The 44405-nt window shown below is 63.8% G+C and carries 39 protein-coding genes and 2 tRNA genes; 20 read left to right on the top strand and 21 right to left on the bottom strand.

The window, feature by feature from the left end:
• Together AWB77_RS32790 and AWB77_RS32785 are read left to right on the top strand one after the other, a co-directional pair.
• Positions 1-87: transfer RNA gene (locus AWB77_RS32790), tRNA-Leu, on the top strand.
• Between the two features lie 351 nt (positions 88-438).
• Positions 439-1659 (top strand): MFS transporter, encoded by a 1221-nt coding sequence (locus AWB77_RS32785; protein WP_061138611.1) that lies wholly within the window; start codon positions 439-441, stop codon positions 1657-1659.
• A gap of 41 nt (positions 1660-1700) precedes the next feature.
• On the opposite strand, the gene AWB77_RS32780 is transcribed toward AWB77_RS32785, so the two are convergent.
• Positions 1701-1970 (bottom strand): helix-turn-helix domain-containing protein, encoded by a 270-nt coding sequence (locus AWB77_RS32780; RefSeq protein ID WP_061138610.1) that lies wholly within the window; start codon positions 1968-1970, stop codon positions 1701-1703.
• A 130-nt stretch (positions 1971-2100) separates the two neighbouring features.
• Positions 2101-2583 carry a hypothetical protein gene (locus AWB77_RS32775; protein ID WP_063936598.1) on the bottom strand — a complete coding sequence of 161 codons (483 nt, stop codon included), beginning with the start codon at positions 2581-2583 and terminating at the stop codon, positions 2101-2103.
• 356 nt (positions 2584-2939) lie between these two features.
• Here AWB77_RS32775 and AWB77_RS36545 point away from each other — a divergent pair, with 356 nt between their 5' ends.
• The 9 genes from AWB77_RS36545 to AWB77_RS32730 all read left to right on the top strand — a co-directional run bounded on the left by AWB77_RS36545 (position 2940) and on the right by AWB77_RS32730 (position 11468).
• Positions 2940-3164: a hypothetical protein gene (locus AWB77_RS36545; protein WP_167354196.1), complete on the top strand. Its 225-nt coding sequence runs from the start codon at positions 2940-2942 to the stop codon at positions 3162-3164.
• 56 nt (positions 3165-3220) lie between these two features.
• Positions 3221-4648 (top strand): 3-oxoacyl-ACP reductase, encoded by a 1428-nt coding sequence (locus AWB77_RS32765; RefSeq protein WP_061138608.1) that lies wholly within the window; start codon positions 3221-3223, stop codon positions 4646-4648.
• A 14-nt stretch (positions 4649-4662) separates the two neighbouring features.
• Positions 4663-5571 carry a MaoC family dehydratase gene (locus AWB77_RS32760; protein WP_061138607.1) on the top strand — a complete coding sequence of 303 codons (909 nt, stop codon included), beginning with the start codon at positions 4663-4665 and terminating at the stop codon, positions 5569-5571.
• The gene (locus AWB77_RS32755) at positions 5568-6875 is read left to right on the top strand and encodes an acetyl-CoA C-acetyltransferase (protein WP_061138606.1); all 1308 of its coding nucleotides are present in this window, start codon (positions 5568-5570) and stop codon (positions 6873-6875) included. Before AWB77_RS32760 ends, AWB77_RS32755 begins: the two co-directional genes overlap by 4 nt.
• A 44-nt stretch (positions 6876-6919) precedes the next feature.
• The gene (locus AWB77_RS32750; RefSeq protein ID WP_061138605.1) at positions 6920-8653 is read left to right on the top strand and encodes an AMP-binding protein; all 1734 of its coding nucleotides are present in this window, start codon (positions 6920-6922) and stop codon (positions 8651-8653) included.
• A gap of 15 nt (positions 8654-8668) precedes the next feature.
• Complete coding sequence (locus tag AWB77_RS32745) at positions 8669-9538, top strand: DUF1571 domain-containing protein (protein ID WP_061138604.1); 870 nt, start codon at positions 8669-8671, stop codon at positions 9536-9538.
• Between the two features lie 181 nt (positions 9539-9719).
• Positions 9720-9962 (top strand): hypothetical protein, encoded by a 243-nt coding sequence (locus AWB77_RS32740; protein WP_061138603.1) that lies wholly within the window; start codon positions 9720-9722, stop codon positions 9960-9962.
• A 133-nt stretch (positions 9963-10095) separates the two neighbouring features.
• The gene (gene surE / locus AWB77_RS32735; protein ID WP_061138602.1) at positions 10096-10881 is read left to right on the top strand and encodes a 5'/3'-nucleotidase SurE; all 786 of its coding nucleotides are present in this window, start codon (positions 10096-10098) and stop codon (positions 10879-10881) included.
• A gap of 122 nt (positions 10882-11003) precedes the next feature.
• Positions 11004-11468: a DUF2147 domain-containing protein gene (locus AWB77_RS32730; RefSeq protein ID WP_061138601.1), complete on the top strand. Its 465-nt coding sequence runs from the start codon at positions 11004-11006 to the stop codon at positions 11466-11468.
• 94 nt (positions 11469-11562) lie between these two features.
• Here the strand turns inward: AWB77_RS32730 and AWB77_RS32725 are convergent, their stop codons facing one another.
• The 6 genes from AWB77_RS32725 to typA all read right to left on the bottom strand — a co-directional run bounded on the left by AWB77_RS32725 (position 11563) and on the right by typA (position 21208).
• On the bottom strand, positions 11563-11967 hold the full coding sequence (locus tag AWB77_RS32725) for a transposase (RefSeq protein WP_061138600.1): 405 nt from the start codon (positions 11965-11967) through the stop codon (positions 11563-11565).
• Positions 11968-12110: 143 nt separating this feature from the next.
• Complete coding sequence (zapE, locus tag AWB77_RS32720) at positions 12111-13208, bottom strand: cell division protein ZapE (RefSeq protein WP_061138599.1); 1098 nt, start codon at positions 13206-13208, stop codon at positions 12111-12113.
• Between the two features lie 82 nt (positions 13209-13290).
• Complete coding sequence (lpdA, locus tag AWB77_RS32715) at positions 13291-14721, bottom strand: dihydrolipoyl dehydrogenase (RefSeq protein WP_061138598.1); 1431 nt, start codon at positions 14719-14721, stop codon at positions 13291-13293.
• Between the two features lie 93 nt (positions 14722-14814).
• Positions 14815-16116, bottom strand: a complete 1302-nt coding sequence (odhB, locus tag AWB77_RS32710; RefSeq protein WP_061138597.1) for a 2-oxoglutarate dehydrogenase complex dihydrolipoyllysine-residue succinyltransferase — start codon at positions 16114-16116, stop codon at positions 14815-14817.
• An 84-nt stretch (positions 16117-16200) separates the two neighbouring features.
• The gene (locus tag AWB77_RS32705; protein WP_061138596.1) at positions 16201-19059 is read right to left on the bottom strand and encodes a 2-oxoglutarate dehydrogenase E1 component; all 2859 of its coding nucleotides are present in this window, start codon (positions 19057-19059) and stop codon (positions 16201-16203) included.
• A gap of 322 nt (positions 19060-19381) precedes the next feature.
• Positions 19382-21208: a translational GTPase TypA gene (typA, locus tag AWB77_RS32700; protein WP_061138595.1), complete on the bottom strand. Its 1827-nt coding sequence runs from the start codon at positions 21206-21208 to the stop codon at positions 19382-19384.
• A 343-nt stretch (positions 21209-21551) separates the two neighbouring features.
• Between typA and AWB77_RS32695 the strand changes: the two genes are divergently transcribed.
• The 4 genes from AWB77_RS32695 (at position 21552) to AWB77_RS32680 (ending at position 26531) form a co-directional block, all read left to right on the top strand.
• Entirely contained in the window at positions 21552-22067 is a 516-nt protein-coding gene (locus tag AWB77_RS32695) for a MarR family winged helix-turn-helix transcriptional regulator (protein WP_061138594.1), read from the top strand.
• Between the two features lie 75 nt (positions 22068-22142).
• Positions 22143-23645: an efflux transporter outer membrane subunit gene (locus AWB77_RS32690; protein ID WP_208601595.1), complete on the top strand. Its 1503-nt coding sequence runs from the start codon at positions 22143-22145 to the stop codon at positions 23643-23645.
• A gap of 51 nt (positions 23646-23696) precedes the next feature.
• Entirely contained in the window at positions 23697-24959 is a 1263-nt protein-coding gene (locus AWB77_RS32685; RefSeq protein WP_061138592.1) for an EmrA/EmrK family multidrug efflux transporter periplasmic adaptor subunit, read from the top strand.
• A 12-nt stretch (positions 24960-24971) separates the two neighbouring features.
• Complete coding sequence (locus AWB77_RS32680) at positions 24972-26531, top strand: DHA2 family efflux MFS transporter permease subunit (RefSeq protein WP_061138591.1); 1560 nt, start codon at positions 24972-24974, stop codon at positions 26529-26531.
• Positions 26532-26586: 55 nt separating this feature from the next.
• Here AWB77_RS32680 and truB read toward each other — a convergent pair whose 3' ends face one another.
• From truB to AWB77_RS32635, 9 genes are all read right to left on the bottom strand, one after another.
• The gene (gene truB / locus AWB77_RS32675; RefSeq protein WP_061138590.1) at positions 26587-27510 is read right to left on the bottom strand and encodes a tRNA pseudouridine(55) synthase TruB; all 924 of its coding nucleotides are present in this window, start codon (positions 27508-27510) and stop codon (positions 26587-26589) included.
• Entirely contained in the window at positions 27511-27897 is a 387-nt protein-coding gene (rbfA, locus tag AWB77_RS32670) for a 30S ribosome-binding factor RbfA (protein WP_061138589.1), read from the bottom strand.
• A gap of 95 nt (positions 27898-27992) precedes the next feature.
• Positions 27993-30983 (bottom strand): translation initiation factor IF-2, encoded by a 2991-nt coding sequence (gene infB, locus AWB77_RS32665; RefSeq protein WP_061138588.1) that lies wholly within the window; start codon positions 30981-30983, stop codon positions 27993-27995.
• A 93-nt stretch (positions 30984-31076) separates the two neighbouring features.
• Positions 31077-32552, bottom strand: coding sequence for a transcription termination factor NusA (gene nusA, locus AWB77_RS32660; protein WP_061138587.1), 1476 nt, complete (start codon positions 32550-32552; stop codon positions 31077-31079).
• The gene (gene rimP / locus AWB77_RS32655) at positions 32549-33007 is read right to left on the bottom strand and encodes a ribosome maturation factor RimP (protein ID WP_061138586.1); all 459 of its coding nucleotides are present in this window, start codon (positions 33005-33007) and stop codon (positions 32549-32551) included. Before rimP ends, nusA begins: the two co-directional genes overlap by 4 nt.
• Positions 33008-33378: 371 nt before the next feature.
• Complete coding sequence (gene rluB / locus AWB77_RS32650) at positions 33379-35289, bottom strand: 23S rRNA pseudouridine(2605) synthase RluB (RefSeq protein ID WP_061138585.1); 1911 nt, start codon at positions 35287-35289, stop codon at positions 33379-33381.
• 131 nt (positions 35290-35420) lie between these two features.
• Entirely contained in the window at positions 35421-36347 is a 927-nt protein-coding gene (gene scpB / locus AWB77_RS32645) for an SMC-Scp complex subunit ScpB (protein ID WP_061138584.1), read from the bottom strand.
• 309 nt (positions 36348-36656) lie between these two features.
• Positions 36657-37880 (bottom strand): pyridoxal phosphate-dependent aminotransferase, encoded by a 1224-nt coding sequence (locus AWB77_RS32640; protein ID WP_061138583.1) that lies wholly within the window; start codon positions 37878-37880, stop codon positions 36657-36659.
• Between the two features lie 73 nt (positions 37881-37953).
• Entirely contained in the window at positions 37954-38856 is a 903-nt protein-coding gene (locus AWB77_RS32635; RefSeq protein ID WP_061138613.1) for a LysR family transcriptional regulator, read from the bottom strand.
• 425 nt (positions 38857-39281) lie between these two features.
• On the opposite strand from AWB77_RS32635, the gene AWB77_RS32630 reads away from it, so the two are divergent.
• The gene (locus AWB77_RS32630) at positions 39282-39683 is read left to right on the top strand and encodes a transposase (RefSeq protein ID WP_061138582.1); all 402 of its coding nucleotides are present in this window, start codon (positions 39282-39284) and stop codon (positions 39681-39683) included.
• 243 nt (positions 39684-39926) lie between these two features.
• Complete coding sequence (locus AWB77_RS32625; RefSeq protein WP_061138581.1) at positions 39927-40181, top strand: hypothetical protein; 255 nt, start codon at positions 39927-39929, stop codon at positions 40179-40181.
• 215 nt (positions 40182-40396) lie between these two features.
• Here the strand turns inward: AWB77_RS32625 and AWB77_RS32620 are convergent, their stop codons facing one another.
• The gene (locus tag AWB77_RS32620) at positions 40397-40708 is read right to left on the bottom strand and encodes a hypothetical protein (RefSeq protein ID WP_061138580.1); all 312 of its coding nucleotides are present in this window, start codon (positions 40706-40708) and stop codon (positions 40397-40399) included.
• A 273-nt stretch (positions 40709-40981) separates the two neighbouring features.
• On the opposite strand from AWB77_RS32620, the gene AWB77_RS32615 reads away from it, so the two are divergent.
• Together AWB77_RS32615 and AWB77_RS32610 are read left to right on the top strand one after the other, a co-directional pair.
• Complete coding sequence (locus tag AWB77_RS32615) at positions 40982-41698, top strand: YdcF family protein (protein ID WP_063936597.1); 717 nt, start codon at positions 40982-40984, stop codon at positions 41696-41698.
• 256 nt (positions 41699-41954) lie between these two features.
• Positions 41955-42197 carry a hypothetical protein gene (locus AWB77_RS32610; protein WP_061138578.1) on the top strand — a complete coding sequence of 81 codons (243 nt, stop codon included), beginning with the start codon at positions 41955-41957 and terminating at the stop codon, positions 42195-42197.
• A gap of 80 nt (positions 42198-42277) precedes the next feature.
• Here the strand turns inward: AWB77_RS32610 and AWB77_RS32605 are convergent, their stop codons facing one another.
• Positions 42278-42694, bottom strand: coding sequence for a gamma-glutamylcyclotransferase family protein (locus AWB77_RS32605; protein WP_061138577.1), 417 nt, complete (start codon positions 42692-42694; stop codon positions 42278-42280).
• A 150-nt stretch (positions 42695-42844) separates the two neighbouring features.
• Here AWB77_RS32605 and AWB77_RS32600 point away from each other — a divergent pair, with 150 nt between their 5' ends.
• Positions 42845-43678, top strand: coding sequence for an AraC family transcriptional regulator (locus AWB77_RS32600; protein ID WP_061138612.1), 834 nt, complete (start codon positions 42845-42847; stop codon positions 43676-43678).
• 9 nt (positions 43679-43687) lie between these two features.
• Here AWB77_RS32600 and AWB77_RS32595 read toward each other — a convergent pair whose 3' ends face one another.
• Together AWB77_RS32595 and AWB77_RS32590 are read right to left on the bottom strand one after the other, a co-directional pair.
• Positions 43688-44152 carry a GNAT family N-acetyltransferase gene (locus tag AWB77_RS32595; protein WP_061138576.1) on the bottom strand — a complete coding sequence of 155 codons (465 nt, stop codon included), beginning with the start codon at positions 44150-44152 and terminating at the stop codon, positions 43688-43690.
• 176 nt (positions 44153-44328) lie between these two features.
• Positions 44329-44405: transfer RNA gene (locus AWB77_RS32590), tRNA-Asp, on the bottom strand.

Genomic DNA, 44405 nt, shown 5'->3' with positions numbered 1-44405 from the left:
GCCCAGGTGGCGGAATTGGTAGACGCACTAGGTTCAGGTCCTAGCGGTGGCAACACCGTGGAGGTTCGAGTCCTCTCCTGGGCACCAAGGTCCTTCTTTCGCGAGACGCTCATTCGAGCGCATCGCAATCAGAAACCCCGCGCATCGTCGCGGGGTTTTTTGTTTTCCGCCTTCGTTTTCCAATCGACTTCCTTTCGACTTGAATTCGATTATTGCCATGTCGAATTGGAAATGAATTGAATCCGTATTATTCAATTCATCAAGCCGTCGCATTCGACCGCTTCCAACCTTTCCGTTTAAGCACGCGTTTAAAGCGCGGCGTACACTGATCGTGCGCAGCGCCGGCAATGCCCGTCCGGCGCGGCTGCGGCCGGTTTGATAATTGCTGTGCCGCATTGCACCACTTGCCCATCGATAATCAAATCGGAGACTTCGGCAATGAGTTGGACGCGCGAACAGAGAAACGTGACAGTGGCCGCCTATCTGGGCTGGACCCTCGACGCCTTCGATTTCTTTCTGATGGTCTTCGTCCTGAAGGATATCGCCGCCGAATTCAATACGAAAATACCGGACGTCGCGTTTGCCATCACGCTCACGCTCGCGATGCGTCCTCTGGGCGCGCTGATTTTCGGCCGCCTCGCCGACAAGTTCGGCCGCCGTCCGACGCTGATGATCAACATCGCGTGCTACTCGCTGCTCGAACTGCTTTCCGGCCTTTCGCCAAATCTCACGACGCTCCTAATTCTGCGCGCCCTGTTCGGCATCGCGATGGGCGGCGAATGGGGCGTCGGCTCGGCGCTGACGATGGAAACCGTGCCGCCATCATCGCGCGGCTTCGTGTCCGGACTCTTGCAGGCGGGCTATCCGACCGGCTATCTGCTCGCGTCGATCGCATTCGGCGTGCTGTATCAGTTCGTCGGCTGGCGCGGGATGTTCTTCATCGGCGTCGCGCCCGCGCTGCTCGTGATGTACGTGCGCGCCCACGTGCCCGAATCGCCCGCATGGCGCGCGATGGAAAAGCGCCCGCGCCCCGGCCTCATCGCGACGCTCAAGCGGAACTGGACGCTCTCGCTTTACGCGATCGTGCTGATGACCGCGTTCAACTTCTTCTCGCACGGCACGCAGGACCTCTACCCCACGTTCCTGCGCGAGCAGCATCACTTCGATCCGCACACCGTATCGCTCATCACGATTACGCTGAACATCGGCGCGATTGTCGGCGGGCTGATTTTCGGTGCGTTGTCCGAGAAGATCGGGCGGCGCGTGGCGATATTCATCGCCGCATTGATCGCGCTGCCGGTGCTGTACGTGTGGGCGTTCTCCACCACGCCGGTCATGCTCGCGGTCGGCGCGTTTCTCATGCAGATTTCGGTGCAAGGCGCGTGGGGCGTGATTCCCGTGCATCTGAACGAGATATCGCCCGATGAAATTCGCGCGACTTTTCCGGGACTCGTGTATCAGCTCGGCAACCTGCTCGCCGCGGTGAACGCGACGATGCAGGCCTCGCTTGCCACGTCACACGGCAACAACTACGGCATGGCAATGGCGATCGTCGCGGGCGTCGTTGCCGTCGTGATCGCGGCGCTGATCTTCTTCAGCCGCGAACGCCGGGGTATCGATATGACACGCTCCGCGCGCGAGGTAGGCGCGACGGGATAGCTGCGCCTCCTTGCGACACGCTCTGCGCATCGACATTTACCTCACCGGAAGGCAAGCATCCGAAGCAGCGAATTCGTGTTCTGAGGGCGCAACGCGACGAGGCCTTGCAACTCCCGGCGATATCGATACGCCGTCGTCACCGACAAATTGACGCCGCGCGATACTTCCATGACCGGCGCGCCATCGTTCAGCAATGCCAGCGCCTGGAATTTTCGCCTGTAGTCGATGCGTCCGCGTGGTTTGCCAGGCGGCGCCTCGACGACGCGCAGATCGTTGCACAACTTCCTGGGCGCCGCGCAGTCGAGCGACACAGACTCGTAGCCATATCCGTCTTTCCCGTTGCTGAACAGATAGAGCTTGCTGTCGAAAACGTAGCTCTGGTCGATCGGCGCAGTTTCTCTGAAGAGCGAGTTTAGTTTTAGCTCGACCTGGTAAACACATTTATTTAGGAACACTTACTCTCCCATTGCCGCTTGCCGACGGCAGATGATTACTGACAACAGGCGCATTTCCCTCGAACGTACTCAGCTTGAGCAGTTGGGGTGAGCGTTCATGATCGGTGACATCGTCAGCAAAATGCCGGACATCGAGCAACCGGTTCATCGTCGCTTCCGTCAAACCGAGTTCCTGCCGAATGGCATCGATCGGCACGTTCTGCCGCAAGAACACCGACGCCAGATATAAGGCAAGCGGCGTCGGCTCACCTCGGCAGTTCCGATACACGCCGCCCGCATTGCCCCTGGTCGACTTGCGCACGCTCTCGATCATTTCCAGATCCAGTGGAACATGCAGGTAGCGCACCTCCCCGCTGCCACGCCAAAGCAGATAGAGCAGGTCTCCCGTAAGCAGCATCGAGTCCGGAATACCCATTTCCTCTTGAATGGCGCCAATCGTTAGCCTGACTAATTGATCCCTCGTCTCCATTTCCGAATATGCTCCAATGGCCACCGTACGCGTGGCAGGTGGTCACACCGGAAGCGTTCCGGCATGACTTTGCTGTGGCGCATCCCGCGAAGATCGATCCACAGCGCCTTTGATGCCCCGCTCATGCGGGGCATCAAGAAAATTCTCCCCGTTATTTCGTTTAGCTAAAAAAACTAATCATTCGATTTTCTCACTGCTAACACGAATGAAAAGCATAGCTCCCGAATATTGGATTTTTGAAGTGGACACATCCTAAAGCCAACGTCGTCCGAATGACTCTTCTAATCGGACGGCGACTCGTTTTCGTCTTATGTGGCATGGTGTGTGCTTCCCGCAAGCGAGTACCGGAGGCCGTGATGCCCGCCCTTTACGTGATCGCCTGGTTCTTGCTGGGAGGCGCTCTCGCGATCATGCAAGCGCGGTCTCAGCGACGAAAACGAGCGGCGGCTGCCCCCGAATGGGCCGCGCACGCGCGCGGAGCGGTGAAAGTCGATGATTTTTCCGCAGACTTCGGTATCCTCGAAGCATTGCAAAAGCGCAGCGCGGCGCTCGCGCGGCAACTGCCCGAAATGATTGCCTGAGAACGTGTCCAGGCCAACGGCAGCGCGGCGCGCGCCCGACGACCGATCGCCAATCGATGAAAGACCGCTATCTCGACTTCGTCAATTCGCCCTTCGGCACGAGCATCGCTCGCTCGCTGGGCCTCCCGCGTCCGGAAGTGCTGCGCCGCCATCGCGCGGACCGGGCCGAATTCAGCGGCATGGCCGCGATCGGCGCGGGGCCGTCGCCCGCGCTGTTCGATGACCTGATGGCCGTGCTGTCCGCCATCGGCATGACCGGCATCGCGCACGAGAGCGCGTCCGGCTGGCTACCCGTCGCCGCTCGGCACGGCGCGATGAGCGGCCGCTTCGAGCCGCGCGCGCGCGACGCATCAGCGAACGACCGCGTACAGGCGCTGATCTTCGATGCCACCGGCATCGTCGAAAGCGGACAACTCCGTTCGCTCTACGCCTTCTTTCACGACGCGCTGCGCTCGCTCGCGAAGAACGGGCGCATCGTCGTGCTCGGGCGTGTACCCGCCACGCGCGCGAGCGTGCCGGCGGCGACCGCGCAGCACGCGCTCGAAGGCATGGTCCGCTCGCTCGGCAAGGAAGCGCGCAACGGCATCACGTCGAATCTGCTGCGCGTGGCCGACGGCGCGCACATCGAGTCGGCGCTGCGCTTTTTTCTCTCGCCGCGCTCGGCGTATGTGTCGGGCCAGGCCGTTTCGATCGATGCGCCCGCCACGCCGCCCGAAAGCTGGGCTAGACCGCTCGCGGGCAAGCGCGCGCTCGTGACGGGCGCGGCGCGCGGCATCGGCGCATCGATCGCGGCGGTGCTGGCCGAACACGGCGCGATCGTCACCGGGCTCGATATCGACGCCGCCCGCGACGCGCTCGATCAGACCATGCTCGCCATCGAAGACGCGTCGCCGTCGGGCGGCGCGCACGCTGCGCTCGTCGTGGATATCGCCGCATCCGAAGCGCCCGTCGAAATCGCGGCGGCGCTGGCGGCCGCGGGCGGCATCGATATCGTCGTGCACAACGCGGGCATCACCCGCGACAAGACCATCGCGCGCATGAGCGCCGACATGTGGGATAGCGTCATCGACATCAATCTGCTCGCGCAGGAACGCATCGACGACGTGCTGCTCGCGCAAAACGTGCTGCGCGAGAACGGGCGCATCGTCGCGGTGTCGTCGATCAGCGGCATCGCGGGCAATCGCGGACAGACCAATTACGCGACATCGAAAGCCGGCGTGATCGGCCGCGTGCACGCGATGGCGCCGTTACTGCGCGCGCGCGGCATCACGATCAATGCCGTCGCGCCGGGCTTCATCGAAACGCATATGACCGCGCGCATGCCGTTCGGCGTGCGCGAGGCCGGCAGACGGCTCAATTCGATGGGACAAGGCGGCTTGCCCGTCGATGTCGGGGAGACCGTCGCGTGGCTCGCGAGTCCCGGCAGCGCGGGCATCACGGGCAACGTGGTGCGCGTGTGCGGTCAGAGCCTGATCGGCGCGTGAGGAGACAGAACGCGATGCACGCACCGACCATGCCGCGCGCCCGCACCGTCGTCATCGATACGCTGCCGCCGCCCGCGAAGCTCTATGGCCGCGCGCTGCCCGCGCTGTTCCGGCGTGCGCGCGCGCCCGAATTGCCCGCGCTGCGGCTCGTGCGCCCGAGCGTGAGGCTCGACGCGGAACAGGTCGGGCGTTATGCGCGCGTGTGCGGGTTCATCCCCGAACACGGCGTGCCGCTCACGTTTCCGCACGTGCTCGCGTTTCCGCTGCATCTGATGATGCTCACCGATCCGTCGTTTCCGTGGTCCGCGCTCGGCGTCGTGCATCTGTCGAACAGCGTGCGGCTGCGCCGTCCGCTCGCGGCAGGGCAGGATTTGCGCATCGAAGTCGAATGCGGACCGCTGATGCCGCATCAGAAAGGACAGGCGTTCGCGCTGCATACGCGCATCTACCGGCGCGGCGAGGCGGTGTGGGACGGCGACAGCGTGTATTTGAAGCGCGGCGTGCGCAGCGCCGCACCTGCAATCGAGACCGCCGATGCGCCCGATGCCGCCGATGCCCGCGCGCTGCTTCTCGCGCGTGAAGCGCGCTGGCAGCTTCCGCCGCAACTCGGCCGCGACTACGCGAAGGCATCGGGCGATTTCAATCCGATCCATCTGCACATGCTGAGCGCGAAAGCGTTCGGCTTTCCGCGCGCGATCGCGCACGGCATGTGGACGCTCGCGCGCACGCTCGCGGCGCTGCATCCGGTGAAGTCGCTCGCGTCGGCCCAAGCGCACGGCGATTTCAAGACGCCGCTCTACATTCCCGGCGACGCGACGCTGTGGACCGCCGCGCCCTCGCCCGTCACGCGCGCTTTCGAAGTGCGCGATCTCGCGGGCGCACGGCCGCATCTGCGTGGCCATTTCGAATGGGAGCTGCCATGAGCGAAGCGCGGCGCGAAGTTCGGCGGGTAGCGATCATCGGCAGCAACCGCATTCCGTTCGCGCGCTCGAATACGGCCTACGCGAGCGCGTCGAATCAGGACATGCTGAGCTTCACGCTGCAAGGGCTCGTCGATCGCTTCGATCTGCACGGCGCGCGGCTCGGCGAGGTGGCGGCAGGCGCGGTCGTCAAACATTCGCGCGATTTCAACCTGACGCGCGAGGCCGCGCTCTCGACGACGCTCGCGAAGGAAACGCCCGCCTATGACGTGCAGCAGGCCTGCGGCACCGGCCTCGAAACCGCGATTCTGGTCGCCAACAAGATCGCGCTCGGACAGATCGACGCGGGCATCGCGGGCGGCGTCGATACGGCGTCGGACGCGCCCATCGCGGTGAACGAGCGCATGCGTCAGATTCTGCTGGAAGCGAATCGCGGACGTTCGCCGGGACAGCGCCTGGGCGCCTTCGCGAAGCTGCGGCCCGGCATGTTCTTCAGGCCGCTCCTGCCGCGCAACGCGGAGCCGCGCACCGGTCTGTCGATGGGCGAGCACTGCGAACTGATGGCCAAGCGCTGGAAGATCGCGCGCGAGGCGCAGGACGCGCTCGCGCAGGAGAGTCATCGCAAGCTCGCGGCGGCGTACGGACGCGGCTTCTTCAACGATCTGATGACGCCGTACAAGGGCCTCGCGCGCGACAACACGCTGCGCCCCGATATCTCGCTCGACCGGCTATCGGCGCTGACGCCCGTCTTCGATCGCGACGCGGGCACGCTCACCGCGGGCAACTCGACGCCGCTCACCGACGGCGCATCGGCGGTGCTGCTCGCCTCCGAGCAATGGGCGTCCGAGCGCGGGCTGCCCGTGCAGGCGTTCCTGACGTTCTCCGCGACTGCCGCCGTCGATTACTTCGACAAGCGCGAAGGCCTTCTGATGGCGCCCGTTCACGCGATCCCGCCGATGCTCGAGCGCGCGCACCTCACCTTGCAGGACTTCGATTTCTACGAGATCCACGAAGCGTTCGCCGCGCAGGTGCTCTGCACGCTCGCGGCGTGGGAAGACTACGAATACTGCCGCACCGTGCTCGGTCTCGACGCGCCGCCCGGATCGATCGACCGCGCGCGGCTCAATGTATACGGCAGCTCGCTCGCGGCGGGACATCCATTCGCGGCAACGGGCGGACGCATCGTCGGCACGCTCGCGAAGCTGCTCGCGAACGCGCCGGCACGCAGCGACGGCAAGCCGTTGCGCGGATTGATATCGATTTGCGCGGCGGGCGGCCAGGGCGTCGTCGCGATACTGGAGCGGTAGGCGGGAAGCATCGGCATAAAAATAACAGCCGGCGGAGACACCACATGATTTCGGGACACGCAGCGCCGCACGCGACGGACGGCATCTGGTACGCGTCGTATCCGCCCGATGTCGTGCGCGAGATCGATCCTGGGCGGTATCGCTCGCTCGCGCATTTCTTCGACGATTGCGTCGCGCGCTTCACCGATCGCGTCGCGTTCGTGAGCCTCGGCTCGGAGATGAAGTTCGCGACGCTCGGCGGCAAGGCGCATGCGTTCGCATCGTATCTGCAGAGCGTCGGCGTGAAGCCCGGCGATCGCGTCGCGCTGATGATGCCTAATACGCTCGCCTATCCGGTCACGCTTTTCGGCACGCTGCTCGCGGGCGCGATCGTCGTCAACGTGAATCCGCTCTACACCGTGCGCGAACTCGGTCATCAACTGAAGGACAGCGGCGCGCAGACCGTCGTCGTGTTCGAGAACTTCGCGAAGACCGTGCAGGACGCGCAGCCGGGAACGCGCGTGCGCAATATCGTCGTGACCGCGCTCGGCGACCTGCTCGGCAACGCGCTCAACCTGAAAGGACGCGCGATCGATCTTATCCTGCGCCACGTCAAGAAGCAGGTGCCCGCCTATGCGCTGCCCGATGCCGTGCGCCTGCCGCAGGCGCTCGCGCGCGGCGCGCGGCGCAAGTTCGAGCCGGTGAGGATCGGGCATGGCGACATCGCGTTCATCCAGTACACGGGCGGCACGACGGGCGTCGCGAAAGGCGCGATGCTCACGCATCGCAATGTGATCGCCAATCTGCTGCAGGCGCTCGCGTGGGCGGGCGGACGGCTCGTCGAGGGCGAGGAGATCATCGTCACGCCGCTGCCGCTCTATCACATCTATTCGCTCACGGTGAACGCGCTCGCGTTTTTCGCGATCGGGGCGCGCAACGTGCTGATCGTCAATCCACGCGATATCGACGGACTCATGCGCGCGCTGCGCCACGAGAACTTCACGGCGATCACCGCGCTCAACACGCTCTACAGCGCGCTCATGGACAACGAGGCATTCCGCGCGCGCGACTTCTCCTCGCTCAAGCTCGCGATGGCGGGCGGCATGGCGACGCAGCGCGTGATCGCCGAGCGTTTCAGGGCGATGACCGGCAGAACGCTCGTCGAAGGCTACGGTCTCACTGAATGTTCGCCGCTCGTCGCCGCGACGCCGCTCGACACGCACGGTCGAAGCGATTTCGATGGGACCATCGGCGTGCCGGTGCCGTCGACACGCGTGCGCCTGCGCCGCGAGGACGGCGCGTGGGCGCACGCCGGCGAAGCGGGCGAACTCTGCGTGCAAGGCCCGCAGGTGATGAAAGGCTACTGGAACCGCCCAGAGGACACGGCGCAAGCCATCGACGCAAACGGCTGGCTCGCGACTGGCGACATCGGCGTGATGGATGCGCGCGGCATCATCCGGCTCATCGACCGCAAGAAGGACATGATGATCGTGTCGGGCTTCAACGTGTACCCGAACGAAATAGAAGACGTGCTCGCGGCGCATCCGAAAGTGCGCGCGGTCGCGGCCGTGGGCGTGCCCGATCCGGTGACGGGCGAACGCGTGAAGGCATTCGTCGTGCGCCGCGACGACACGCTCACGGTGGAAGAACTGCTGAAGTTTGCCCGTTTACACCTGACCGGCTACAAGGTGCCCGCTTTCGTCGAGTTTCGCGACACGCTGCCGCTCACGTCGATCGGCAAGGTGCTCAGGCGTGAATTGCGGGAATCGCGCGATACCGGATCGAAACCGCAAGACTGAATCACGGAGAAACACATGCCGCGCGCGGCTTCTGGCTTGCGGTTCGCTTGCGCGAGCCTTCTGTGTCTCGTGCTCGCGTCTTTGCGCGCACACGCCGATACCGCCGATGAGGCCGCGCGCATCGGCAGTCTTGGCGTCGAGCAGCAGGTGCAATGGCTGTCGCAGTCGGCGGCGAGCGGCGCGTTGACGAAGCTCGACGACGCGCAACTCGTCGCCCTCTTCCGCACACTGGACACTCGCACGCTGCCGCGCTATCTGCAGGCAGGCTCGGGCGATTTTGCATCGTACGAGTTCACGATGCGCCGGCGCGAACGTATCAAGGGAAAATGGCCCAAACGCGACGATCACATGCTCGTGCGTGTCACGCGCGAGCCGTTGCGCATCTACGCGAAGTGGCTGCCCGATGGCGCGCACGCGGGCCAGGAAGTGATCTACGACGATTCCAAACGCCCCGATCAGCTCTACGGTCATCTCGGCGGTTTTCTGGGCGTCGTGCCGATGTGGGCATCGGTGAATGGCGCGCTCGCCCGCGCGCAGTCGAATCATTCGATCCGCGAACTTGGAATCGATGCGATCACGCAGCGCTTCATCGACGAAGGACGCAAGTTCGCCGAAGCGGGCATCACGAAGCCGTCGAATATCGAGGTGAAAACGATCGACGGACTGCGCGTCGTCGCGCTCACGTATGAGACGACCGAAGGGCAACCGGCTTTCTATGCAAAGAAGGAAGTGCTCGGGCTGGACCTGGAACGGCCGTTGTTCCGCACGCTGGAGTCTTACGACAACGACGGTGAAGTTTTCGAAAGCGTCGTGTTCGAGCGTATCGAGGCAAAAGCCTTCGACGACCTGACGTTCGACCCGAAAAATCCCGACTATCGCTTCTGAATCGAAACGCTCTTGCCGCGTGACATCGGGTGTAACAACTCGCCGCGCCCCGCGCCGCGCGTTTTAAGTTTCGCCTAAGAGTCGGCCGATAATCTGCCCGCACTCCATCGACATCAAGGGTCGCGCACACGCGTCATGCGAGAAGCGCCGCACATCGTCATGCAAAACTGAGGACATCCTTATGAACCTCCGCCGTCCGGCCTCCGCACCCGTGCGGGCCATCAAGAAACTTCTGAGCCATCACGAGATCGCCACGTTGCTGTTGCTGCTGCACGCGCCTATCGATGTCATGGCGGCTACGCCCGATGTCGCCTCGCTGCAGGAGTACGGCTATGTCGAGATCGTGTCGCCGGACGCCGGCAATCCGAAGGTGCGTCTCACCGAGGACGGCAACGCGGTGCTGCGCGGACTCGGCGTCAAGTAAGGTTTAGTCGGGCCTCGCAAGGTCTCGCAAGGTCTCGCAAGGTCTCGCAAGCTCACGGGCAGCGGACGCCCGGAAACGCGAACTCTGTAATAATCGGTCGATCTTTTCACTATCGACCAAGGAGTGATTCGCGATGTCCGCCCTCTCACCCATCGTGCAACGCGTGCTCATCACCAACGACGACGGCATCGACGCGCCCGGCCTCGCCGTGCTCGAAGCGGTCGCCGCCGAACTCGCGCACGAAGTCTGGGTCATCGCGCCCGAACACGATCAAAGCGGCACGTCGCATTCCATCAGCCTGCATTCGCCGCTGCGCGTTTCGCGTCAGGGCGAGCGCCGCTACGGCGTGCAAGGTACGCCCGGCGACTGCGTCGTGATGGGCGCGCGTCATATCATGAAAGACGCGCCGCCGACGCTCGTGCTCTCCGGCATCAACCGTGGCGCGAATCTCGGCGTCGAAACGATGTTCTCCGGCACCGTCGGCGCGGCGATGACGGGCCTCCTGCTCGGCCTGCCGTCGATCGCGCTCAGCCAGACCTTCACCGATCGCGACAACGTGCGCTGGGACACGGCGCGGGCGCTCGCGCCGGGCGTGATCCGCGCATTGCTTTCGATCTCGCATGACGCGCCCACGTGCCTGAACGTCAATTTCCCCGACTGCGATGCATCGGCTGCCGGTCCGCTCACCGTGACGCGGCAAGGCGTGGGACTCGTGGAAGGCATCGATGTGCTGCCGCTCGTCGATCCGCGCGGCATCGATTATCACTGGCTGCGGTTTCAGCGCGGCCCGCGCCCGAACTCGCCCGACAGCGAAACGGCGGTGGTCGCGTCCGGCCGCGTGTCGGTCACGCCGCTGCATTTCGATCGCACCGACGAGCGCACGTTCGCCACGCTTGAAGCGGGCTTGAAGCGGGCCTGAAGCGGGCCTGAAGCGGCCTTGAAGCACGGCGTCTGAGCGACAAGCGCGCCGCTAGAACGTTTCCTCCCAGACGGGAACGATCGCTTTCTCGTATGCTCGGGCGATCATAACAAGGAGACGAGATGACCTCATCCATCGGCTCGCGCGGCGCGCGCGTGGTGTTCGGCGCGCTGTGCGCCACCTTCGCCGCGAGCGCGTTCGCTCAGGCGGCGACGCCCGTCGGCACGTGGCAGACCATCGACGACCGGAGCGGCAAGGCGAAGGCCATCATCCAGATCGTCGATGACGGCAGCGGTCAGTTGTCGGGCAAGGTCGTGCGCGGCATCGGCGAATTCGATCAGCCGGCCAAGCGCTGCACGGCCTGCACGGACGAGCGCAAGGATCAGTTGATCAAGGGCATGACGATCATCACCGGCATGCGGCAGAACGGCGATACGTGGGACGGGGGCCAGATTCTCGACCCCGAGAGCGGCAAACTCTACAAGTGCAAGATGACGATGGAAGACGGCGGGCAGAAGCTAGTTGTGCGCGGGTATATCGGCGTGTCGTTGCTGGGGCGCTCGCAAACCTGGGTGCGCGAACAATAGGCAATAGACGAACGCGAAAAGTCGTAAAAGACAAAGCCGGTCGAGGCTATGCGGCTTCGACCGGCTTCGGACTTGCTGGACTCGTGCGATGCAATCAGGCGGCGCGGCGCTGCTCCCCGTGCGCTTGCGCTTTTTCGGCTTGCACGACGAGTGGCAGTTCCGGCGCCGGCAGCTTGAACTCCGCCGGCACGCGCATGCGCGATGTCATCAACGCGTACAGCGATTCGCCGGCCGGCCCGAACAGTTGCGACATCACGCGCAGCAGAACGCCCGACTCGTGCCACGCCTTGAAACGCCGATGACACGTCTGATACGACGGATATTTGCGCGGCAGCGTGGACCACGACGCGCCGCTATACATGACCCAGAGCACACCGTTGAGCACAGCGCGGGTATTGGCGAGGGGCCGGCCGCGCAGCTCCGAACGCGGACGCAGTTCGGGAAGCAGCGGTGCGACCATCTGCCATTCTTCATCGGACATGTCGCGGTAGGGCTTCACGGTAATTTCTCCAAGTTGCTGACTGATAACCGGTATCGACGATACCGAGTACCCGAAAGCCGGCAAATCGGAGTGATCCGAATCTTGAAAAGGCCGTCGAAGCCTTATGCCGATTGGCTAACCGCAGATTTTTGATTCTCGTTTTAAGTCAGCGAAATATCGGTCACGCGGCGCGGCGCTTCGAGATACTCCTTCGACTGCATCTCGACGATGCGCGATACCGTGCGCGCGAACTCGTTGGCCATCGGCCCTTCCACGTACAGTTCCTCGGCGGGAACGGCCGCCGACATCAACAGCTTCACCTTGTGGTCATAGAACACATCGATCAGCCACGTGAAGCGGCGCGCTTCGGAGGCCATGCGCGGCGTCATCTGCGGCACGTCGGACAGAATCACCGCGTGAAAGCGGTTCGCCAGTTCGAGGTAGTCGTTCTGCGAGCGCGGGCCGCCGCATAGCGTCGCGAAGTCGAACCACACGACGCCGTCGGCCTTGCGCAGCGCCTTGATCTCGCGCTTCTCGATGTGCAGGATCGGGCTTTCGTCGGGCACGGCCGCGAGTTTCGCGAAGTCCGCCCGCAGCGCCTCGCTCGCCGCCGCGCCGAGCGGCGTGTGATACGCCTTCACCTGCGACAGCGTCTGCCTGCGGTAGTCGGTGCCGGCATCGACGTTGAGCACGTCGAGATGCTCTTTGATGAGCTCGATCGCGGGCAGAAGGCGGTCGCGATGCAGCCCTTCCGGATACAGCGTGTCGGGCTCGTAGTTGGACGTCATCACGAACTGCACGCCGGCCTTGAAGAGGCGGTCGAGCAGGCGATAGAGAATCATCGCGTCGGCGATATCGGAGACGTGAAATTCGTCGAAGCAGATCAGGCGATAACGCTTCGCGATGCGCTTCGCGAGTTCGTCGAGCGGATCGGCCTGCCCTTTCAGCTCTTCCAGCTCGCGATGCACTTCGCGCATGAATTCGTGAAAATGCAGACGCGTCTTGCGCTGCACGGGCACGGCGGCGTAGAAGCTGTCCATCAGGAAACTCTTGCCGCGCCCGACGCCGCCCCACATGTAAACACCGCGCGGCAAATCCGGATGCACGAGGAACTTCTTGAACGCATTCGAACGGCGCGACTTGTACGCGACCCATTCCTCGTAGCAGCGCTGCAGTCGCGCGACCGCCGCGATCTGTGCCTCGTCCGATTGATAACCCCGCGTGCGCAGTTCGTTTTCGTAGTATTCGGTGACGTTCATCTTCGGCCGTTTTTAACGTGACGAAGGCGAGCGGTGTGATCCGCTCGCCTTCGTTGTACTGCCTTGTTGCCCGAAGGCGAACTTACATGTTCAACGCGCGCTTATCCACCGCGAGCGCCGCTTCACGCATCACTTCCGACAGCGACGGATGCGGATGGCAAATGCGGCCGATGTCTTCCGACGCCGCCTTGAACTCCATCGCCACCACCGCTTCCGCGATCAGGTCGGACGCGTCCGCCGCGATCACGTGCACGCCGAGGATTTCATCGGTCTTCGCATCCGCGATCATCTTGACGAAGCCTTCAGCACGGCCGATACCCAATGCACGGCCATTTGCCATCATCGGGAACTGGCCGGTCTTGATCTCGCGGCCTTTGGCCTTGAGCTGCTGTTCCGTCTTGCCGACCCACGCGATTTCCGGTTCCGTGTAGATGACCCACGGCACGCAGTTGTAGTCGATATGCGGCTTCTGACCGTCGATGATTTCCGCCACCGCCACGCCTTCGTCTTCCGCCTTGTGCGCGAGCATCGGGCCGCGCACGACATCGCCGATCGCGTACACGTTCGGCACGCTCGTCGCGCAATGATCGTCCACGTCGATGAAGCCGCGCTCGTTCGCCTTCAGGCCGATGGCTTCCAGCCCGAGGTTATCGGTATTCGGCACGCGGCCGATCGACACGATCAGGCGATCCGCTTCCAGCGTTTGCGCGTTACCGGCGTTGTCCGTATAAGCGATCGACACGCCATTGTCCGACGTCTTCACTTCGCCGATCTTCACGCCGAGGTGAATGTCGAGGCCTTGCTTCTTGAACTGCTTCGCGGCTTCCTTCGCGAGCGACTCGTCCGCCGCGCCGAGGAATTGCGGCAGCGCTTCGAGCACGGTCACGTCGGCGCCGAGACGACGCCACACCGAGCCGAGTTCCAGGCCGATCACGCCCGCGCCGATGACGGCGAGCTTCTTCGGCACGGCGTCGAATGACAGCGCGCCTTCGTTGTCGGCGACGATCTTGTTGTCGACCGGAATGTTCGGCAGATGACGCGCCTTCGAACCCGTCGCGATGATCACGTTCTTCGCCGTGACCGTTTCCGTTTCACCCTCGCCCGACACCTCGATCTGCACGCCGGCTTCATTCTTGCCGGTGAACTTGCCATGACCCTTGAGCCACGTGATCTTGTTCTTGCGGAACAGGAACTCGATGCCCTTCGTCATTTTCTCGACGATGCCGTCCTTGCGCGCCAGCATCTTCGACACGTCAAGCTTCACGTCCGACACGCTGATGCCGTGATCGGCCAGATGCTTCGACGCATTCTCGAATTCTTCCGACGACGCGAGCAGCGCCTTCGACGGGATGCAGCCCACATTCAGACACGTGCCGCCGAGCTTGAGCGCGCCCGCCGGGTTCTTCCACTTCTCGATACACGCAACCGTCTTGCCGAGTTGCGCTGCGCGAATCGCCGCGATATAGCCGCCGGGGCCCGCGCCGATCACGACGACATCAAATTCCTTGGACATGACTTTCCTTTCGCTTGACTGCGCTCTTGCGCAGACGCCTTCTTCGAGGCGCGCGCGAGCCTATCGCGCGCGCCCGAAGGCACGTTTGAGTTCTTACAGGTCCAGCAGCAGACGCGCCGGATCTTCCAGCGCATCCTTCATCGCGACCAGCGACAGCACGGCTTCGCGGCCGTCGATGATGCGGTGGTCGTACGACAGCGCGAGGTAGTTCATCGGACGGATCACGATCTGGCCGTTTTCGACGACCGCGCGTTCCTTCGTCGCGTGCACGCCGAGAATCGCGGATTGCGGCGGGTTGATGATCGGCGTCGAGAGCATGGAGCCGAACACGCCGCCGTTCGAGATCGAGAACGTGCCGCCGGTCATTTCTTCGATCGACAGCTTGCCGTCCTTGGCCTTCTGGCCGAATTCGGCGATCTTCTTCTCGATGTCGGCGAGGCTCATCTGATCCGCATTGCGCAGGATCGGCACGACGAGGCCGCGCGGCGAACCGACCGCAATACCGATGTCGAAGTAGCCGTGATAGACGATGTCATTGCCGTCGATCGATGCGTTCACGAGCGGGAATTTCTTCAGCGCGTGGACGGCGGCCTTCACGAAGAACGACATGAAGCCGAGCTTCACGCCGTGTTCCTTTTCGAAGCGGTCCTTGTACTTGTTGCGCAGATCCATGACCGGCGCCATGTTGACTTCGTTGAACGTCGTCAGGATGGCGTTGGTCTGCTGCGATTCGAGCAGACGCTCGGCGATACGCGCGCGCAGACGCGACATCGGCACGCGTTGTTCCGGGCGGTCCTTCAGCCACTGATCGGCCGATGCCGGTGCGCTGACTTGCGGCAGCGACGGCTTCGCGGCCTTCGAAGGCGCAGCGGCCGGAGCCGGTGCCTTTGCGGCAGCCGGGGCGCCGGCCTGAGCGGCGAGTGCATCGCCCTTCGTAATGCGGCCGTCGCGGCCCGAACCGGAAACCTGGTCGGCCGACACGCCCTTCTCCGCAAGAATCTTCGTCGCGGACGGCGACGCCGCGCCACCCGTTGCGCCCGCCGATGCCTGCGCGGCAGCCGGCGCCGATGCGGCAGCCGTTTCCGCGACCGGCGCGGGCTTCACTTCGGCGTCACCGGCAGCGGCGACGGCGGCAGGCGCTTCGCCCGCTTTCGCTTCGGTGTCGATCTTCGCGATGAGTTCGTCGGCGGTGACGATATCGCCATCGTGCTTGATGACTTGCGCGAGCACGCCAGCCGACGGAGCCGGCACTTCGAGCACGACCTTGTCGGTCTCGATTTCGATGAGGATTTCGTCCTGGGCGACAGCCTCACCCGGCTTCTTCTTCCATTGCAGCATGGTTGCTTCCGAGACCGACTCGGAGAGCTGGGGAACCTTGACTTCTACGATAGCCATTTCTGTATTGTCCTAATGCGTGTCTGTGTGTACGAGCGTCGGAACCGGCGCGCTTGCCGCACGCCGGCTCCGATCAGGCAACGATTACTTCGCGATGGTCTGCGCACCCTTCAGGCGGCCGAACGCGCCTTCTACCAGCGCCTTTTGCTGCTCGTAGTGCTTCGCGTAGTAGCCGACCGCGGGCGACGCCGAGGCGGGACGGCCGCTGTAGGCGAGCTTCATGCCTTCGCGCATGCCTTCGCGCAGATGGTGCTCGACGTAGAACCAGGCGCCCTGATTCTGCGGCTCGTCCTGCACCCACACGACTTCGGTCGCGTTCTCGTACTTCTTGAGTTCCGCGTCGAACTGCTTGTGCGCGAACGGATACAACTGCTCGATACGCACGATGGCGACATCGTTGCTCTTCGCTTCACGGCGATGCGCGACGATGTCGTAGTACACGCGGCCCGAGCACACGATCACGCGCTTGACCTTCTTCGGCTCGATTGCTTCGTCCACTTCGCCGATGACCGGCTGGAACGAACCCTTCGCCAGTTCCGACAGATCCGACACGGCTTCCTTGTGACGCAGCAGCGACTTCGGCGTCGCGATGATGAGCGGCTTGCGGAACAGGCGGATCATCTGGCGGCGCAGCAGGTGGAAGATCTGCGCCGGCGTCGTCGGCTGGACCACTTGCATGTTGTGATCCGCGCACAGTTGCAGGAAACGCTCGATACGCGCCGACGAGTGCTCCGGACCCTGGCCTTCGTAGCCGTGCGGCAGCATCATCGTGAGACCGGAGACGCGGCCCCACTTCACTTCGCCCGACGAGATGAACTGGTCGATCACCACTTGCGCGCCGTTCACGAAGTCGCCGAACTGCGCTTCCCACGCGACGAACGTGTTCGGTTCGGCGGTCGAATAGCCGTATTCGAAGCCCAGCACCGCTTCTTCGGACAGCACGGAGTCGATCACGGTGAACTTGGCCTGACCTTCCGCGATGTTCTGCAGCGGAATGTATGTGCCGTCGTTCCAGCGCTCGCGGTTCTGATCGTGCAGCACCGCGTGACGATGCGTGAACGTGCCGCGGCCCGAATCCTGGCCCGTCAGACGCACCGCATAGCCCGATGCCACCAGCGACGCGAACGCGAGATGCTCGCCCATGCCCCAGTCGAGCTTGGCTTCGCCCAGACCCATCGCGCGGCGGTCGTTGATGACGCGCTCGACGAGCGGGTGAACCTTGAAGTTTTCCGGAATCGTCGTGATGCGCTCGGCGAGACGCTTCAGTTCCGCGAGCGGGACGGCCGTGTCGGCGGCGTCGGTCCACTTGCGGTTCAGGAACGGCACCCAGTCGACCGCGTACTTGCTCTTGTAGTTCGAGAGCACGGGATCGATCGTGTGATGGCCTTCGTCCATCGCCTGACGATATTCCTTGACGAAGTTGTCCGCGTCTTCGGCCGTGATGACGCCTTGCTGCACGAGCTTTTCGGCGTAGACGGCGCGCGTGCCCGGATGCTTCGCGATGGTCTTGTACATCAGCGGCTGCGTGACCGCCGGCGTGTCCTGCTCGTTGTGACCGAGCTTGCGGAAGCAGATGATGTCGACGACCACGTCCTTGTGGAACTTCATGCGGAAGTCGATGGCAAGCTGCGTGGCGAGCACGACGGCTTCGGGATCGTCGCCGTTCACGTGCAGCACCGGCGCCTCGATCATCTTGACGACGTCCGAGCAATACAGCGTCGAGCGCGCGTCGCGCGGGTCCGACGTCGTGAAACCGATCTGGTTGTTGATGACGATATGCAGCGTGCCGTGCGTGCCGTAACCGCGCGTCTGCGCGAGGTTCAGCGTCTCCATGACGACGCCCTGGCCCGCGAAGGCCGCGTCGCCATGCACTTGCACCGGCAGCACTTGCAGGCCTTCTTCGTCGCCACGGCGATCCATACGCGCCTTGGCCGAGCCTTCGACCACCGGATTCACGATTTCCAGGTGCGACGGGTTGAACGCGAGCGACAGGTGCACCGGACCGCCTTCGGTCGAGACGTCCGACGAGAAGCCCTTGTGGTACTTCACGTCGCCGGCCGGCAGGTCATCGACGTGCTTGCCTTCGAACTCGGCGAAGAGGTCCGCCGGCATCTTGCCGAGCGTATTGACCAGCACGTTCAGACGCCCACGGTGCGCCATGCCGATGACGATCTCCTGCACGCCGTTCTTGCCCGCGTGCCGCACGACTTCGTCCATCGACGCGATGAAGCTCTCGCCGCCTTCCAGCGAGAAGCGCTTCTGGCCGACGTACTTGGTGTGCAGGAAACGCTCGAGGCCTTCGGCGGCCGTCAGGCGACCCAGGATGTGCTTCTTCTTGTCGTTCGAGAAGTTCGGCGTCGAGCGGATCGACTCGAGCTGCTCCTTCCACCAGCGCTTCTGCTCCGGATCGCTGATGTACATGAATTCAGCGCCGATCGTGCCGCAGTACGTGTCGCGCAGCGCCTTGACGATGTCGCGCAGCGATGCCTGCTCGAAACCGAAGTACAGGTTGTTCGCGTTGAACACCTGGTCCATGTCGGCTTCGGTGAAGTCGTAGAAGCCGGGTTCGAGTTCGGGAATGGCGGGACGCTCGCGGCGCTTGAGCGGATCGAGATTGGCCCATTGCGTGCCAAGGAAGCGATACGCGCCGATGAGCGATTGAACGTAGACTTGCTTTCGCGCGGTGGTCAGATCACCGGTGCTTTCGCGCGGCAGAAAGGCGTTGGCCTTCGCGCGCTGGGCGAAAGATTCGACGATGGGGCCGTGAGCCACGTCGTTGTGAGCCGTGCCGTCGGATGCGGGCACGTTCTGCAACGCGTCGAAATAGGCGCGCCAGGTCTCGGGCACTGACGCGGGATTATCGAGATATTGCTCGTACAACTCTTCGACGTACGGAGCATTACCGCCGAACAGATAAGAGTTCGACTGGAATTGCTTCATCATTTTACGCTCACCTTTCTTCGAGTTTCTCGAGGAAGTGCGGGTTACGAAACCTTCCGCGCCACGGCCTGACCGTTTAGCGGATTGCGCGAATCAAGTCTGCTTGGAAGGACCTAAAAAGCGACAGTTAATCCAGAAAGCATAGCACAGAACGAATAGTCATATGACGTATCGCCGCATGTGCCGTGCTCTCGCTTCCGTTACGCAACAAGGATGTGCGGGCTTTTCTGAGATAAGCAAGGGTCTCTTGCAGCGCGCCAGACAATGACAAAAGCCGCCCGAAGGCGGCTTTTGTTCTTACGTTGCGAACGGATGCGTTTGCACTTTATTCGGCGTTGGCTTCGCGACTCGCGCGGCGACGCTCGTGCTCTTTGAGATGACGCTTGCGCAGGCGGATCGATTGCGGCGTGACTTCGACGAGTTCGTCGTCGTCGATGAACTCGACCGCGTATTCCAGCGAAAGCTGGATCGGCGGAACGAGACGCACGGCTTCGTCGGTGCCCGATGCACGCACGTTGGTCAGCTGCTTGCCCTTGATCGGGTTCACGACGAGGTCGTTGTCGCGGCTGTGAATGCCGATGATCATGCCTTCATAGAGTGCATCGCCCGGCGACACGAACATGCGGCCGCGATCCTGCAGCTTCCACAGTGCGTAGGCGACGGCCGCGCCATCGTCCTGCGAGATCAGCACGCCGTTGCGGCGCTCGCCGACCGAACCTTCCTTGACCGGCGCGTAGGAATCGAACGTGTGGCTCATCAGGCCCGTACCGCGCGTGAGCGTGAGGAACTCGCTCTGGAAGCCGATCAGTCCGCGCGCCGAGATCTTGTACTCGAGACGCGTGCGGCCGCGGCCGTCCGACGTCATGTCGAGCATTTCGCCCTTGCGTCGGCCGAGTTCTTCCATCACGCCGCCCTGATGCTGGTCTTCGATATCGACAGTCAGGTTTTCGTACGGCTCGCACTTCACGCCGTCGATCTCCTGCAACACGACGCGCGGACGCGACACGGCCAGTTCGTAACCTTCACGGCGCATGTTCTCGACGAGAATCGTCAGATGCAGTTCGCCGCGGCCCGACACTTCGAACGTGGTTTCGTCGCCAGTATCTTTCACGCGCAGCGCGACGTTGTGATTCAGTTCCTTCGTCAGACGATCGCGAATCTGGCGGCTCGTCACGAACTTGCCTTCCTTGCCCGCGAGCGGCGACGAGTTCACGAGGAAGTTCATCGTGAGCGTCGGTTCGTCGACGGTAATCATCGGCAGCGCCTCGGGAGTGTCCGGCGAGCAGATGGTCACGCCGATGCCGATCTCCTCGATGCCGTTGATCAGCACGATATCGCCGGCTTGCGCTTCTTCCACTTGCACGCGCTCCAGACCGTGGAACGACAGCACCTGATTGATCTTGCGGTTCAGGATCGCGCCGTCCGGGCCCGAGCGCACGGCGACTTGCATGCCAGGACGGATGCGGCCACGCGCGACACGGCCCACGCCGATACGGCCGACGTACGAGTTGTAATCGAGCGACGTGATCTGAAGCTGCAAAGGACCGTCCGGATCGGCCGGGCGCACGGGAACGTGTTCGAGAATGGCTTCGAACAGCGGGCGCATCGTGCCCTCGCGGACATCGGGCTCGAGCCCGGCGAAGCCGTTGAGACCGGATGCGTAGACGATCGGGAAGTCGAGCTGCTCTTCGGTCGCGCCGAGCTTGTCGAACAGATCGAAGGTCTGGTTGATCACCCAGTCGATCCGTGCGCCCGGACGGTCCACCTTGTTGACGACGACGATCGGCTTCAGACCGAGCGCGAGCGCCTTCTTCGTGACGAAGCGCGTTTGCGGCATGGGGCCTTCGACGGCGTCGACGAGCAGCAGCACGGAGTCGACCATCGACAGCACGCGCTCCACTTCACCGCCGAAGTCCGCGTGTCCCGGCGTATCGACGATGTTGATGTGCGTGCCTTCGTATTCGACGGCGCAGTTCTTCGCCAGGATCGTGATGCCACGTTCCTTTTCGATGTCGTTCGAGTCCATGACCCGCTCGGCGACCTGTTGATTTTCCCGGAAGGTGCCCGACTGACGGAGCAACTGGTCGACGAGCGTGGTCTTGCCGTGGTCGACGTGGGCGATGATGGCGATATTGCGGAGGGCGCGAGTCATAGAAAGATGTCTTGGTTGTGCGCCGTCGGAGCGAGTCCCCTTAACTTCAACGAGACTCCATAACTCGGCAAGCCCCTCTGAAAAACCATCATGCAAGCATGACGACGCGGGCCCGGCGCGGTGAGAACCGTAAAGTATAGCACGCACGGATGTCCAGGCCTTGCAATAGGACTCAACCCGTAATCCGTCTTGAGCAAGCGTTGTGCGCCCGACACGCCGGCCCTCCGTTACGCAGCACGCGTTGCGGCGATTGTTAAGCACTTCCAGAAAAGATCCTTGCAGCGCCTGCAACGCCCGCCTATAATCCTGCCTAGTCAACTATTGCAATCGCATAATTATTTCCATGAGCGACGCTCCGAAACCTGCGGCGATCGGCGACTATGTGCTCGCCGAGAGCGTCGGCTATCTGATCAGCCGGGTGCGCTCGACCATGTGGAACATGGTCACGCAACACACCACTTCTGAACTGGGCATCACCAGCACGCAGGCCAGCATTCTGTTCATGCTGGCGGTCGGCAAATGCCTGACGGCGGCGGACATCGCCCGCGAATACGGCATCGACGCAAGCGCAGTCACGCGCCTCATCGACCGTCTGGAAAAGCGCGGCCTGCTCTCGCGCGTGCGCAGTGAGGAGGACCGGCGCGTCGTGCGCCTCGCGCTCACCGACGAAGGCCAGACGACGGCCGAGAAGATTCCGGCCATTTTCACGCGCGTCCTGGACAATCTGCTCGCGGGCTTCACGCCGGAAGAAGTCGGCTTCCTGAAAAGCATGCTGCGTCGAATCCTTGCCAACTCCTGCGATCCGTCCGTGGCGCCTTTGCTCGGCGGTAATGATAAGCCAGGTACGTCATTGCGATGACAAGCAAATCGGTCATCGCAAGCCTACAAAATGATTGCAATGTCCATCTTTAATTCTCATCTCAAGAGACGAGATATGAAACACCTCTCCCCGTCCGCGATTCGCGGCGAAAGCCGTGTGAAGAGCGCCGTCGCCGCTGCGGTTGCCGCGCTGGCGCTCGCCGGTTGCGCGAACTACGCGGGCATTTCGAGCGACAAGCAGATCGCCGCGCCGGAAAACTTCGAGGCCACGCAAAGCGTGCCGGGACAAGGCGGCCAGTGGCCCACGCTCGACTGGGCCAGGCAGTTCGGCGATCCGCAACTGCCGCAACTGATCGACGAAGCGCTCGCCGACAATCCGACCATCGCGCAGGCGCAATCGCGCATTGCCAAGGCGTCGTCGTATATCGAGACGTCGCGCTCGGCGCTCTATCCGAAGGTCAACGGCTCGTATTCGTGGACGCGCGAGCTCTATTCGGCCAACGCCCTCTTCCCGCCGCCCTACGGCGGCACGTGGTTCAGCGAGAACAACGTGCTCGCGAGCGCGTCGTGGGAGCTGGACCTGTGGGGCAAGAACCGTTCGCGCCTGAACATGGCGGTATCGCAGCAGAAAGCCGCCGAAGCCGACATGCAGCAGGCGCGCGTGACGCTGGCCGCATCGGTCGCGCGCACGTACAACCAGCTCGCGCTGCTCTATGCGCTGCGTGACGTGGCGCTGCGCGAGATCGCGAACCGGCAGGACGTCGGACGCATCACGAACGGGCGCGTCGCGGCCGGCCTCGACACGAACGTCGAGCGTCAGACGGCGGAAGGCAACGTAGCGACGAGCCAGACGAACTCGACCGAACTCGACGGCCAGATCGAAACGGTCCGCTATCAGCTGGCCGCGCTGCTCGGCAAGGGCCCGGATCGCGGTCTCACGATCGCGAAGCCGGTCATCGACCCCAACGTCAACGTGACGCTGCCCGACAACGTGCCCGCCGATCTCGTCTCGCGCCGCCCGGACATCGTCGCCGCGCGCTGGCAGGTCGAATCCGCGACGCACAACATCAAGGAAGCGAAGGCCGAGTTCTTCCCGGACATCAACCTCGCGGCAGGCTTCGGTTTCGACGCGTTCGGCTGGGGCCGCTTCCTCCAGGCGAGCAGCCGGCAAATCCAGATCGGGCCGGCTGTGCATCTGCCGATCTTCGACGCCGGCGCGCTGCGCGCCCAGTTGAAGGGCCGTTACGCCGATTTCGAAGGCGATGTCGCGAACTACAATCAGACGCTCATCAACGCGATGAACGACGTCGCGACCAACATCTCCGCGATCCGCTCGCTCGACAAGCAGATGGCCGACGCCCAGCGCGCGCTCGCGGCGGCGACGAGCGCCTATCAGCTCGCCGTGATCCGCTACAAGGCGGGCCTCTCGCCGCAACTGCAGGTGTTGAACGCCGACGAGAACCGTCTCGCCAACGAGCAGACCGTGACGAACCTGCGCCTGAAGCGCACCGATCTGCAAATCGCGCTGATCAAGGCGCTCGGCGGCGGTTTCGACGCCACGAGCACGAATCTGGCGATCGACGGCAGCGGACAGAATCAGGCCACGGCGGCGAAGTAAGCCGCGCAAAGAATACGCATCGGACCAAATACGGAATCTTCGGAGTCTTTCATGAGCGACCCTCAACAAAACGCAGCCGCGGCAGCCGCGCCGGCGCCGAAACAGAGCAACGGCAAACGCCGCGTGCTGATGACGCTGATCGTGCTCGTCATCATCATTGCGGCCGTCGCGTACGGGCTGTACTACTTCCTCGTCGCGCGCTTTCACGAATCCACCGACGACGCCTACGTGAACGGAAACGTCGTGCAGATCACGCCGCAGGTCGTCGGCACGGTGATTTCGGTGAACGCGGACGATACGCAGACGGTGAAGACCGGCGATCCGCTCGTCGCCCTCGATCCGGCCGATTCGAAAGTCGCGCTCGATCAGGCCGAGGCCAATCTTGCGCAGACGGTGCGCCAGGTCCGCACGTTCTTCGTGAACAACAACCAGTACGAAGCGCAGATCGCGTTGCGCAAGTCGGATCTGTCGCGCGCGCAGGACGATCTGAAGCGCCGCATGCAGGTCGCGCAGACGGGCGCCGTGTCGCAGGAAGAAATTTCGCATGCCCGCGACGCGGTGCGCAGCGCGCAGGCCGCGCTCGACGCCGCCCAGCAGGAACTCGCATCGAACCGCTCGCTCACGGCCAACACGACCATCGCCGATCACCCGAACGTGCTCGCGGCCGCCGCGAAGGTCCGCGATTCGTACATCAACTACGCGCGCAACACGCTGCCGGCGCCGGTGACCGGCTATGTCGCGAAGCGCTCGGTGCAGGTGGGCCAGCGCGTGTCGCCAGGCAATCCGCTGATGGCGATCGTGCCGCTCAACGGCGTCTGGGTCGACGCGAACTTCAAGGAAGTGCAGTTGAAGCACATGCGCATCGGCCAGCCGGTCGAACTGACGGCCGATCTGTACGGCTCGAACGTCGTGTATCACGGCAAGGTGATCGGCTTCTCGGCGGGCACCGGCTCGGCGTTCTCGCTCCTGCCCGCGCAGAACGCGACGGGCAACTGGATCAAGGTCGTGCAGCGCCTGCCGGTGCGCATCCAGCTCGATCCGAAGGAACTGGAAGAACATCCGCTGCGCATCGGTCTTTCCATGAACGTCGACGTAACGATCAAGGACGAGCAAGGCGGCCAGCTCGGCAACGCCCAGAACACGGTCTACCAGACCAACGTGTTCGACAACTACGGTGCGCAGGCCGATCAGGAAATCGCGCGCATCATCCAGCAGAACGCGGGCACGGGCGCGGGCGCTGGATCGGTATCGCAGAGCACGTCGTCGGCGCACGGACGCGCGACGAAGTCCGCATCGGCCACCAAGCTGATGTAAGCGGACGCGCCCATGTCTTCGCAAAACGTCGTTCATCCGCCGCTATCGGGCGGCAAACTCGTCATCGGGACGATCGCCGTGTCGCTCGCGGTGTTCATGAACGTGCTCGACACGTCCATTGCGAACGTCTCGATTCCGTCGATCTCCGGCGATCTCGGCGTGTCCTCGGATCAAGGCACGTGGGTCATCACGTCGTTTGCGGTCGCCAACGCGATCTCGGTGCCGCTCACCGGCTGGCTCACGCAGCGGCTCGGGCAGGTCCGGCTCTTTCTCGGCTCGATCATCCTGTTCGTGATCGCGTCGTGGCTTTGCGGCCTCGCGCCGACGCTGCCCTTCCTGCTCGCCGCGCGCGTCTTCCAGGGTGCGGTCGCCGGCCCGATGATCCCGCTGTCGCAAACGCTGCTGCTCGCGAGCTATCCGCGTGAAAAGGCGCCGATGGCCTTGTCGATGTGGTCAATGACCACGCTGATCGCGCCGGTCGCGGGTCCGGTGCTCGGCGGCTGGATTTCGGACAACATCTCGTGGCCGTGGATCTTCTACGTGAACATTCCGGTCGGCATCGCGGCGGCGCTCGCCACGTTCGCGATCTTCCGCGACCGCGATTCGACGATCCGCAAGGCGCCGATCGACACGGTCGGTCTCGGGCTGCTCGTCGTCTGGGTCGGCTCGCTGCAAATTATGCTCGACAAAGGCAAGGATCTCGACTGGTTCAATTCGACCACGATCGTCGTGCTCGCGCTCATCGCCGTCATCGCGTTCGCGTTCTTCATCGTGTGGGAGCTGACGGCGGAGCATCCGGTCGTCGACCTGTCGCTCTTCGAGCTGCGCAATTTCACGGGCGGCACGATCGCGCTATCGATCGGTTACGGGCTCTACTTCGGCAATCTCGTGCTGCTGCCGTTGTGGCTGCAGACGGACATCGGCTATACGGCGACGAACGCCGGTCTCGTGATGGCGCCCGTCGGCGTCTTCGCGATCCTGCTCTCGCCGATCACGGGCAAGTTCCTGCCGCGCACCGATCCGCGCTTTATCGCGACCGCGGCCTTCCTCGTGTTCGCGCTGTGCTTCTGGATGCGCTCGCGTTACACGACCGGCGTCGACACGTGGGCGCTGACGCTGCCGACGCTGATTCAGGGCATCGGCATGGCGGGCTTCTTCATCCCGCTCGTGTCGATCACGCTGTCGGGCTTGCCGGGGCATCGGATACCGGCGGCGTCGGGGCTGTCGAACTTCGTGCGGATCATGTGCGGCGGCATCGGCACGTCGATCTTTTCGACGGCGTGGGAGCATCGTTCGATTGTGCATCACGCGCAGCTCGTCGAAAGCGCGAACTCGTACAACCCCGTGTTCGCTAATTCGATGCAGCAAATGGGCGCGCTCGGCCTCTCGCACGAGCAGACCGTCGGCCTCTACAACAGCATGGCGACCCAGCAGGCCGCGCAACTCGGCGTGAACGACATGTTCTATATATCGGCTGGGATCTTCGTCGCGCTGATCGTGCTGATCTGGATCACGAAGCCCGAGCGGTCCGGCGGCGGGGATTCGGCGGCGGCGGCATCGGCGGCGCACTGAACGCCTTTGGTTAGCACCCAAGAAAGAGCCTGGTCGATCTCGACCGGGCTCTTTTTCATTGTGCCGTGACGACGAGCCTTTCCGGCGCGAGCACGCCCTCGCCCGCACGCGCGACGCCGAGCAGCCGGCCGCCTTCCTGCGCATAGACGCGCACGCGGCCTTCTTCGAGACGAGTCTTCGCAACATCGGCGAGCTTCAGGCGCTGGCCGTGCAGGAAGCGCTTCGTCGCTTCATCGTTCAACTGAACGGCGGGAAAGGTGGAAAGGAGCGCGTCGACGGGCTGGAGCCGCGCGTCGCGTTCGGCTTCGGTCAGGCGCGCGAGCTGATCGAGCGTGACCGCGTGTTCGAGCGTGAGCGCGCCGACGCCCGTGCGCCGCAGCGCCGTCAGATGTGCGCCGCATCCGAGCGCTTCGCCGATGTCCTCTGCCAGCGTGCGAACATACGTGCCCTTGCTGCACGTCACGCGAAACGTCACGAGCGGCAATGCACACGCGATCAAATGCAACGCGTGGATCGTCACATTGCGCCCTTCGCGCTCGACCGTCTGACCGGCGCGCGCATATTCGTAGAGCGGCTTGCCGTCGCGCTTCAGAGCGGAGTACATCGGCGGAATTTGGACGATATCGCCGATGAATCGCTCCATCGCATCGGCGACCGACGCTTCATCGCACGTCACCTCGCGCGTGTCGATGGCTTCGCCTTCGGCATCGCCCGTCGTCGTGCGGATACCCAGACGCATCGTCGCTTCGTAGGTCTTGTCGGCGTCGAGCAGGTCTTGCGAAAACTTCGTCGCCTCGCCGAAACACAGCGGCAGCAGGCCGGTCGCGAGCGGATCGAGCGTGCCGGTGTGACCGGCCTTCTTCGCCAGATAAATCCGCTTTGCCTTGATGAGCGCGTCGTTGCTGGATAGGCCGAGCGGCTTGTCCAGCAGAAGCACGCCGTCCAGCGCGCGACGTGGAATCTTCGGACCGCCCTTCACTCACGCACCTTCCTGATCGTCGTCCGCATCTTTCGCGCGCGTCGCGTTCGCTTCGTCGATGAGACGCGACATCTCGACGGCCTTCTCGATCGTCTGGTCGTAGTGGAAATGCAGCCTCGGCACCGTATGAATATGCAGGCGCTTGAAAAGCATGTTGTGCAGATGGCCCGCCGCGTGATTGAGCCCTTCCTGCGTCTGCTTCGGATCGCCGGTCAGCGTCGTGAAGTAGACCTTCGCGTGCGCGTAGTCGGGCGTGAGCTCGACGCTCTGAATCGTCACGAGGCCCACGCGCGGGTCTTTCACCTCGCGCATGAGCTCGGAAAGATCGCGCTGGATCTGGTCCGCAATCTGCACGTTGCGGTTCGCGGATGTCCGTTTTTTAGCCATGATGTCGTTTCCGTAGTTCCTTTCCTGCCGCGCTAAACAAAAAGGGCGGAGCAAGCCGCAAGGCTCGCCCCGCCCTTTTCTCAGCGGCTAACGCATTACAGCGTGCGGGCCACTTCCGTCACTTCGAAGACTTCGAACTGATCGCCTTCGACGATGTCGCTGAAGTTCTTGATCGACATACCGCACTCGAAGCCCTGGCGCACTTCCTTGACGTCGTCCTTGAAGCGCTTGAGCGAATCGAGCTCGCCGGTGTGGATCACGACGTTGTTGCGGATCACGCGCACCGACGAGGAACGCTTCACCACGCCGTCCGTGACCATACAACCCGCGATCAGGCCGACCTTCGGCACGCGGATGACCTGACGCACCTCGACCATGCCCGTCACCGTCTCGCGCTTCTCCGGCGCGAGCATGCCGGACATCGCCGCCTTCACCTCATCCACGGCGTCGTAGATGATGTTGTAGTAGCGGATGTCGATGCCGTTCGCCTCGGCCAGCTTGCGGGCTTGCGCATCCGCACGCGTGTTGAAGCCGATGATGACCGCCTTCGACGCCGTCGCCAGGTTGACGTCCGATTCGCTGATCGCGCCGACCGCGCTGTGCACGATCTGCACCCGCACTTCGTTGGTCGAGAGCTTCTGCAGCGACTGAACCAGCGCTTCCTGCGAGCCCTGCACGTCCGCCTTGACGATGAGCGGCAGGTTCTGCACTTCGCCTTCGCCCATCTGCTCGAGCATGTTTTCGAGCTTCGCGGCCTGCTGCTTGGCAAGCTTCACGTCGCGGAACTTGCCTTGACGGAACAGCGCGATTTCGCGCGCCTTGCGCTCGTCCGGCAACACGATGACTTCCTCGCCCGCCGCCGGCACTTCCGACAGACCTTGAATTTCGACCGGAATCGACGGACCCGCCGTCTTCGTCGGCTTGCCGGTTTCGTCCAGCATTGCGCGAACGCGGCCGTATGCGCTGCCCGCCAGCACCACGTCGCCGCGGTTCAGCGTGCCCGACTGCACCAGAATGGTCGCGACCGGGCCCTTACCCTTGTCCAGCTTCGCTTCGATGACGAGACCCTTCGCAGGGGCGTCGACCGGCGCGGTAAGTTCCAGCACTTCGGCTTGCAGCGACACGTTTTCCAGCAGATCGTCGATACCGCGGCCCGTCTTTGCCGACACTTCGATGAACGGCGAATCGCCGCCGTATTCTTCCGGCACCACGCCTTCCGCGACGAGTTCCTGCTTCACGCGGTCGGGGTTGGCTTCCGGCTTGTCGATCTTGTTGATCGCGACGACGATCGGCACGCCGCCCGCCTTCGCGTGGGCGATCGCTTCCTTCGTCTGCGGCATCACGCCGTCATCGGCCGCGACGACCAGAATGACGATGTCGGTTGCCTTCGCGCCGCGCGCACGCATGGCCGTAAAGGCCTCGTGACCCGGCGTGTCGAGGAAGGTGATGACGCCGCGCGGCGTCTCGACGTGATACGCGCCGATATGCTGCGTGATGCCGCCCGCTTCGCCCGCCGCCACTTTCGCGCGACGGATGTAGTCCAGGAGCGAGGTCTTGCCGTGGTCGACGTGACCCATGACTGTGACGACCGGCGGACGCGGCAGCTTCTCCGCCGTTTCCTCGGTGGTTTCGCCTTCGATCAGGAGCGCTTCCGGATCGTCCAGCTTCGCCGCGACCGCGCGATGGCCCAGTTCCTCGACGACGATCATCGCCGTTTCCTGATCCAGCACCTGATTGATCGTGACCATCTGGCCGAGCTTCATCATCACCTTGATGACTTCCGAAGCCTTCACCGACATCTTGTGCGCAAGGTCGGCCACCGAGATGGTTTCCGGCACGTGCACTTCACGGATGATCGGCTCGGTTGGCGCCTGGAACGACGTCGACTGATCCTGATGCTTGCCGCGACCCTTCGGACCGCCGCGCCAGCCGCGATCGACACCGCCGCTCGAATCGCCGCGCGTCTTCATGCCGCGACGCTTCGATGCGTCGTCCTGCTGCCAGCCGCCCTTGCCAGCCTTCTTCTTGTCGCCAGCGCCTGCCGGTGCCGTCGATGCGGGCGCCGGCGCGCCGCCTGCAGCCGGCTTCTTCGCCGCTGCGGGACGGGCCGCCTGTGCGCCTTCCGGCTTCGCGGGCTTGTGCAGCGTGCCCTTCGCTTCGGCGGCCTTCGCCGCTTCGGCCGGCTTAGGTGCGGGCGCGGGTTCCGGCGCCTTCACCTGCGCCTTGCGCGGCGTGTTCATCATTTCGCGGATCGCGCGGGCTTCGGCTTCTGCCGCCGCACGGCGCTTCGCGACCGCTTCCTGCTCGAGGCGCGCCTTTTCGGCCTTGGCCTTCGCGTCTTCTTCCGCCTTCTTCGCGGCTTCGCGCTGCGCGGCACGTTCGCTCGCGGCCTTTTCTTCCGCAGCTTTTTCAGCGGCTTCGCGTTGGGCAGTGTCGTCCTGCTTCGGCTCCGGCTTCGCTTCGACAGCCGCCGGTTGCACGCGCGTTTCCTGCCGCGCGGCCTGCGCCGCACGCGAGATTTCCGCAGCCTGAGCCGCAGCCGCCGCACGGCGCGCCGCTTCTTCTTCCTGCTTGCGACGCTCGGCTTCCGCCGCTTCCTCGCGTGCGCGGCGCTCGGCTTCTTCCTGCTCGAACTTCGCCTGACGCTCCTTCAGCTCGCGCTCTTCGCGCTCGAGCTGCTCGGCAGCGTGACGCGCTTCTTCCTCGCGGCGCTGCAGTTCGGCCTCGTCGACTTCCGGCTCTTCGACATGATTCGCCTGCGCCTCGGCCTGCTCGAGACCGGGTTCGTCGCGCTTCACGAAAACACGCTTTTTGCGCACCTCGACCTGAATGGTGCGAGCTTTACCCGTTGCGTCGGATTGCTTGATTTCCGACGTATGCCGGCGGGTCAAAGTGATCTTGCGCTTGTCGGCGTCGGCGGAACCGTGCGACTTGCGCAAATGATCGAGCAGACGCGCCTTGTCCGTCTCGGACAGGTCGTCGTTCGCGCTCGCTTTCTGGACGCCAGCCGCCTGCAACTGCTCGAGCAGGACGCCCGCAGGCATTTTGAGTTCCGCGGCAAATTGGGCTACGTTGTTACTCGCCATTCATTCCTCTTGATGCAAGGACCAATCCTTGCGGTTAGATCGGGGTCACGCGGCCAGACAGGCCGCCAAATATCAGTGCGCCATGGTCATTTCTCACTGGAACCAGTGTTCACGTGCTTTCATGATCAACGCCTTAGCGGCATCCTCTTCCATACCGGTCATTTCGACCAGTTCATCTACTGCCAGCTCCGCGAGGTCGTCGCGGGTCTGAATCTGATGCTCTGCAAGCTTCGCGAGCAGTTCGCTGTCCATGCCCTCGAGACTCTTCAGATCGAGCGCGACGCCTTCGACTTTCTCTTCGTTGGCGATCGCCATCGTGAGCAGCGCGTCGCGCGAGCGATTGCGCAACTCGTGCACCGTGTCTTCGTCGAAGGCTTCGATTTCGAGCATTTCGTTGAGCGGCACGTAGGCGATTTCTTCGAGGCTCGTGAAGCCTTCGTCGATCAGGATGTCGGCGACTTCCTCGTCCACATCCAGACGCGCCATGAACAGCTCGCGCAACTTGCCACGCTCTTCGTTCTGCTTCAACGCCGATTCGTCCGGCGTCATGATATTGATTTGCCAGCCGGTGAGCTCGCTCGCGAGCCTCACGTTCTGGCCGGCGCGGCCGATGGCGACGGCGAGTTCGTTCTCGTCAACGACGACGTCCATCGCGTGCTTTTCTTCATCGACGACGATCGACTGGACGGCTGCCGGCGCGAGCGCGCCGATCACGAACTGGGCGGGATCTTCCGACCATAGCACGATGTCCACGTTCTCGCCACCGAGCTCATTCCTCACTGCCTGCACGCGCGAACCGCGGATGCCCACGCACGTACCGATCGGATCGATGCGCTTGTCGTACGCGATCACACCGATTTTCGCACGCACGCCGGGATCGCGCGCAGCCGCCTTGATTTCCAGCAGGCCTTGCTCGATTTCCGGCACTTCGAGTTCGAACAGCTTCATCAGGAACTCGGGCGCGGTGCGCGAGAGTTCGATCTGCGGGCCGCGCGCGGTGCGATCGACCTTGGCGATGTACGCACGCACGCGGTCGCCCACACGCAGGTTTTCCTTCGGAATGAGCTGGTCGCGGCGCAAGAGCGCTTCGACGCGTCCCGATTCGACGATGAAATTGCCCTTGTCCAGGCGCTTCACCGAGCCGGTCATGATCTTTTCGCCGCGCTCGAGGAAGTCGTTCAGGATCTGCTCGCGCTCGGCGTCGCGCACCTTCTGCAGGATGACCTGCTTGGCGGCCTGCGCGCCGATACGGCCGAATTCGATCGACGGAATCGGCTCCTCGATAAACTCGTCTACCTGTGCGTCGGGCTTTTGCTCCTTCGCTTCGAACAGCAGGATTTCCTGATCCGGCTCTTGCAGGCCGGCCTCGTCCGGCACGACGCGCCAGCGGCGGAAGGTCTCGTGCTCGCCGCTTTCACGGTCGATGGCGACGCGGATATCTACATCTTCCTCGAAGAGCTTCTTCGTTGCCGAAGCAAGCGCAGCTTCCAGCGCTGCGTACACGACGTCCTTGTTGACGTTCTTTTCGCGTGCCAGCGCATCCGCCAGCATCAATACTTCGCGACTCATTGTTTGCGGCTCCTAAAGTCAACCTTGGGGACGAGACGTGCCTTATCGAGGTCCGCGAGCGTGAAATCGAGCATCGCGGCGCCGTCCTTCCCTTCAAATTCCAATCCGATCGTTTCGCCGTCGGGGGCGTGCAGAATGCCACGGAACGACTTGCGCCCGTCCAGCGGCTTCCTCAATGTAATGGCGACCTCGCTCCCCGCGAAGCGCTCGAAATCCGCCAGTTTCTTGAGCGGGCGGTCGAGCCCCGGCGACGATACTTCGAGCCGGTCGTAATCGATATTCTCGACTTCGAACAAATATTGGAGCTGGCGCGTGACCTTCTCGCAGTCTTCGATGGCAATACCGGTCGGCTGGTCGATATAGACACGCAACATGCCGCCTCCCGAACGCTCGAGATCGACAAGCTCGTAGCCCAGGCCCGAGACCGTGGTTTCTATCAATTCCGTCAGTTGCACAGTAACTCCAAGGTGTTCGCGCGCTCCACGCCGAAACACCTGCGGGCGAGCGCCTTCATGCGGGCGCGCACCCCTGCTCCCGAGATGCCGAACCGAAAAGCCAAAAAAAAATGGGCGCAACGCCCACATTTTTCAACCGAGGTCGAACTCAGGGCAGCAAAAAAACTACGTGCCCAGCGACTTCATGATTTTAGCCATTTTTCAGGATAAACGCAAACGTAAAGCGCCCTTTCGGCCCTGTTGAGGCCGGTTTGACGCTCGTTTGTCTTTCCGATGCGTAGTTTCGCGCGCGCGCATTCGTTGCCGGAAGCGGGATCATGCTGCTTACCCGCGTCCGGCCGACCTCTTTGCACTTCTTTACGATCTCACGCTCAACGGCCGCGCGAGCGATTGCGCGTTCCGCGGCCCGCGCCGCCCGGCTTGGCTTGCCCCGCACCCTGCTGGCCGCCGCCCTGGCGATTGCCACGCGGGGCATTGCCGCCCGCTGCGCGCTTGCCCGGACCACCCGCGCCCTGCGGCCCGCCTTGCGGACGCGCGCCGCGCGGACCCGGACGCGCACCGCCCGCGCGATTACCGTTCGGTTCGTTGCCGATACGGTTGCCGTTCGGCTCGCGGCCGCCGCGACGGCCCGCGCCTGCATTGCCCGCGTTGCCGGCATTGCCGCCGAATCCGCCCATTCCACCCGCTCCACCCATTCCGCCGCCGAGCCCGAAGCTGCCGGGCAATCCGCCCGGCTGACCGCGCCGGCCAGCGCCGCCGCGGCCGGGCGTCTGCTGCGTCATGCGCGAGTGCGAGCTCAGCACCGGCTCGCGCGTGATGAAGCCCATCGACGTCTGCATCGGATCGGGTTGCACGCGCGGCGCGGCGCTGCGTCCGCCTTTCTCGGCCGTCGGCAGCTTCAGACCCACCGACGCCATCAGGCTGCGCACCTGATTGTCTTCGAGCTCTTCCCAGCGGCCGCGCTTCAGGCCGCGCGGCAGCGCGATCGGACCGTGACGCGTGCGGATGAGACGGCTCACCATCAGACCCGCCGCCTCGAACATCCGACGCACTTCGCGATTGCGCCCCTCGGCGAGCGCGACGTGATACCAGTGATTCGTTCCTTCGCCGCCGCCGTCCTGAATGCGCAGGAAGTTGGCGGGACCGTCGTCGAGTTCGACGCCCTTCAGCAGCTTCTGCTTCATGGCCTCGGACAATTGCCCGACCACGCGCACCGCATACTCACGCTCGACGCTGTAGCGCGGATGCATGAAGCGGTTGGCCAGATCGCCCGAAGTCGTGAGCAGCAGCAGGCCTTCCGTGTTGAAGTCGAGCCGGCCGACCGCGAGCCACTTCGCCGTTTTCATCGACGGCAGTTTGTCGAAAACGGACGGACGGCCTTCCGGGTCCGCGTGACTGACGATCTCGCCCGTCGGCTTGTGATACAGCAGGATGCGCGGCGGCTTGCTCGCGAGCTTGCGCCTGACCGGCTTGCCGTTGATGCGCACCTGGTCCGTCGGCATGATGCGCTGGCCGATGTGCGCCGGCTCGCCGTTCACCGACACGCGCCCGGCGATGATCAGTTCTTCCATGTCGCGGCGCGAGCCCATGCCCGCATCGGCGAGCACCTTGTGCAGCTTCGGCGCGTCGTCGTCCGGTTCCAGCACACGCTTTTGCTGCGGGGCATTGCGGCCACGACGCAGCATCGGCGCGCGCACGCCGGCCGAACCGTTGTCGGCGTCGAAGGCGGGCGAGGTCACGTAAGCGAAGACGTCGTCGACGGCGGCTGCAGCCGCGCTTTCGACCGTTGCGGGACCGGCATCGTTGCGCTTGCCGCGCTTTTGCTGCGGCGGATTCTTGCGCCGGCCGCCTTCACGCGGTGCGGGCGCGGCGGCCTGTGCGGCCGGCTCGTCCGCTGCCTCGGCACGTGCTTCGCCGGCTTCGGCGCGCGCGTTCCGGCGACCGCGCGGGTTCGCCCCCTCGCTCTTGCGCGGCTTCGCTGCGGGATCCTTGCGCGGCGTGCGGACCTGCGCGGCGACGACGCCATCGGGCGGCGTGTCGGCCGCGGCGTCAGGCGCGTCCGGTGCGGCGTCGGTGCCTTTCGTCTTCGCGACAGCGCGACGCCGCGCGATCAGGCTGCGCGGCCCGCGACGCAGTCCGCGGCGCGGACGGTCATCGCCCTCGCCGCCTTCATCGGCGCGGTCGGTGCGCGTGCTTTCGCCGGCATCGGCCGACTCAGGTGCGTCCGCGGCATGCACGGGGCGCGCGGATTCAGGCGAATCGCTGTCGTGGGAGTGTGTCAAAACAACCTCAAATGTCGAATCGCGCGCCCGTCGCGGGCGCGTCAAAAAATCCGCTGATCGGTCCGGCTGGTCGTCTCGAAATAATCTTTTATGGAGAGCCGGTTGCCGGATCAGGGGCTATGCAATTTGCGTCAGGCGCGGCGCGCCTTCGGTTCTTCGGAGTCGTCGTCCAGTTCGGCTTCGTTCGATGGACTCGCGTCTGGTTCCTCGTCACGCGGCGCCCGCTCGGACGCTTCGTGCGTCGTGCTCAAAGGCTGTGCGTGAATCCCGGCCGGCGACAACGCGCGCTCGTCGAGCGTATCCGCATGTTCCGTTCCGAGTGTTTCCTGCTGTTCTTCTGACTGTTCTTGCTCAGCCGCAACGTCGGCGGCGGCCTCGTGCAATTGCGGTGCTTCATCGGCGTTGACCGGCGCGGGCGCGTCGTGTTCCCCGCCGTTCGATGCCGCCGCGTCCTGCGCCCCGATATCCGCTGCCGGCGCATCGCCCGCGACGCTATCGGGAAATTCGATCGAATGCTGCGCGAGCAGCGATGCCTCCAGTTGCGCCGACGGATTGTCCAGCGCGGGCAGTTCGTCAAGCGCGGTCAGCCCGAGATCGTCGAGAAACTGCTTGGTCGTTGCATACAGCGCCGGGCGGCCCGGCACGTCGCGATGGCCGATCACCTCGATCCAGCCACGGTCTTCCAGTTGCTTCACGACCTGCGTATTCACAGTGACGCCGCGGATTTCTTCGATATCGCCGCGCGTAACCGGCTGCCGATAAGCAATGATTGCCAGCGTTTCCAGTACGGCCCGCGAATACTTCGGCGGTTTTTCGGGGTGCAGTCTGTCGAGATAGGCCCGCATTGCGGGTTTGCTCTGAAAACGCCAGCCCGAGGCAAGCGTCACGAGTTCGACACCGCGTCCCGACCAGTCGGCCTTGAGCGCTTCGAGCAACGTGCGAACGGTATCCGCCGATATGTCGTCGGCGAACAGCTTGCGCAATTCATTCAGCCTCAGCGGTTCCTGCGCGCAAATCAAGGCAGTCTCGAGGACGATCTTCGCCTCTTGGGTATTCATGCAGCTTGGGTCAACCCTGTATGGTCAATGATTCAATTCAAATCGGGCTTGCGCAGGTCCGAACGCGACCAAAATGGTGCGAACGATAAAGCTGGACGCGGAGTTTCAAGACGCGCTCGCCCGATTGTAATCGGTCATATTGATTGGGAGCACGCACCGGGGAGAGGCGTTACAGGGCGACCGGTGAGCGGTCGCCGGGCCCTCCCAGCCGGACGAGGTGGCGCTTTCCTAGGCGAAAGCGCGTGACTGAGCGCCATATTACGCAAAAACAACCGGGGCGTAAAGGTGATCGATCGACACCCGCCGACCTCACTCGACGCCGCGCGCCGCCAGAAAACGCCGCAAGCGTTCGACCCCCGCGTCGAGCCGTGCGGGATCGCACGCGTAGCACCAGCGCACGAAGCCCTCGCCCTCCGGCCCGAACGCGCTGCCCGGTGCGAGCCCGAGCCCGGCATCGCGCACGAGCGATTTGCACAGTACGAGACTGTCGCGCGCGCCCGGCAGCGAGAAGAAAAGATACATCGCGCCGTCCGGTGCGCGCACGTCGACGCCGTCGATCGTCTGCAGCGCCTTCACCAGATGATCGCGGCTCGCGCGCAGATCGGCGACGAGCGCCTGCGTGAAGCGCTCGCCTTCTTCGACGGCCACGATGCCCGCCTGCTGCACGAACGACGGCGCGCACGAGGTGTTGTATTCGACGAGCTTGCCGAGATCGTCCATCAGTTGCGCAGGCGCGACGAGCCAGCCGAGCCGCCAGCCGGTCATCAGCCACGCCTTCGAGAAAGAATTCACCGAGATCACGCGTTCGTCGCGTGCGGCGAGATCGAGAAAGGACGGCGCCGTGCGGCCGGGCGCGTCGTCGCTGTAATAGAGGCGCTCGTAGACTTCGTCCGCCACGATCCAGATGCCGTGACGGCGGCAATGCTCAAGCACGGCGCGCTGCTGATCGCGCGTCATCGTCCAGCCGGTCGGGTTGTTCGGCGAGTTGATCATCAGCATGCGCGTGCCGGGCGTGAGCGCCGCAAGCAGGCGATCGAGATCGAGCGTCCAGCCGCGCGGGCCGTAGGTTAGCGAAACCGTGTCGACGCTCGCGCCGAGGATCTTCGGTATTTCGACGAGATTCGGCCATAGCGGCGTCACCGCGACGACCCGGTCGCCCGCGCCGACGACGAGCTGCGCCGCAAGCATCAGCGCGTTCACGCCCGCGCTCGTCACCGCGACGTGCGCGGGCGCGGTCGCTCCGTGCAACGCGCTCACGTAGCGGCTGAGCGCTTCGCGCAGCGGCGCGATGCCGAGGTTGTGCGTGTAGAACGTGGCGCCATCGGTGAGCGCGCGGCTCGCGGCGTCGCGGATGAACTCCGGCGTCACGCGGTCCGACTCGCCGAACCAGAACGGCAGTACATCGGCGATGCCGAAACCCGCGTTCGCCACCTCGCGAATCTGCGACGGCCTCAGTGCCCGCACGGCATCGCGCGCATTCGGCGCACCGGTTCCGTGCGCGCCGCCGATCACCGCTCCTTCCGCTTCACTCATCGCTCGCCCCGTCGTCTCGTCTTAAAAAAGCAAGTCTAACGCGCGCGTGCTTTTTTCGACGCGCGCGGCGGGCTTATCCGAGGTCTTCCGCACGCCGCGGCAGCGATGCGATCAGCGACCAGACCGACTCCGCCGCCGGCGACAACGACCGGTCGCGCCGCCGAACCAGCTCGACGGTACGCTCGGCGCGCGGCTCGAGCGGCAGCGCCACCAGCGACGAATCCGCCGGCAGCGGCAGCGCGAGCCACGGCAACACGCTCACACCGACGCCCGCCTCCACGAGCCCGAACACCGTCGCCGAATGGCCGAGCTCCTGCACGACCTGCGCCTCGACGCCGTGCTCCTGCATCACAGCATCGATGATCGGCCGGCTGCCGGACGCGTAGTCGAGCATCACGAGCCGCTCGCCGTCGAGCGCTTTCCACGGCACCGCCGCCTCGTGCGCGAGCGCATGATCGCGCCGCGCGACGAGACAGAACGAATCGGTCATCACCGGTTCGCCGTGAAGTTCATCGGACGAAAATGGGCCGATCACCACGCCGAAATCGACTTCGCCCGATTTCACCTTGCGCAGGACGTCGGACTGGACGTCGTCGCGCAGGCTCAGGGTAATCAGCGGGAACTGCCGTAGACACGACGCGATGACACGCGGCATCAAGCGGCACGCGACCGTTGGGCTGGCCGCGACGATCACGCGTCCACGACGCTGCTCCCCGAGGTCGCGCACTTCGCGCAACGCTTCGTCGAGATCGGCCAGAAGGCGCGACACCGTGCCGACGAGATTCACGCCGACATCGGTCAATTGGACTTCGCGCGTCGTCCGGTCGATCAGCTTGAGGCCGATTTCCCCTTCCAGCTCGCGCACGCAGCGGCTCACCGCGGATTGCGTGAGGCCGATCTCATCGCCCGCGCGGCTAAAACTGCGCAGTCTCGATACTTCGATAAAGACGCGCAGTTGCCGCAACGTCACGTTCAAGGGCGCGTTCATTCAGCCAGCTCATCAATAATCGTAATTCATGCGCAAATTATAGCGATCAATGGTGTGATCTCATCCATGAACGCGCGTTTCGCTGCGGTGCAGCATATAACCCACACGCACGCTGGATGGGCCTATTGCACTTGATTGGTGATTGTCCCGATTTCTTAATCAGTCTGTTTCGGGTCTTATACGGGCCATGCTGGCATCGCGTCAGCCTACTGCCATGCGGGTTTCCCGGATTTCGCGACATGCATGGCACGGTTCTCGCATTTCATTGCGCACAGAGGTTGGAGCCATTCGCGGTTACATCGAACATCGTCCGCCGCAATCGCTCTGGCCTTCCCAGGTATTCGTTCATCGGATTCCGACCAGAGTGCGCGGCGCGGGGCAGCGCACCGGGGTTAGCTTCGCTGAGGTGAGATATGGTGCTGTTCGACGATTTGAGAGATAACGAGTGGGCGCTGGTTGAGGCGTTGTTCTGTTCCGAGCCGGCGCGTAGCGAACGGCGCGGACGTCCGCGCGTCGAAGCGCGGGCCGTGGTCAACGCGGTCTTGTGGGTGCTGTCGACGGGCGAAGGCTGGTCGAAGCTGCCCGGACGCTATCCGTCCCCGCCGACTTGCCGCCGCCGCTTCGACGAGTGGCAGGCCGACGGCACGCTGGCCGAGATCGTGAAGCGCCTCTCCGGCAATGGCCGCGAAGTGTCGCTGCGTGGGCGCATCGGTTCGAGCGCCGCGAAGCCGCCCGCGCCGCCGAGCCGTGATCGCCTGCGCGGCGCGTTCTGGACGAATCCGGAATCGTGGCGCGCGCCTGCCAAGATGGCCTGATCGGCTCGGCTTCGCACGAAGCCGGCGCGCCGGCTTCATTCACGCGTTTCACCTTGCGCGCAGCGCCGCAGCCTGCGCCAACTCGCCTCCCCTTCCGAATGCGTTGCTCGCGGCGTAGCACAGTCGCGCGCGACGCATCGTGGGCGAAACAACTCTTTACGATTCCTTACAGCGTCGCGGCGTGCCGCGGCATAGCTTGGTGAATGATCGAACAGGCCTTACGAAGGCTTCGAGGATTTCACCATGAAGGCATCGACTCTGCTCGTTAGCGGCGGCCTTGTCGCGCTGACGGGCATCGCCACGATGAGCCAGGCACAGCCGCCGCCGGCGTCCGATTTCCACGTCAGTACGAAGGCTACCATGGCCGCGCCGCAGAACGCCGGTCAGAACCACGATGCGACGCCACCGGCGCCGCGTGGAGACTTGCGCGGCGATATCGCGAGTAACGTGCGCGCCCGTCCCGATGCGGAACGCGATCCGCGCGCGCGGCATCGTTGATCACATCGCGACGATGCGCGCGGCGCGGAACCAGTGCGCCTCGCGCCAGTCACACCCGATGCCATGAGCACAGCATGGCGACAGTGAAATCCGGTCTGCCCGTGTCGCGTGCGGCACGGGCACTTTTTTGTCCCAACGATGCCTCTTTCATCCGACGACAGCGCCCCCTCGACCCGTGCGTCGACTGTCGACCGCTGCCGGCTCATGCGGCGATGCTAGACTCGCGCCTCCAGGACAGCTTCCTGACCACCGAACGTATAAGGCTCCGAGCGGCGCAAATCCCAGTCGGTGCCGCGCTCGTCGCGCGAAAGCCGCGTGAATTCGTGCTTGCCGCGCTCGGTGACGACCGCGATGTCGACCGGTGCGTGAAAGCCGGGCGCGGGCGCCACGGTGCGCTGCCGCGCGAGTTCGAGCAAGCCGAGCGCGCGCAAGAGATCGAAAACGTTGGGGCGTTTCGCCCAGGGAACCTGACGATACTGCGCTCGGCGAAGTGCTTCGAGTACAACTTCGTTGGAATACGTGGTCATCTCGTTCTTTCTTCCTGTGCAGCCATGACGACGCTCGTGACGGTCGCAAGACGGTCCGCGACGTCGACTAAACGCGGCGCGCCGAATTCCGTTTGCGATGTACGACTCGCAGCCGAATGTTTGGCCACCGCTTGCGTTAGGTGCTGCTTTCTATTACAAGCCCCCGTTGAGAGCGCGCTAATCACGCGCTTTACTGCGACATCCGCCGATGCGTTCCGATGCCCGCGATGGCAGAACGAATTGTCCTGAAACCAATACGTTACCCCAATCAAATTGGTTCTATTCACTTTATTGCTGCTTTTTTTTGCATTATTTGCGCTGTGGCGACGCCGGCGCGCCCAGATCGCAGTCGTCGCGGCGGCGCTCGCGTGGGCGGTCGGCGCGGGATGGTTCGCGACGCCTTTGCTCGATCTCGCCCAGCACGGCTATCGTCACACGGACGTGCCTTCGTTCGCGCCGCAAACGTCGATCGTGTTAATGGGTGGCGGCACTTATCGTAGCGAGTCGGGACTCGTTCCGCGCGCCAATGCGATGCGGCGCATCGACGCCGTCGGCATGCTTTATCGCGAATGCCGCGAGACGGGCGCCTCGTGCAAGGTAATTCTGAGCGGCGGCGATCCCGAGCACCACGGCCAGGCGGAAGCCGACAACTACGCGCCCTACGTGCTCGCACAAGGCGTCGCTTCGGACGATCTCGTGCGCGAGAACCAAAGCCTCAACACTTACCAGAACGCGCGCAACGTGGCCGGGATTCTCGGGCCCGCACATGACAGCCGTTTGATCGTGGTCACATCCGCGTATCACATGCGGCGCTCGATGCGCGCCTTCGAGGCGTTCGGCTATGCGCCCGTGCCGTTCGTGTCGGACGTGCGGCCCAATCACCCCACGTTCTTTCCGCGCATCCGCGGCTTCGCGAACAGCGAACTCGCGATGCATGAACTCGTGGGGCTTGCACGCTTCGACGTGTATCGCTGGCTGCATCTCTACTGATCGCGATGCGCGCAATGCTAAGCACTCTGGAATATTTCGACGATTGCGCGAGATCAGCATCGGCCGGTATCGAACGGGCACGCGACACACGGCTGCCCGATTCCCGGCTTATGATTAGATTGTCTGATCGTCGGACGCGCGAGGTTCGCGGCTGACATCCCGCCATGCGGCGGGAGCGTTTTTTGCTCAGGCTCAACCGTCTTTCCACCGGATCGGACAGACGATTCCCGGGTTCAACTACTACTAGGAGGTAACAATGAAGAAAGTGTCCCTGGCTGTTCTGTTGTCCCTCAGCGCGGTCGCAACGGGCGCCTTTGCCCAGAGCGATCAAGGCGTGACCATGAGCACCGATCCCGCCAAAATCTCCGATGTCGAATCCCGCGCCCAAGCTCTGCAATCGCGTCAGGAGACGCAGCAGATGACAGAGCAGGCGCCGGCTCACAAGTCGATGCATCACAAGAAGTCGCACAGCAAGCCGGCGGCAGGTTCGAGCCAGTAAGCCGGTTTTACCAAGCACGGGGCCATTCGCGCCGCCTGAGAACGGGCGGCGCGAACGAGACTCCTGTCGTTTCCTCGCGCTCAGGCGCGCGCCACGCGATGCGCAATCCAGTCGCCGCCTTCGATGCGCGGCAGTCCGTCCACGGCGGCAGCCGCGACAGGATAGATCAGGCAATCGATCCGATCCCTTCGTCCCTCGATCCCCACTTCCACATGCAGACGATGCGCGCGGAATAGACCTTCCACACCCGGATATACGTCTTCGATCTCATCGAGCACGGGCACGAGCGCGTCTTCGATCCGATAAACGTCGCCACGAATCGGTGCGCCGTGCTCGTCGATGACGAGGCCCGGATAAGTGCCGAAGTCGAAGAGTTGGCCGTGCACGTGCGCGACGCCGATCCATTCGGGCATCGCGATGCCACGCCGCGCAGCCGCCCGGTTGATATCGTTGACCTCGCCCGCGCGCAGCGTGCCGTAGACAAAAACGTATTGCATCGGAAGAAGCGCCCTGTCGTCGAAAGATGGATGAGCGGCCATTATGCGCCGCGCAAAATCCGCGGCGCGCCGGCGCGTGCGCTTTCGGCTACCATCGGCGCGTGGCGGCTCATGAGACGGCTGCCCAAACCCAGTTCAACCCGAGCGCACATGACCACGTTTGTCGAATCGAGGACGTCGAGTGAGGAAGTCGAGCATCTCGATATCCCGATTGAGCATTCGCCGACGCTCGATCATCCGATTCGCGTGCGATCGCGGCCGGTTCCGTATGGCGTGCGTATCGCGCTGCATACGCATCCTTGGGCGCAGGTCGCCTACACGTCGCGCGGCGTGTTGCGCGTCGCAACCGCCGATTCGACCTGGATGGTGCCGCCCTCGCGCGCAATCTGGGTGCCGCCCAACGTGACGCACGAAGTCGTGATCGTCGAGGATGCGTATCTGCGGACGTTGTATGTCGATGCGAGCGTCGTGCCGGCGGGTCTCGGCGCGTGCCGCGTCGTCGAGGTATCGCCGCTTCTGCGCGAAGTCATCGCGGCGCTCGACGAGGAAGCGATCTCGCGACAGCGCGAGCGGCTGCTCGGCACTCTCGCGCTCGACGAAATCATCCGTTCGCAGCCGCTGCCGCTCTCCGTGCCGATGCCGAACGAGAAGCGCCTGCGCGCGTTGTGCAACGCCGTGCTCGCCGATCCATCGCATTCGGATCTGGAGCGTTGGTCTTCGGAAGCAGGCGCGAGTTCGCGCACCATCGCGCGGCTTTTCCGTCGGGAACTCGGCGTGAGCTTTTCGCAGTGGCGGCAGCAAGCGGTGCTCGCGCGCGCGATTCCGCTGCTGAGCCAGGGCCGGCCGCTTGCGCAGGTCGCGCGCGAACTGGGATATCAGAGTCAGAGCGCCTTTTCCGCGATGTTCCGGCGCGCGTTCGGCGAAAGTCCCCGCGCGTTCTTTGCGCGCGATACCCGCGATGAACGCGACATCGACGGCAGTTAGAAACTGCCCTCAGACGTGCCGCACCATGTGGCGAATCGCGCCAAGCTGCGCGAGACGCGGACCCGCCGGCCGATAGCCGAGCCGGATATAGAGCCGCGCCGCCGGATTATCGACGAACACGCGCAACTGACACTCGGCCAGCCCGCGCGCCCTCGCCCAGCGATGCGCCGTATTGAGCAGGAACGTTCCCGCGCCACGCCCGCGATAACCTTGCGCAATCTGCACGTCGCGAATATGCAGCGAATTGTCTTCTTCGGTGACGCGCATGACGCCGATCGGCACGCCGTCCGCCTGCAGGATGAAATTCTCGGACTCGCGCCAGCTGGATAGAAACAGGTCGCCGCGCCACACGAGATTATGACGACGGTAATAGCCGACCATGTTGTCGTGGGTCAGCGCTTCGGCGAAGGCAAAGTCCGCCATGGACGCCTGGCGCAATTGATAGAGCGAGAGATCTTCGGTCGGGTCGAGCATCGCACGGGCACGAGAACAAGTGCCTAAACACTAAGACAGTGCGCGCGGGCTGGCAATGGCCATTATCACCGTCGAGGGCGACCGGATGTGTACGAAAGGGAATCGGACGCGGCGAACGCAAGAAAAAGCGGACGAAAAAAATCCAGCGCGAGGGCTGGATTTTTCAAACAACGATTTGGCGGAGCGGACGGGACTCGAACCCGCGACCCCCGGCGTGACAGGCCGGTATTCTAACCAACTGAACTACCGCTCC

Source organism: Caballeronia fortuita, from assembly GCF_001544835.2.
Taxonomy (GTDB): Bacteria; Pseudomonadota; Gammaproteobacteria; order Burkholderiales; family Burkholderiaceae; genus Caballeronia; species Caballeronia fortuita.
This window is presented reverse-complemented; position numbering and strand designations above follow the sequence as displayed.

What these genes read in the sequence shown, in the direction of transcription:
- AWB77_RS32785 (WP_061138611.1), top strand. Translation starts at nt 439, where the DNA reads ATGAGTTGGACGCGCGAACAGAGAAACGTGACAGTGGCCGCCTATCTG.
- AWB77_RS32775 (WP_063936598.1), bottom strand. Translation starts at nt 2,583, where the DNA reads ATGGAGACGAGGGATCAATTAGTCAGGCTAACGATTGGCGCCATTCAA.
- AWB77_RS36545 (WP_167354196.1), top strand. Translation starts at nt 2,940, where the DNA reads ATGCCCGCCCTTTACGTGATCGCCTGGTTCTTGCTGGGAGGCGCTCTC.
- AWB77_RS32765 (WP_061138608.1), top strand. Translation starts at nt 3,221, where the DNA reads ATGAAAGACCGCTATCTCGACTTCGTCAATTCGCCCTTCGGCACGAGC.
- AWB77_RS32760 (WP_061138607.1), top strand. Translation starts at nt 4,663, where the DNA reads ATGCACGCACCGACCATGCCGCGCGCCCGCACCGTCGTCATCGATACG.
- AWB77_RS32755 (WP_061138606.1), top strand. Translation starts at nt 5,568, where the DNA reads ATGAGCGAAGCGCGGCGCGAAGTTCGGCGGGTAGCGATCATCGGCAGC.
- AWB77_RS32750 (WP_061138605.1), top strand. Translation starts at nt 6,920, where the DNA reads ATGATTTCGGGACACGCAGCGCCGCACGCGACGGACGGCATCTGGTAC.
- AWB77_RS32745 (WP_061138604.1), top strand. Translation starts at nt 8,669, where the DNA reads ATGCCGCGCGCGGCTTCTGGCTTGCGGTTCGCTTGCGCGAGCCTTCTG.
- AWB77_RS32740 (WP_061138603.1), top strand. Translation starts at nt 9,720, where the DNA reads ATGAACCTCCGCCGTCCGGCCTCCGCACCCGTGCGGGCCATCAAGAAA.
- surE (WP_061138602.1), top strand. Translation starts at nt 10,096, where the DNA reads ATGTCCGCCCTCTCACCCATCGTGCAACGCGTGCTCATCACCAACGAC.
- AWB77_RS32730 (WP_061138601.1), top strand. Translation starts at nt 11,004, where the DNA reads ATGACCTCATCCATCGGCTCGCGCGGCGCGCGCGTGGTGTTCGGCGCG.
- zapE (WP_061138599.1), bottom strand. Translation starts at nt 13,208, where the DNA reads ATGAACGTCACCGAATACTACGAAAACGAACTGCGCACGCGGGGTTAT.
- lpdA (WP_061138598.1), bottom strand. Translation starts at nt 14,721, where the DNA reads ATGTCCAAGGAATTTGATGTCGTCGTGATCGGCGCGGGCCCCGGCGGC.
- odhB (WP_061138597.1), bottom strand. Translation starts at nt 16,116, where the DNA reads ATGGCTATCGTAGAAGTCAAGGTTCCCCAGCTCTCCGAGTCGGTCTCG.
- AWB77_RS32705 (WP_061138596.1), bottom strand. Translation starts at nt 19,059, where the DNA reads ATGATGAAGCAATTCCAGTCGAACTCTTATCTGTTCGGCGGTAATGCT.
- typA (WP_061138595.1), bottom strand. Translation starts at nt 21,208, where the DNA reads ATGACTCGCGCCCTCCGCAATATCGCCATCATCGCCCACGTCGACCAC.
- AWB77_RS32695 (WP_061138594.1), top strand. Translation starts at nt 21,552, where the DNA reads ATGAGCGACGCTCCGAAACCTGCGGCGATCGGCGACTATGTGCTCGCC.
- AWB77_RS32690 (WP_208601595.1), top strand. Translation starts at nt 22,143, where the DNA reads ATGAAACACCTCTCCCCGTCCGCGATTCGCGGCGAAAGCCGTGTGAAG.
- AWB77_RS32685 (WP_061138592.1), top strand. Translation starts at nt 23,697, where the DNA reads ATGAGCGACCCTCAACAAAACGCAGCCGCGGCAGCCGCGCCGGCGCCG.
- AWB77_RS32680 (WP_061138591.1), top strand. Translation starts at nt 24,972, where the DNA reads ATGTCTTCGCAAAACGTCGTTCATCCGCCGCTATCGGGCGGCAAACTC.
- rbfA (WP_061138589.1), bottom strand. Translation starts at nt 27,897, where the DNA reads ATGGCTAAAAAACGGACATCCGCGAACCGCAACGTGCAGATTGCGGAC.
- infB (WP_061138588.1), bottom strand. Translation starts at nt 30,983, where the DNA reads ATGGCGAGTAACAACGTAGCCCAATTTGCCGCGGAACTCAAAATGCCT.
- nusA (WP_061138587.1), bottom strand. Translation starts at nt 32,552, where the DNA reads ATGAGTCGCGAAGTATTGATGCTGGCGGATGCGCTGGCACGCGAAAAG.
- scpB (WP_061138584.1), bottom strand. Translation starts at nt 36,347, where the DNA reads ATGAATACCCAAGAGGCGAAGATCGTCCTCGAGACTGCCTTGATTTGC.
- AWB77_RS32640 (WP_061138583.1), bottom strand. Translation starts at nt 37,880, where the DNA reads ATGAGTGAAGCGGAAGGAGCGGTGATCGGCGGCGCGCACGGAACCGGT.
- AWB77_RS32630 (WP_061138582.1), top strand. Translation starts at nt 39,282, where the DNA reads ATGGTGCTGTTCGACGATTTGAGAGATAACGAGTGGGCGCTGGTTGAG.
- AWB77_RS32625 (WP_061138581.1), top strand. Translation starts at nt 39,927, where the DNA reads ATGAAGGCATCGACTCTGCTCGTTAGCGGCGGCCTTGTCGCGCTGACG.
- AWB77_RS32620 (WP_061138580.1), bottom strand. Translation starts at nt 40,708, where the DNA reads ATGACCACGTATTCCAACGAAGTTGTACTCGAAGCACTTCGCCGAGCG.
- AWB77_RS32610 (WP_061138578.1), top strand. Translation starts at nt 41,955, where the DNA reads ATGAAGAAAGTGTCCCTGGCTGTTCTGTTGTCCCTCAGCGCGGTCGCA.
- AWB77_RS32605 (WP_061138577.1), bottom strand. Translation starts at nt 42,694, where the DNA reads ATGCAATACGTTTTTGTCTACGGCACGCTGCGCGCGGGCGAGGTCAAC.
- AWB77_RS32600 (WP_061138612.1), top strand. Translation starts at nt 42,845, where the DNA reads ATGACCACGTTTGTCGAATCGAGGACGTCGAGTGAGGAAGTCGAGCAT.
- AWB77_RS32595 (WP_061138576.1), bottom strand. Translation starts at nt 44,152, where the DNA reads ATGCTCGACCCGACCGAAGATCTCTCGCTCTATCAATTGCGCCAGGCG.